This window comes from Paenibacillus sp. Root52 (genome assembly GCF_001426865.1).
Taxonomy (GTDB): Bacteria; Bacillota; Bacilli; order Paenibacillales; family Paenibacillaceae; genus Paenibacillus.
Genome location: NZ_LMFO01000023.1, coordinates 1 through 57,671, shown reverse-complemented (window position 1 = coordinate 57,671; position 57,671 = coordinate 1). Strand labels below are relative to the sequence as shown.

At 45.5% G+C, this 57,671-nt stretch carries 53 protein-coding genes (1 of these 53 running past the window's edge); 36 read left to right on the top strand and 17 right to left on the bottom strand.

Features of this window, described 5'->3' with window-relative positions; genetic code table 11:
• Together ASD24_RS17885 and ASD24_RS17880 are read left to right on the top strand one after the other, a co-directional pair.
• On the top strand, nucleotides 1-261 hold the 3' portion of the coding sequence (locus tag ASD24_RS17885) for a hypothetical protein (protein WP_235540647.1). The gene continues 495 nt to the left of window position 1, outside the view; the window shows 261 of its 756 coding nt (coding positions 496-756); the start codon falls outside the window, past its left edge; it ends in the stop codon at nucleotides 259-261.
• 181 nt (nucleotides 262-442) lie between these two features.
• Nucleotides 443-745: a YunC family protein gene (locus tag ASD24_RS17880; protein WP_056698365.1), complete on the top strand. Its 303-nt coding sequence runs from the start codon at nucleotides 443-445 to the stop codon at nucleotides 743-745.
• 182 nt (nucleotides 746-927) lie between these two features.
• Here the strand turns inward: ASD24_RS17880 and mtnA are convergent, their stop codons facing one another.
• Together mtnA and mtnK are read right to left on the bottom strand one after the other, a co-directional pair.
• Entirely contained in the window at nucleotides 928-2,001 is a 1,074-nt protein-coding gene (gene mtnA / locus ASD24_RS17875; RefSeq protein WP_056698361.1) for an S-methyl-5-thioribose-1-phosphate isomerase, read from the bottom strand.
• A gap of 25 nt (nucleotides 2,002-2,026) precedes the next feature.
• Nucleotides 2,027-3,244: an S-methyl-5-thioribose kinase gene (mtnK, locus tag ASD24_RS17870; protein ID WP_056698359.1), complete on the bottom strand. Its 1,218-nt coding sequence runs from the start codon at nucleotides 3,242-3,244 to the stop codon at nucleotides 2,027-2,029.
• Between the two features lie 296 nt (nucleotides 3,245-3,540).
• Here mtnK and ASD24_RS17865 point away from each other — a divergent pair, with 296 nt between their 5' ends.
• From ASD24_RS17865 to ASD24_RS31060, 9 genes are all read left to right on the top strand, one after another.
• Nucleotides 3,541-4,002, top strand: a complete 462-nt coding sequence (locus ASD24_RS17865) for a Dps family protein (protein ID WP_056698356.1) — start codon at nucleotides 3,541-3,543, stop codon at nucleotides 4,000-4,002.
• A gap of 141 nt (nucleotides 4,003-4,143) precedes the next feature.
• Nucleotides 4,144-4,725, top strand: coding sequence for a DUF1802 family protein (locus tag ASD24_RS17860; RefSeq protein WP_056698353.1), 582 nt, complete (start codon nucleotides 4,144-4,146; stop codon nucleotides 4,723-4,725).
• 364 nt (nucleotides 4,726-5,089) lie between these two features.
• Nucleotides 5,090-5,872: a Fe-S cluster assembly ATPase SufC gene (gene sufC / locus ASD24_RS17855; protein ID WP_056698351.1), complete on the top strand. Its 783-nt coding sequence runs from the start codon at nucleotides 5,090-5,092 to the stop codon at nucleotides 5,870-5,872.
• Nucleotides 5,873-5,897: 25 nt separating this feature from the next.
• Entirely contained in the window at nucleotides 5,898-7,202 is a 1,305-nt protein-coding gene (sufD, locus tag ASD24_RS17850) for a Fe-S cluster assembly protein SufD (protein WP_056698347.1), read from the top strand.
• Nucleotides 7,199-8,419 (top strand): cysteine desulfurase, encoded by a 1,221-nt coding sequence (locus ASD24_RS17845; RefSeq protein ID WP_056698344.1) that lies wholly within the window; start codon nucleotides 7,199-7,201, stop codon nucleotides 8,417-8,419. Before sufD ends, ASD24_RS17845 begins: the two co-directional genes overlap by 4 nt.
• Nucleotides 8,409-8,840 (top strand): Fe-S cluster assembly sulfur transfer protein SufU, encoded by a 432-nt coding sequence (sufU, locus tag ASD24_RS17840; RefSeq protein ID WP_056698341.1) that lies wholly within the window; start codon nucleotides 8,409-8,411, stop codon nucleotides 8,838-8,840. The genes ASD24_RS17845 and sufU overlap by 11 nt, the downstream gene beginning before the upstream one ends.
• Nucleotides 8,841-8,860: 20 nt before the next feature.
• Nucleotides 8,861-10,258 (top strand): Fe-S cluster assembly protein SufB, encoded by a 1,398-nt coding sequence (gene sufB / locus ASD24_RS17835; protein ID WP_056698338.1) that lies wholly within the window; start codon nucleotides 8,861-8,863, stop codon nucleotides 10,256-10,258.
• 251 nt (nucleotides 10,259-10,509) lie between these two features.
• The gene (locus ASD24_RS17830) at nucleotides 10,510-11,232 is read left to right on the top strand and encodes a M23 family metallopeptidase (protein ID WP_082560447.1); all 723 of its coding nucleotides are present in this window, start codon (nucleotides 10,510-10,512) and stop codon (nucleotides 11,230-11,232) included.
• 196 nt (nucleotides 11,233-11,428) lie between these two features.
• Nucleotides 11,429-11,563: a YjcZ family sporulation protein gene (locus tag ASD24_RS31060; protein WP_217363773.1), complete on the top strand. Its 135-nt coding sequence runs from the start codon at nucleotides 11,429-11,431 to the stop codon at nucleotides 11,561-11,563.
• Between the two features lie 145 nt (nucleotides 11,564-11,708).
• Here the strand turns inward: ASD24_RS31060 and ASD24_RS17825 are convergent, their stop codons facing one another.
• Both ASD24_RS17825 and ASD24_RS17820 read right to left on the bottom strand, forming a co-directional pair.
• A complete protein-coding gene (locus tag ASD24_RS17825; protein WP_056698333.1) occupies nucleotides 11,709-12,758 on the bottom strand; it encodes an HD-GYP domain-containing protein in 1,050 nt (349 codons plus the stop codon).
• 120 nt (nucleotides 12,759-12,878) lie between these two features.
• Nucleotides 12,879-13,628 (bottom strand): molybdenum cofactor biosynthesis protein, encoded by a 750-nt coding sequence (locus ASD24_RS17820; protein WP_056698330.1) that lies wholly within the window; start codon nucleotides 13,626-13,628, stop codon nucleotides 12,879-12,881.
• A 123-nt stretch (nucleotides 13,629-13,751) separates the two neighbouring features.
• Here ASD24_RS17820 and ASD24_RS17815 point away from each other — a divergent pair, with 123 nt between their 5' ends.
• The 9 genes from ASD24_RS17815 (at nucleotide 13,752) to ASD24_RS17775 (ending at nucleotide 21,790) form a co-directional block, all read left to right on the top strand.
• Nucleotides 13,752-15,182, top strand: a complete 1,431-nt coding sequence (locus tag ASD24_RS17815; RefSeq protein WP_056698326.1) for a bifunctional metallophosphatase/5'-nucleotidase — start codon at nucleotides 13,752-13,754, stop codon at nucleotides 15,180-15,182.
• 69 nt (nucleotides 15,183-15,251) lie between these two features.
• The gene (locus ASD24_RS17810; protein ID WP_056698323.1) at nucleotides 15,252-16,376 is read left to right on the top strand and encodes an HD-GYP domain-containing protein; all 1,125 of its coding nucleotides are present in this window, start codon (nucleotides 15,252-15,254) and stop codon (nucleotides 16,374-16,376) included.
• A gap of 350 nt (nucleotides 16,377-16,726) precedes the next feature.
• A complete protein-coding gene (yfkAB, locus tag ASD24_RS17805) occupies nucleotides 16,727-17,863 on the top strand; it encodes a radical SAM/CxCxxxxC motif protein YfkAB (RefSeq protein WP_156395487.1) in 1,137 nt (378 codons plus the stop codon).
• Between the two features lie 45 nt (nucleotides 17,864-17,908).
• Nucleotides 17,909-19,261: a hemolysin family protein gene (locus tag ASD24_RS17800; protein ID WP_056698322.1), complete on the top strand. Its 1,353-nt coding sequence runs from the start codon at nucleotides 17,909-17,911 to the stop codon at nucleotides 19,259-19,261.
• Nucleotides 19,262-19,476: 215 nt separating this feature from the next.
• Complete coding sequence (locus tag ASD24_RS17795; protein ID WP_056698319.1) at nucleotides 19,477-19,701, top strand: spore coat associated protein CotJA; 225 nt, start codon at nucleotides 19,477-19,479, stop codon at nucleotides 19,699-19,701.
• 3 nt (nucleotides 19,702-19,704) lie between these two features.
• The gene (locus ASD24_RS17790; RefSeq protein ID WP_056698315.1) at nucleotides 19,705-19,986 is read left to right on the top strand and encodes a spore coat protein CotJB; all 282 of its coding nucleotides are present in this window, start codon (nucleotides 19,705-19,707) and stop codon (nucleotides 19,984-19,986) included.
• Nucleotides 19,987-20,148: 162 nt separating this feature from the next.
• A complete protein-coding gene (locus ASD24_RS17785) occupies nucleotides 20,149-20,718 on the top strand; it encodes a manganese catalase family protein (protein ID WP_056698312.1) in 570 nt (189 codons plus the stop codon).
• Nucleotides 20,719-20,953: 235 nt separating this feature from the next.
• Nucleotides 20,954-21,319 carry a YybH family protein gene (locus ASD24_RS17780; protein WP_056698309.1) on the top strand — a complete coding sequence of 122 codons (366 nt, stop codon included), beginning with the start codon at nucleotides 20,954-20,956 and terminating at the stop codon, nucleotides 21,317-21,319.
• Between the two features lie 231 nt (nucleotides 21,320-21,550).
• Nucleotides 21,551-21,790, top strand: coding sequence for a hypothetical protein (locus ASD24_RS17775; protein WP_056698307.1), 240 nt, complete (start codon nucleotides 21,551-21,553; stop codon nucleotides 21,788-21,790).
• 134 nt (nucleotides 21,791-21,924) lie between these two features.
• Here ASD24_RS17775 and ASD24_RS17770 read toward each other — a convergent pair whose 3' ends face one another.
• The 4 genes from ASD24_RS17770 to ASD24_RS17755 all read right to left on the bottom strand — a co-directional run bounded on the left by ASD24_RS17770 (nucleotide 21,925) and on the right by ASD24_RS17755 (nucleotide 25,654).
• Entirely contained in the window at nucleotides 21,925-22,917 is a 993-nt protein-coding gene (locus tag ASD24_RS17770; RefSeq protein WP_056698304.1) for a 3-oxoacyl-[acyl-carrier-protein] synthase III C-terminal domain-containing protein, read from the bottom strand.
• A gap of 237 nt (nucleotides 22,918-23,154) precedes the next feature.
• Nucleotides 23,155-23,505, bottom strand: a complete 351-nt coding sequence (locus tag ASD24_RS17765) for a hypothetical protein (RefSeq protein ID WP_056698302.1) — start codon at nucleotides 23,503-23,505, stop codon at nucleotides 23,155-23,157.
• A 125-nt stretch (nucleotides 23,506-23,630) separates the two neighbouring features.
• Nucleotides 23,631-23,999, bottom strand: coding sequence for a carboxymuconolactone decarboxylase family protein (locus ASD24_RS17760; RefSeq protein WP_056698299.1), 369 nt, complete (start codon nucleotides 23,997-23,999; stop codon nucleotides 23,631-23,633).
• Between the two features lie 11 nt (nucleotides 24,000-24,010).
• Nucleotides 24,011-25,654, bottom strand: a complete 1,644-nt coding sequence (locus tag ASD24_RS17755; RefSeq protein WP_056699881.1) for a thiamine pyrophosphate-binding protein — start codon at nucleotides 25,652-25,654, stop codon at nucleotides 24,011-24,013.
• A 411-nt stretch (nucleotides 25,655-26,065) separates the two neighbouring features.
• On the opposite strand from ASD24_RS17755, the gene ASD24_RS17750 reads away from it, so the two are divergent.
• Nucleotides 26,066-27,022: a Gfo/Idh/MocA family protein gene (locus tag ASD24_RS17750; protein ID WP_056698296.1), complete on the top strand. Its 957-nt coding sequence runs from the start codon at nucleotides 26,066-26,068 to the stop codon at nucleotides 27,020-27,022.
• A 194-nt stretch (nucleotides 27,023-27,216) separates the two neighbouring features.
• On the opposite strand, the gene ASD24_RS17745 is transcribed toward ASD24_RS17750, so the two are convergent.
• Nucleotides 27,217-28,935, bottom strand: coding sequence for a methyl-accepting chemotaxis protein (locus ASD24_RS17745; RefSeq protein ID WP_056698293.1), 1,719 nt, complete (start codon nucleotides 28,933-28,935; stop codon nucleotides 27,217-27,219).
• 285 nt (nucleotides 28,936-29,220) lie between these two features.
• On the opposite strand from ASD24_RS17745, the gene ASD24_RS17740 reads away from it, so the two are divergent.
• The 8 genes from ASD24_RS17740 to ASD24_RS17705 all read left to right on the top strand — a co-directional run bounded on the left by ASD24_RS17740 (nucleotide 29,221) and on the right by ASD24_RS17705 (nucleotide 39,308).
• Entirely contained in the window at nucleotides 29,221-29,907 is a 687-nt protein-coding gene (locus ASD24_RS17740) for an HAD hydrolase-like protein (protein WP_056698291.1), read from the top strand.
• Between the two features lie 255 nt (nucleotides 29,908-30,162).
• On the top strand, nucleotides 30,163-31,053 hold the full coding sequence (locus tag ASD24_RS17735; RefSeq protein WP_056698288.1) for a carbohydrate ABC transporter permease: 891 nt from the start codon (nucleotides 30,163-30,165) through the stop codon (nucleotides 31,051-31,053).
• A 22-nt stretch (nucleotides 31,054-31,075) separates the two neighbouring features.
• Nucleotides 31,076-31,945: a carbohydrate ABC transporter permease gene (locus ASD24_RS17730; RefSeq protein ID WP_056698285.1), complete on the top strand. Its 870-nt coding sequence runs from the start codon at nucleotides 31,076-31,078 to the stop codon at nucleotides 31,943-31,945.
• A 108-nt stretch (nucleotides 31,946-32,053) separates the two neighbouring features.
• Nucleotides 32,054-33,805, top strand: a complete 1,752-nt coding sequence (locus tag ASD24_RS17725) for a cache domain-containing sensor histidine kinase (RefSeq protein WP_056698283.1) — start codon at nucleotides 32,054-32,056, stop codon at nucleotides 33,803-33,805.
• An 11-nt stretch (nucleotides 33,806-33,816) separates the two neighbouring features.
• A complete protein-coding gene (locus ASD24_RS17720; RefSeq protein WP_056698280.1) occupies nucleotides 33,817-35,421 on the top strand; it encodes a response regulator in 1,605 nt (534 codons plus the stop codon).
• A gap of 132 nt (nucleotides 35,422-35,553) precedes the next feature.
• On the top strand, nucleotides 35,554-36,954 hold the full coding sequence (locus ASD24_RS17715; protein ID WP_056698277.1) for an ABC transporter substrate-binding protein: 1,401 nt from the start codon (nucleotides 35,554-35,556) through the stop codon (nucleotides 36,952-36,954).
• An 81-nt stretch (nucleotides 36,955-37,035) separates the two neighbouring features.
• Entirely contained in the window at nucleotides 37,036-37,371 is a 336-nt protein-coding gene (locus ASD24_RS17710) for a cupin domain-containing protein (RefSeq protein ID WP_056698274.1), read from the top strand.
• Entirely contained in the window at nucleotides 37,368-39,308 is a 1,941-nt protein-coding gene (locus ASD24_RS17705) for an alginate lyase family protein (protein ID WP_056698272.1), read from the top strand. The genes ASD24_RS17710 and ASD24_RS17705 overlap by 4 nt, the downstream gene beginning before the upstream one ends.
• A gap of 82 nt (nucleotides 39,309-39,390) precedes the next feature.
• On the opposite strand, the gene ASD24_RS17700 is transcribed toward ASD24_RS17705, so the two are convergent.
• The 5 genes from ASD24_RS17700 to ASD24_RS17680 all read right to left on the bottom strand — a co-directional run bounded on the left by ASD24_RS17700 (nucleotide 39,391) and on the right by ASD24_RS17680 (nucleotide 45,787).
• Nucleotides 39,391-40,569: a YheC/YheD family endospore coat-associated protein gene (locus ASD24_RS17700; protein WP_235540645.1), complete on the bottom strand. Its 1,179-nt coding sequence runs from the start codon at nucleotides 40,567-40,569 to the stop codon at nucleotides 39,391-39,393.
• 88 nt (nucleotides 40,570-40,657) lie between these two features.
• The gene (locus ASD24_RS17695; protein ID WP_056698270.1) at nucleotides 40,658-41,764 is read right to left on the bottom strand and encodes a YheC/YheD family endospore coat-associated protein; all 1,107 of its coding nucleotides are present in this window, start codon (nucleotides 41,762-41,764) and stop codon (nucleotides 40,658-40,660) included.
• On the bottom strand, nucleotides 41,764-43,137 hold the full coding sequence (locus tag ASD24_RS17690) for a YheC/YheD family endospore coat-associated protein (RefSeq protein ID WP_056698268.1): 1,374 nt from the start codon (nucleotides 43,135-43,137) through the stop codon (nucleotides 41,764-41,766). Before ASD24_RS17690 ends, ASD24_RS17695 begins: the two co-directional genes overlap by 1 nt.
• Before the next feature lie 60 nt (nucleotides 43,138-43,197).
• The gene (locus ASD24_RS17685) at nucleotides 43,198-44,388 is read right to left on the bottom strand and encodes a YheC/YheD family endospore coat-associated protein (RefSeq protein WP_056698265.1); all 1,191 of its coding nucleotides are present in this window, start codon (nucleotides 44,386-44,388) and stop codon (nucleotides 43,198-43,200) included.
• A 31-nt stretch (nucleotides 44,389-44,419) separates the two neighbouring features.
• The gene (locus tag ASD24_RS17680) at nucleotides 44,420-45,787 is read right to left on the bottom strand and encodes a YheC/YheD family endospore coat-associated protein (RefSeq protein ID WP_056698261.1); all 1,368 of its coding nucleotides are present in this window, start codon (nucleotides 45,785-45,787) and stop codon (nucleotides 44,420-44,422) included.
• Between the two features lie 273 nt (nucleotides 45,788-46,060).
• Between ASD24_RS17680 and ASD24_RS17675 the strand changes: the two genes are divergently transcribed.
• The 3 genes from ASD24_RS17675 to ASD24_RS17665 all read left to right on the top strand — a co-directional run bounded on the left by ASD24_RS17675 (nucleotide 46,061) and on the right by ASD24_RS17665 (nucleotide 48,437).
• Nucleotides 46,061-46,408 (top strand): YlbF family regulator, encoded by a 348-nt coding sequence (locus ASD24_RS17675; RefSeq protein WP_056698257.1) that lies wholly within the window; start codon nucleotides 46,061-46,063, stop codon nucleotides 46,406-46,408.
• Between the two features lie 149 nt (nucleotides 46,409-46,557).
• Entirely contained in the window at nucleotides 46,558-46,842 is a 285-nt protein-coding gene (locus ASD24_RS17670; RefSeq protein WP_156395486.1) for a hypothetical protein, read from the top strand.
• A gap of 260 nt (nucleotides 46,843-47,102) precedes the next feature.
• Nucleotides 47,103-48,437: a DRTGG domain-containing protein gene (locus ASD24_RS17665; protein ID WP_056698255.1), complete on the top strand. Its 1,335-nt coding sequence runs from the start codon at nucleotides 47,103-47,105 to the stop codon at nucleotides 48,435-48,437.
• A 159-nt stretch (nucleotides 48,438-48,596) separates the two neighbouring features.
• Here ASD24_RS17665 and ASD24_RS17660 read toward each other — a convergent pair whose 3' ends face one another.
• The 3 genes from ASD24_RS17660 to ASD24_RS17650 all read right to left on the bottom strand — a co-directional run bounded on the left by ASD24_RS17660 (nucleotide 48,597) and on the right by ASD24_RS17650 (nucleotide 49,902).
• Nucleotides 48,597-48,938 carry a YtpI family protein gene (locus ASD24_RS17660; RefSeq protein ID WP_056698253.1) on the bottom strand — a complete coding sequence of 114 codons (342 nt, stop codon included), beginning with the start codon at nucleotides 48,936-48,938 and terminating at the stop codon, nucleotides 48,597-48,599.
• 124 nt (nucleotides 48,939-49,062) lie between these two features.
• Entirely contained in the window at nucleotides 49,063-49,551 is a 489-nt protein-coding gene (locus ASD24_RS17655; RefSeq protein WP_056698250.1) for a hypothetical protein, read from the bottom strand.
• 21 nt (nucleotides 49,552-49,572) lie between these two features.
• Nucleotides 49,573-49,902, bottom strand: a complete 330-nt coding sequence (locus ASD24_RS17650) for a YtrH family sporulation protein (RefSeq protein ID WP_056698247.1) — start codon at nucleotides 49,900-49,902, stop codon at nucleotides 49,573-49,575.
• Nucleotides 49,903-50,070: 168 nt separating this feature from the next.
• Here ASD24_RS17650 and ASD24_RS17645 point away from each other — a divergent pair, with 168 nt between their 5' ends.
• The 4 genes from ASD24_RS17645 (at nucleotide 50,071) to ASD24_RS17630 (ending at nucleotide 57,513) form a co-directional block, all read left to right on the top strand.
• On the top strand, nucleotides 50,071-51,708 hold the full coding sequence (locus ASD24_RS17645) for an ABC transporter substrate-binding protein (RefSeq protein WP_056698244.1): 1,638 nt from the start codon (nucleotides 50,071-50,073) through the stop codon (nucleotides 51,706-51,708).
• 139 nt (nucleotides 51,709-51,847) lie between these two features.
• Complete coding sequence (locus ASD24_RS17640) at nucleotides 51,848-52,765, top strand: ABC transporter substrate-binding protein (RefSeq protein WP_056698242.1); 918 nt, start codon at nucleotides 51,848-51,850, stop codon at nucleotides 52,763-52,765.
• Entirely contained in the window at nucleotides 52,765-53,349 is a 585-nt protein-coding gene (locus ASD24_RS17635) for a nitroreductase family protein (RefSeq protein ID WP_056698240.1), read from the top strand. Before ASD24_RS17640 ends, ASD24_RS17635 begins: the two co-directional genes overlap by 1 nt.
• Nucleotides 53,350-53,508: 159 nt before the next feature.
• Nucleotides 53,509-57,513 (top strand): DNA polymerase III subunit alpha, encoded by a 4,005-nt coding sequence (locus ASD24_RS17630; protein ID WP_056698235.1) that lies wholly within the window; start codon nucleotides 53,509-53,511, stop codon nucleotides 57,511-57,513.
• Nucleotides 57,514-57,671 lie beyond the last annotated feature (158 nt).

The following is a 57,671-nucleotide window of genomic DNA, read 5'->3' as shown; positions in this document are numbered from 1 at the left end:
GGTTTCCCTAAGACGATCTATGCCACGAGAGGGGACATGAACCCTTTTGACATCAGTGAGGGAGCACTTGAAAAGATCATTGAAGAGGTGAAGTTCGCGGAAGCATACCTAGAAGAGTATAGAAATGGAGATTTAACTGAACGGAACTGTATTCGTTGCGGCAATCGTCTATTGATCCATTCACACATCACGGAATATGGTTATCCATGGTACAAAATAAAATGTGAGTCTGAATATTGTTTTAATAAAAATTTTTCATGATTCGGCTGATGAAAGCCGCTATGATGTGTTTGTTCATTTTGAAAATAAGTTAATCTCATTTCGAAAGTGAAAGACGGATTAAGAAGCCATTTTCTCGATACACGGCAGGTGTCCACACGACTCTTCAGGGCAAGGCATACAATTATCTTGACCTGCGGAAGAGGAGGTGGATCGGAAGACTATGGTGACGATGGAGCCGATTGTCGTTGGGGAACACGTGTTGGTGGGAGTAGAGGTTAAGCTGCCCAAAACAACGCTGCTCACAATTAACACATCGAAGGGGTATATCATGTGTGGAGCGCTCGATGTGGGATTACTTAATGAGGTGCTGGGAGATCGCAAAATCATTGCAGCTCGGGCAGTTGGTGTGCGCACACTGGAACAATTGCTGCATGCTCCGATGGAATCGGTGACAACAGAAGCCGAAGCTATGGGAATTACAGTTGGCATGACCGGTGTAGATGCATTATTGAAAATGATCTGAACATCTAAATGGATTATCGCATCCAATCTAATCTAATATTATCCCCATCCCAATTTCAATGTTACTGCAACTCAACGTAAACTTAACTTCAAGGTTAACGCCCAAAAAAGGGCTCCTTTCAGGGAGCCCTCATTTCTTTACATATCATTTATTTCATTAAACTCGATTCATAAATATAGGAACTAAGCTTCTTCCTTAGCAAACAATGCAGCAAGATTCTCTTTGAAAGGCGCACGGACGACACCTTTTTCCGTAATGATGGCAGTGACATATTCGTTCGGAGTAACATCGAAGGCCGGGTTAAATACTTTAACACCTTGCGGTGCGGTACGTTTGCCAAAACCTTCGGTAACTTCCTCTGCTGCACGCTCTTCAATCGGAATAAGATCGCCAGATGGCGTAGACAGATCAATGGTGGACAGTGGGCTAGCTACATAGAACGGAATGTTATGCGCTTTGGCAAGTACTGCAACGCTGTAAGTTCCGATTTTGTTCGCTACATCACCATTTGCAGCCACACGATCTGTGCCGACGATAACGGCTTGAATCCATCCCTTCGACATTACCATTCCGGCCATATTATCGCAGAGCAGTGTAACGTCAATGCCAGCTTGTTGCAATTCGAATGCAGTCAGGCGTGCCCCTTGCAGTACAGGACGAGTCTCGTCCGCAAATACTTTAAGGTTAATACCGCGTTCTTGAGCAAGATACATCGGCGCAGTTGCTGTGCCGTATTTAGCTGTCGCGAGTCCTCCGGCATTACAGTGCGTCAGCACACCCATACCATCCGCGAACAGTGGGAGTGCGTTCTCGCCGATCATACGGCATACTTCTTCGTCTTCTTTTTGAATGAGAAGAGCTTCGGCTTCAAGGGCAGCATTGCCGTCCTCAATCGATGTGCCAGCTTCTGCAAGCTCACTGGCCTTTTGCATCATACGATCCAGCGCCCAGAACAGATTAACTGCTGTTGGACGAGATGTTGCCAAGTGAGCACAGATGGATTTTACATGATCCAGCCACCCTGGTGTACCCATTCCATCATAAGCTTTAGCGCCTAGAACAACGCCGAATGCAGCAGCAATCCCGATCGCAGGAGCTCCACGTACTTTCATGGAATGAATAGCTTCCCATACTTCCTCAGGTGTGTACAGCTTCAGCATCAGAATGGTCTCGGGTAGAAGACGCTGGTCAAGCATTTCAAGCTTGTCCTGTTTCCATATCAGGGAGGACAAAGGCTGGTGTTCAGAAGTTGTCATGGGTGTGCCTCCATTTTTGTTAGATTTATGATTTGAGTGCAGAGACAGCTGTAGACACGTTGTCTAACAGTTCTCCGATTGTGTTCAAGCGACGATTGCTCTTAATAAGAGCTTTACCAATGGCGAGTGCTTTGCGCTGTGCACGTTCACGTTCTGTTGCATCTTCAATGGTATCGATGTCCGCTACATGTGCGAGACCTACTATACGACGTACCATTTTAGCACCAGCGAAGCCAGCAGTATCACGGAAAACTTTTTGTACATAGTGGTCTTGATATCCCGGAGCTTTTGCCATAGGGTCAACCAGATCATTCACCCACAGTGCACGGAAACGGCTCTCAAATTCAGTCCAGACGTCCCGAACCATGTCTAGCAGCATAGCTTCACGCTCTTGAAGTGCCTGGCTATCTTTGATCGATCCTGGGAGGGAAGCATAATTGAGTAGCAGGTTCGCAATCACCGCACCAATATCGAAGCCCATCGGGCCATAATAAGCAAACTCTGGATCAATGACTTTAGTGGATTCTGGTGTTACAAAAATGCTGCCTGTGTGCAGGTCGCCATGAAGCAGTGCTTCACCATGAGTCAGAAATTTCTCGCGTAATAAAGCGACTTCCAAGTGCAGTTCTCCATCCGTACGAAGCGCTTCAGCTTCGTCCTCAATAGAAGCTTCATAATTATTTTTCTCAGCGATCCGGTAGGGCTCATCGAATATCAAATCCTCGGTTATTTTACACTGATCTGGATTGATAAATCGACCTTGTTTTTCTTTCTTCAGTTGCTGGTTCATACCGAGGTCTGAAGTAAAGAAGAGCGTTCTTGCCATAAATTCACCGATATGTTGTGCGAAAAGCGGATAGCTTGTACCCTCTATAAGACCTTTGCGCATAATCACATGATCACTCAGATCTTCCATTACCGTTAATGCAAGATCGTCATCGTAATGATACACCTCAGGCACCATTCCAGGGCAGAGACGATACTCTTCCTGAAGAATTTCACGTTCAATGCGAGCCCGTACAAGAGACAATGGCCATGATTCTCCTACGACTTTCGCATAAGGAAGCGCCTGTTTGATAATGATACTTTTATCGGAGTTCTGATCTGTGATATGGAAAACCAAATTCAGATTGCCGTCGCCGATCTCACGACATTCTAGATTCGAATCTGCCGTAAACGGATCAGGTAATGTTCGTGCCAATTCGATTGCTTCCTGGGGTGTTAAAGGGTGATATTGGGACAAGAATGCCACCTCCATATATATGAAGAAACAGGAAAACCCACTTCTTTGCTTGGTATATGTCAGTATATCGGAATTAGCTCGGCTTTTGTACCCTTTTTTTGATACCGGCAATGTCAATCTTGTTTCACACTTCAGGGACGAGGGTAAAAACAAATAGGCCGGACGGTTGAAGTAAAACGCCCGACAAGGCTTCCCGCAGGCAGCGGTGCCGAATAGCTAAATCTCTGTTATACAGGGGAAGAACGACTCTGCTTTCTCGTATAACGGACTAACTTTAAATAAAGGATGGGATTCAAATGGCTACAACTAACAAAACAAATCAAACAAAAACAGTTGAACAATTACTTAATCGTCAAGTGGCAAACTTGAACGTCCTTTACGTCAAAATTCATAACTATCACTGGTATGTAAAAGGCCCTAATTTCTTCACGTTGCATGTTAAATTTGAAGAGTTCTATAATGAAGTGACTGTACAAATGGACGAAATTGCTGAGCGTATTCTTACACTTAAAGGTAGCCCAGCAGCTACAATGAAAGAATATCTGGAGCTCTCTTCTATTCAAGAAGCTGCAGGTGGAGAAGATGCGAAACAGATGGTGCAGAACCTAATCGAAGATTTCGCAACGCTGTCTAATGAATATCAGGAAGGTATTGAAGCGGCTGACGCTGCCGAAGACCAACCAACATCAGATATGCTGACAGGATTCAAGGCAGATCTGGAGAAACATATGTGGATGCTTCGCTCCTTCTTGGGCTAAGACATCGATTTTCATCCATTACTTTAGTACCTAAGTATGTACTAGTACACGAATCGTCGCCTTTCCTACTTTATGGAGAGTTGTCAGGTAGGCGCTTGAACGTCTATACTGCTGACAAGACCGATTCGGGGAGGGGAGCATATGATAGGTAACAATATACCGGCATTGAAAGAGTGGGCTTCCACGATCAAAGCCTTAGAACAAGGTCGCCAAATTATGGTGATGCGTAAAGGCGGGATCGTGGAGGAAACTCGACATTTTGAGCTTAAAAGTCCAGCGTTTGTTCTGTATCCGACTTATGAACATCAGCGTAAAGAACTGATCAAGTCCTCTGATCATCCCTATGTTGAGGAATCATTGGCCGAATGGGTGCCCGAAGCCTCGACAATCCGCATCACTTCTTATGCCGAAGTGGTGCAAGACGTGGAGATTAGAGATCAGGAGACGCTGGATAAACTTCTAGATTTACATATGTGGACTGCGGATTTTGCCGAAGACCGCCTGAAGTGGAAACGAAAAGATCCGCTCCATGTATTATTGCTGCGCGTGTACCGTTTGAATGAACCGATGGAGATTCCGGTTTTGTCTGAATACAATGGTTGTCGTTCTTGGATTTCCATTCCGAATGGTTCGTTGCCGAGCGAAATGACGCCGGTGATGGACGTTGCGGATTTTGACGAACAGGTACGGAAGGTTAACGAATTGCTCAAAAATGAAGAATAATGACAAGAAGGGCTTGTCCATCATATGGATAAGTCCTTTTTTTTGTAGGAGGACATGCTATGACAAAAGATGTGTTACAGTGATTTTTGTCACTGTTTATATACTGTCAGGATGTATTCTCATTTGATTCAAACCTACTTTTATTATAGAATCAGGTAGAATAATGTTTTCTCCAGAGGACAAGAGTTCTCGGAAATGACTTGATAATCAATGAGAATCAGTTTAGAATTATTCTAAAGTGTTCTTGGCTTTACAGATTACAGCACCATAAGAAATTCAGAGGAAGCTCTGTTCAGATATTAATAGGCGCTTTTTCGTTTTCGACAGCAAACATCAATTTAATCAATGGAGGGAAACAATACACATGGCTACGAATTTCGTCATTGAAGGTCTGAAAGCGACGATCGAAGGTAAGGAAATCCTGAAAGGAATCAATTTGGAAATGAAAGGTGGAGAAATCCACGCAATCATGGGTCCAAACGGAACAGGTAAATCTACACTGGCTTCCGCGTTGATGGGACATCCTAAATATGAGGTAACTGATGGTGTGGTAACACTTGACGGTGAAGACGTACTGGATATGGCTGTAGATGAGCGCGCACGTGCTGGCTTGTTCTTGGCAATGCAATACCCAAGTGAAATTGCTGGTGTTACTAACTCCGACTTCTTGCGTAGTGCAATCAACGCACGTCGTGGCGAAGGAAACGAAATTTCCTTGATTAAGTTCATTCGTCAAATGGAAGGTAAAATGAAAGAGCTCGATATGAATCCTGAGTTCGCTCATCGTTATCTGAATGAAGGTTTCTCCGGTGGTGAGAAAAAACGTAACGAAATTCTGCAAATGATGCTGCTCGATCCAAAAATCGTAGTACTTGATGAAATCGACTCCGGTCTGGACATCGACGCTCTGAAAATTGTTGCAGACGGTGTAAATGCAATGAAGAGCGAAGATCGTGGATTCTTGATCATCACTCACTATCAACGTCTCTTGAACTACATCACACCTGACTACGTTCACGTTATGATGCAAGGTCGCATCGTGAAATCCGGCGGACCTGAGCTGGCTCAACGTCTGGAAGCTGAAGGTTATGATTGGGTAAAAGCAGAACTGGGAATTACAGACGAAACTGTAGGTCAAGAAGCGTAATAGACAAAACGGAGGAGGATAATAGATGACAACACAAACAATTCTTCCGGTTGAGTCTGAAGCGCTTCGTACCTTGTCGGAGAGCAACAATGAACCCGGCTGGTTGACTGAGCAACGGCTTGAGGCTTTGAAGCTTGCAAGTGAGCTTGCGCTTCCTAAACTGGAAAAGCAAAAAATTGAACGCTGGAATATCAGCGAGTACGGAACATATAAAACGAACGGAGCAATTGCTTCTTTGGAAGAAGTACCTGCTTCAATTAAAGAGTTGGTTCAAGACCAAGCTGAAGGTAGTCTGGTTATCCAACGTAACTCTGCTACAATCTACTCCAACCTGTCTGCTGATTTGGCGGCAAAAGGCGTAATTTTCACAGATCTGGCTTCAGCGGTTCGTGAACACGGCGATCTGGTGAAACAATATCTGGGCACAGCAGTAAAAGCGGATGAGCATTCTATTGCGGCATTACATGCAGCTCTTTGGAATGGTGGAGTTTTCCTCTATGTTCCAAAAAATGTTGAAATTGAAATTCCATTGCAAGCGGTCTTGCTTACAGATGATGCATCTGCAACATTTGCACCTCACGTGCTCGTTGTTGCTGAAGCAAACAGCTCTGTAACATACGTAGACAACTATGTATCCGGAGAACTATCCGCACCTGTTTTCCATAATGGGGTCGTGGAAGTGTTCGTTAAATCTGGTGCTAAAGTACGTTTCGCAACAGTACATCAGTTGAATGTGAACGTAACAGACGTTTCCTACCGCCGTGCAGTGGTAGAGAACGACGGATCGATCGAATGGATCGTTGGTGAAATGAACAATGGTGACACAGCAAGCAACACGATGACTGTACTCAAAGGGAATGGATCCAGCTCCGATTCCAAAGTAATTGCTGTCGGTTCCGGTTCACAGAAGATCAACTACACGACAGAAGCTCGCCACTTTGGTAAAAACACGCCAAGCCAAATGATTACACGTGCGGTTATGCGTGAAGAAGCTTCGGCAATTATCAACGGCATTACGAAGATCGAGAAAGGTGCCACAAGAGCGGATGGACAGCAAACAGAGAAAGTATTGATGCTGAGCCCTAAAGCGCGTGGAGATGCCAACCCGATCCTTCTCATTGATGAAGATGATGTAACAGCAGGTCACGCAGCTTCCGTAGGTCAAGTGAATGCGGAGCAGATCCATTACTTGATGTCGCGCGGGATTAACCGTACGGATGCGGAACGCCTGATCATTTATGGCTTCCTCGCACCGGTGGTGGCGGATATTCCTTTGGAAGCACTGCGTACCCAATTGCAGTCCCTGATTGAGAAGAAGCTGGGACAATGAACCCATCCATTCGCGAGCAATTCCCGATCCTCCACCAGGAAATTAACGGACATCCGCTCGTTTATCTAGATAGTGCTGCAACTTCACAAAAGCCTCGTGCTGTGATAGAAACAGTTAAGCATTATTATGAATATGAGAACTCAAATGTGCATCGCGGTGTTCATACCCTTGGTAGCCGTGCCACAGACGCTTATGAAGGCGCGCGTGAGAAGGTTGCTAAGTTTATCAATGCACGTCGCACGCAAGAGATCATATTCACACGCGGGACTACGACAGCCCTGAACCTAGTGGCTTCGTCGTATGCCCGTGCGAATTGCAAAGAAGGCGACGAAATTGTTATTACGCAGATGGAGCACCATAGCAACCTGATTCCTTGGCAGCAAGTGGCTAAGGAGACAGGTGCAACATTGAAATACATCCCACTTCAGCCTGATGGTCATATTGAATTGTCTGATGTGGAGAAGACGATTACGAACAATACCAAAATTGTAGCAATCGCGTATGTATCCAATGTTATGGGTTTAGTCCATCCCGTGAAGCAAATTGCCGAAATTGCACACCGCAATGGTGCGGTCATCGTAGTTGATGGCGCACAGAGCACACCGCACATGAAGGTGGACGTGCAGGATCTAGATTGTGATTTCTATGCGTTATCCGGCCATAAAATGTGCGGTCCAACCGGAATCGGTGCACTTTACGGCAAAAAGGCGCTGCTGGAGTCCATGGAACCGGTTGAGTTCGGCGGTGAAATGATTGATGATGTAGGTTTGTATGAATCAAACTGGAAAGAGCTACCTTGGAAATTCGAAGGTGGAACGCCAATTATCGCTGGTGCGGTAGGCTTGGGCGCTGCTATCGATTTCCTAGAAGAGATTGGCATGGATGAAATTGCGCATCATGAAGGCGTGCTGGCAGCGTATGCTACAGAACGTTTGTCCGAAATTGATGGGCTTACGATCTATGGACCAGCTAAACGGCATGTCGGTGTCGTAACCTTTAACTTGGGAGATGTTCACCCCCATGATGTGGCAACGGTGCTAGATGCGAGTGGCGTAGCTATTCGTGCCGGACACCATTGCTGTCAACCGCTAATGCGCTGGCTTGAAGTGAGCTCAACAGCTCGAGCTAGTTTTTATCTATACAATAACGAACAAGATGTGGATCGGCTTGTCAGCGCCTTAATTCAGACAAAGGAGTATTTTGGCGATGCAACTTGATGATCTGTACCGGCGTGTTATAATGGACCACTACAAAAACCCACGTAACCGCGGAACGTTTGATAATGACGCTGTCACGGTGAATTTGAATAATCCAACGTGTGGCGACCGGATTTCACTGCAACTTATGCTGAAAGACGGAATCGTTCAGGAAGCCAAGTATACGGGCGAAGGCTGTTCCATAAGCATGTCTTCGGCATCTATGATGTCTGAAGCGGTTAAAGGTAAAACAATGGAGCAGGCTCTCGATATGGCTAACCGTTTTTCCTCACTGATGAAAGGGGAAGAAGTCGATTTCGACGATTATGAAGATCTCGAAGCCCTATCCGGTGTGAACAAGTTCCCTGCACGCATCAAATGTGCCACCCTGGCCTGGAATGCATTACGCAAAGGAATTGACGAAGAGGACAATGTACAATAACGATAGGGAGGTAGAGTAAGATGGCTAAAAAAGCACCAGAAATGGAAGAGTATAAATATGGTTTTCGCGATGAGCACAAATCCATCTTTCAAACCGGTAAAGGTCTGACTGCAGAAGTCGTGACTGAAATTTCCCGGATTAAGAACGAACCTGAGTGGATGTTGGAATTCCGTTTGAAATCCTTGAAACAGTTCGAAAAAATGGCTATGCCTAAATGGGGTGGAGACCTCGACGGATTGGACTTCAACGAGATTCAATACTATGTTCGTCCTTCTGATAAGCAAGGGAAAACATGGGAAGAGGTTCCTTCTGAGATCAAAGAAACCTTTGATAAATTGGGAATTCCCGAAGCAGAGCAAAAATTCCTTGCAGGTGTATCAGCTCAATATGAGTCTGAGGTTGTATATCACAACATGCAAAAGGAATTGGAAGATCAAGGTGTTATCTTCATGGATACCGATACAGCTCTGAGAGAGCACCCGGAAATCTTGCGCGAATATTTCGCTACCGTTATTCCACCAGCAGACAATAAGTTTGCTGCGTTGAACAGTGCCGTATGGTCCGGAGGAAGCTTCATCTACGTACCAAAAGGCGTGAAATGTGAAGTGCCTCTGCAAGCATATTTCCGGATTAACTCCGAAAATATGGGACAATTCGAGCGTACACTGATCATTGCTGACGAAGACAGCTTCGTTCACTATGTTGAAGGCTGTACAGCTCCGATCTACAGCACGAACTCACTTCATAGTGCTGTTGTTGAGATCATCTGTAAGAAAAATGCCCGTGTTCGTTACACAACGATTCAAAACTGGGCACCAAACATCTACAACCTCGTTACTAAACGTGCGGTTGCAGAAGAGAATGCAACGATGGAATGGGTCGATGGTAACATCGGTTCCAAACTGACGATGAAATATCCTGCTGTTGTTCTGAAAGGCCGTGGAGCGAAAGGGTCCGTTCTGTCCATCGCTGTAGCTGGTAAAAATCAGCATCAGGATGCAGGTGCGAAAATGATCCACTTGGCTCCAGATACAACATCAACGATCGTTTCCAAGTCCATCAGTAAACATGGTGGTAAAGTAACGTATCGTGGTCTGGCTTCCTTTGGTCGCCAAGCTGAAGGCGCGAAATCCAATATCAAGTGTGATACGCTCATTCTCGATAATGAGTCCACATCCGATACAATTCCTTACAATGAAATCATGAATGACAACATCATGCTGGAGCATGAAGCGACGGTATCCAAAGTATCTGAGGATCAACTCTTCTATCTGATGAGTCGTGGTCTGACCGAAGCAGAAGCAACACAGATGATCATCATGGGCTTCATCGAGCCGTTCACGAAGGAATTGCCAATGGAATACGCGGTAGAAATGAACAGATTGATCAAGTTCGAGATGGAAGGTTCTATCGGTTAACCTTTGTCTGACAATGGTTAGCGGATAAGCTGGACGCTTGCGTCCTAATTCCTGCCTGAATAAAATTCATGTAATACAGATTAAGATCGAGGATTCTCCTCGGTCTTTTTTTGTTGTCTAAAAGTAAGTTTTATTTTGTGTGAAACGCACCTTAGAGTGCATGCTAAATATTGTTTTTCTGGTATAAAATAGGATCATTCGCACAAGCCATCTCATAGATTCAAGCATCTATTGATAGAAAAGGATGTGACATGATGAGCTTAAATCCGTTTGAGGGATATCGTATTACCAGCTCATTTGGTTATCGTATTCATCCCATCCATGGCGGGCAGACATTTCATCGGGGTATTGATCTAGTCACAGAGCCATGGAATGGCCCTGTCTATGCTTTTTTGGAGGGAGTCGTACGATTTGCTGGTGAAGGGGTTACAGGCTCAGGATTCGGAGGTTACGGGCTTACAGTAGCGGTAGAAGATCATCGAGGTTACTTACATTGTTACGCTCATCTGTCCCGAATTGCGGTGAAGGTTGGACAACATGTTCAGCAAAAGCAACTCATTGGCAATCAGGGCAGTACTGGCCAGAGCACAGGGCCGCATGTGCATTATGAAATACGTAAAGCAAGCAGACCCTCTTATGGCTTCACAGCAAGCGAGAATGGCGTTGTCGAGCCGGAAACATATCTTAAGTCCGAATATCGCTCTATGGTGGAGGAAGAGGAGGCACAGCCCATGACAAGTGAGGAGAAGCAGAGGTTCGAGACCATGCAGAGAACATTGGAAGCCCAAGCGTCCTGGATCAAGCAGCAGCAAAATCGTGCCAATATGCCTTGTCCCCCCTGGGCACAAGATGCATTCAATTATTACCGTTCATTCATCATGACGGATACAGGGAGCTATGATTTTTGGAGGCTGCTTGTCATTATGTATCGCAAGGAGAAGAATATTAACGTAAACCCCGATGCGACAAATTAACAACTAGGTATTGACCATGCTAATGATTATTCCAACCTACGATAAGCTTCAACAAAGTCCTAATGCTCTTCATCAGGTAGCTGAACTTAGGTGGATATAGGCGGATAACCATTTATGGAATATTGCCAATTCGCCCGGTTCAAAAAAATGCTGTTGTCATATGTTAGGGTATACCTGATGAAGAGGAGGCAATCACATGAGCGAAGTAGGATATGGCTGTGGTGGTAACAACGTAGGTGGCGTGGGTGGTTACAACCCATTCACATCGACAGGTGCAATCTTGGTATTGTTCATTCTGTTGGTTATCATCACCAAAGCGTTCTGTGTATAATTCGTAAACAATCCTCTAAATAGAAAAGGGAAGCCGTTCACGCGGCTTCCCTTTCAAACGTTATAATGGCGAATGTTGAGTGACAATTATAGCTTGATATGTCTTTATCCAATCTCAATATGTCTGTTTTGATCCCTAATCAATACTACTGGACATAAATCTCAACAATCGCAACATCTCTTTCCTTCGCTAAATCGATAAAGGCAGAGGATGTCTGTACGAGTGGACGGAAGTAATCCGCAGGATTATTCATGACGATGAGGCCGGTCTGCCCTGTGGTGAGAAGAACTCGTTTACCAATAAAATTAGGAAGCATATGTTTAATAAGTTCCTGAGTGACTTCTCCATTTAATTGACCAAAGCTAAGGCTGTACAGCTCGCATAAGACAGAGATTAGCTCTTGTTTGGTCTGATATACCCGATTGGTTGTCATGGCGCTGTACACGTCCGCTACAGCCGTAATACGGGAGTATGGATGAATCTCATCTCTTTTTAGTCCGTAAGGATAACCACTACCATCCTCACGCTCATGGTGCTGTAATGCTACGGTTGCAAGAAGTTCATCTTGAGTCGATTCCATAATAATCTCATACCCATATAGGGTGTGCTTTTTCATTTCTTCGAATTCTTCCGGAGTTAATTTACCCGGCTTATGTAACATTTCAGGTGGAATCTTCGATTTGCCAATGTCGTGCAAATAACCAGCTTTGGCCACGGTCAAACACTCTTCTGGATTATACCCCATCCACCCTGCGATATAGAAGGCAAGCATGCCAACTTGTAACGAATGAGTGTACGTGTATTCGTTATCTCCGTCCATCATGAGTAGAAGGGAAACGACATCTTTTTGTTTTTCAAGCTGAGATGTTAAGTTAATTAAGATATGATCGACCTGAGACTCATCAATAAATCCCTTTTCCATGGCTTGCTCGAACAACGTTTCAGTACCTTTTATCGTATCTTCAAACAAATTAGTTAAAAGACGGGTTTGTTCGGAACGTAAGGTTTGTTCATCAGAGTGTAAATCGGATGGTGTATGCTCTACATCTGCGTAATCGATTCCGTGTTGCAGCAATTTGGCAATATCATCTTCGCTAAGCGTGGAACCTTTCACCAGCATGTGGAGACCTGCATTGTTATATACGTCATTTATTAACAGGTCGCCAGGTTTAAGATCAGTAACATGCACTCTCACGTATAAACCACCTTTTCCTCGACTAATATCGACACATATCATTATAATAACAAGAAAAAAATGGGTTGACAACGACTTATTTACTAATTTAATTAGTAATTCAAGAGTTAGAATAACTAATTATTGTTGCTGCATAGGGTTCCAAGGACCCAATTGATGACCCTTCCACTCGGAACCATCTTCCCATATTTCTTTTTTCCAGATCGGCACAGTTTGCTTCAATCTCTCGATGGCATAACGACTTGCATCGTAACAATCACTGCGATGAGGAGAAGAGACGGCAATGACCACACTAATCTCAGCAACGTCCACTTGTCCAATTCGATGGCTTATTGCGCATAACACGCCAGGCCAGCGCTCAGAAATTTCATCGCCGATGGCTGCCATCTGTGCTAGAGCCATGGGAACATAAGCTTCATATTCCAAGTGCACTGTTCGTTGTTCACCCGTCATCTCGCGCGTAGTTCCGACAAACGTAAGAGCAGCACCGTGGTTAGCGGTGATGACAAGATTAGTCGTTGCTTCCACAGACAAGGGGGATGTAGTGATCTGATATCGCCCATCTGGAGTAGATTGTTTGGTAGAGGAAGCCCCTTGCTCGGACTTCCGATCCTCAGTACCATCGCCTCCGGATACAGGAGGTATCAAAGCAATCTCATCTTGAGCCGATATTATAGTATCGGCAGGAGCGTACTGTTGGTTTACAGCAAGAAAGGACGTGCGGATCTGAGAGGCTAATTCAGGGTATGATTCGGCTAACTTTTCTTTTAAAAGAGCAGCTGTTGGCTCAGCAACGTCGTATTCATATTCAATCAGAGAAGTGCCGAGACGTTCAGCAATACCTGCAAATAGTTGAATGTTCAATTTCATGAGAATTTTCCACCTTTTTTTCAAAATCTAAACCCTTTCAATATATCATAACGAGACGGAAAATGTTATGCTTATCTATTAGAGGAATGAACGTTTTAAACGGAATCAGAAGGAGGCGGTGTGATGAGCACCACGAATACACAAGTGTTAACAATACTGCATACGAATGACATTCACAGTCATTTTGGTGCCATGAGTTCGATCGCCGCCATGATTGAAAAAGAAAGAGAACAAGCTGAGAATGTATTGGTTCTTGATATAGGAGATCATATGGATCGTAAGGCTGTGGAAACGGAAGGCACACTTGGAGCAGCCAACGTCGATGTGATCAATCTTACTGGGTATGATGCCATTACGATCGGGAATAACGAAGGACTTACGATAACACCTGAACAGCTGGCAAGAACGTATTCCGGGCTTCAATGTCCTGTTGTTTGCGGGAATGTTGTTGAATATGAGACTGGCCTTGTCCCATCCTGGATGCACACGTCGCTCGTCGTGACCAAGGGTGAATTTCGCATTGGTTTGTTAGGGGCAACAGCACCATTCACTACGTTTTATGATTTGTTAGGATGGCGTCTTCTTGATCCTATCGAGATGCTGAGTAAGCAAGTTGCTGAATTGTCTCCTAAGGTGGATGTCATCATTGTTTTATCGCATTTGGGACTTTCCACTGATCGCAGATTGGCAGAGCAGGTTGAAGGCATTGACGTGATTTTGGGCGGACATACACATCATGTGCTTGAGGAGCCTCTGATAATTGGCAATACCACCATTGCAGCAAGCGGTAAGTTCGGAGAATGGCTCGGTAAAGTGGTCTTAGAGCGCCAGAACTCTGCGAGCAAGCCTGTCCTTGTAAGCAGTGGATGTGTTCCGGTGACAACCACTCTTCTGGAAGAGCAGGTTACTCTCGCAATCGCTACGAATCGTGCGGAAGCAGAGAAATCACTAGAGCAGACAGCCGTAATGGTGGACAAGCCACTTTCCGTTCATTATGAGCGTGAATCACCTTTTGCCACCTTGCTTGCACAAGCGGTTAGACAGGCTACAGGTACCCAAGTGTCTCTGGTGAATGCAGGGCAGTTACTTGGAGATCTTCCACAGGGAGTCATTACCAAAGGAATGTTACATTCCCTATGTCCTTCTCCGATCAATGCTTGTACAATATGCTTAAAAGGCAGCCACATCCGTGAAGCACTTGAGCAATCATTGCTGCCAGAGTTTACGGATAAGCCAATCATTGGATTTGGGTTTCGCGGGAAGGTTCTAGGAACGTTATGCGTGGATGGGATGGACATTGAATATGATCCTGAGCGACCAGCATATGAGAAAATTCGTTCTATACGTATTGCGGGCACTCCTATTCAGGAGGAACAACAATATGTGGTCGGTACACTCGGAATGTTTACGTTTAATGTGGGATATCCTCCACTCGCCCAGGGTACAGAGACGAATTATTATCTTCCAGAATTCTTACGGGATCTAGTGGAAATAGAATTAAAACGACCAGGAGCGCTGGACGATTGCCTGCGACCTCGCTGGCGAGAAATATAACAAGTACTTGCCTTCTGCTGAAGCGGCGGCTAGTTGCAATTACATCTACGGAGCGGGAGAGGATAGGCTGTGCGTTTAGTACATATAAACTTATTGCAGCCTGGCATGAAGCTGGGGAAACGGATATATAGCGAAGAGGGTTTGGTACTGCTCAGTGAGGATGTGGAATTAACTCAGCGATTAATTTCTCGAATGAAAGATCTCGGGATCGGATATGTCTATATAAAAGATGCGGCAACAGAGGATATTATTGTACCAGAAATGTTACAGGAGGAGACCAAGCGTAGAGCATTGGTTGAGATAAAACAGCAGTTCCAGAACATGTCTGGCTTTCGAACGAAGAGCCGGATCTCGCACTTCGGCAAAACACTGACCGGATTAATGAATACGATTTTAGAAGACATCGGTAGCCAGAAGGAAGCCATGATTATGCTCATGGACATGAGCTCTACTGATTTTGACCTATATAATCATTCATTGAATGTTTGTGTGTATACATTGGTTCTCGGGGTAGCATCGGGCTACAATAGACAACAGCTAATGGAAATTGGCCTTGGTGCCTTATTGCATGATATCGGAAAAACACAGATAGCTTCAGAAGTACTGTATAAGCCTTCTAGATTAACTGACGAGGAATTCAAACTCATTCAGCAGCATACTACATATGGACATCGGATCCTCAAAGACGAGCCGGGTATACCGCTTCTGGCTGCACATTGCGCCCTCCAGCATCATGAACGAATTGACGGTAGCGGTTATCCATTCGGCCTAAAAGGTAATGAAATTCATGATTATGCCAAATGGATCGCACTCGCGGATTCATATGATGCGATGACAACCAATCGAGTGTATCAGCAAGCCTTATTACCACATCAAGCTGTGGAAGTACTCTATACTGGTTCTTGTACGCTTTATGAACAACGGATGCTTGAGAAATTTCGAGATTGTGTTGCGATCTATCCTATCGGCATGTCGGTCAAACTAAGTACAGGTGAGGTTGGTGTCGTGGCCTCGATCCATCCACGTATCCCGCAACGCCCAATCATTCGAGTGCTAAAGGATGCAGAGGGTCAGGATTTGCATGCACCCTATGAAATTGATCTATCGACTGCATTGTCAGTCATGATTACAGGTGTGGAGGGCGCGGAAGAAGTGCCTTCGATGCCAGTTAGTGGACAGTATTTGGAAAGCTGATATCCAATTTAATCAGTACTAGACGCTTCTATCGTGATATTTGGGTTGAATAGACTCAATATACAGGAGCGTTTTTTTGCCTTGTAATTGTACCCATTAGTTATAAGGTGGTTCAAAGTTACGCTTTATGATGATGAAACAAATCTGGTCTGATTATCTACAATTTAAGTAGGATTTATAGATACAAATGTAAGCCTACGTAGGGCAGTTTTCCTACACGAAATAGACAGACCCTTTCCTCCGGGGTATTCAAAATTGTGCTATGATAAAAGATAGCTCCAAAAAGATTGCGTCGGAGTATGATGTAAATAAAAATTTTTAGGTTAATAAAAGGAATAAGGTGAAAAACAATGACCATGCTAAATTCAGGATCGGTTCAACCGATGCCTTTATCGCCGACAAACGATCCATGGGATCCAATCGGTTCTTTGCGTACATATGGACGCCATGTACTGACCAGTGTAGAAATGACCGTGACTCACTTGTGCAATATGCGCTGCGAGCATTGTGCGGTGGGTGATATGCTTACGATGCGTGAGGCTCCAGCTCTGCCGTTGCCTTTGATGTTGAAACGGTTAGATGAGGTAGAACATCTGCAAACGATTAGTTTGACAGGTGGGGAACCAAGCTTTAGTCAGAAAACGGTGGATGAGATGATTATTCCGCTGCTCAAATATGCGAAGGAGCGTGGCATAAGATCCCAGATCAATTCCAATCTTACGCTAGATCTGAATCGATATGAGAAGTTGCTTCCTTATTTGGATGTCATGCATATCTCCTTTAATTATTTGAATGCGGATGATTTCCATCAAGTTGGGTTTGCAAACAGTGGCAGACCGGTTAAACGTGAAGTTGCGGTGAAGATGTACGAGAAAATGATCGAAAACTCACGTAAGTTAAGTGAAGCTGGCATGTTTATCTCTGCCGAGTCCATGATTAATTACCGTACTCATGACAAACTCGAGGGTATCCACCAGTTAATTCGTGAGATGGGCTGTGTACGTCATGAAGTGCATCCGATGTATAATTCGAACTTTGCATCCAACCTGCCTGTTCTGTCGCTGGATCATATGCGTTCGGCCATTCATCGATTGCTTGACGTGCGTGATAAGGAGATGTGGATGTTGTTCGGTACACTTCCATTCTTCGCATGTAGCGCTGCAGAACAGGATCGTGAGCTAATTAATCGTCTGCACAGTGAACCTAACGTAACAGTTCGCAACGATCCAGATGGGCGTAACCGAGTTAACGTAAATATGTTTACAGGTAATGTGTATGTGACTGACTTTGCAGACATCCCAGCCTTTGGCAACATTCGAGATCGTAAGCTGGATGATGTCTTCCATGAGTGGTCAGCAGAGCATCCGCTGAACCAGACAGTGAATTGTCACTGTGATATCGCATCCTGCTGCGGCCCTAATCTGTTGGTGGCAGATATGTATTATAAGGGTGTTGATTTCAAATCAAGAAAGGCAATTACACGCTGACCTTCCAGGTGCATTCCTGAATAGATAGAAAAGGGGAGTTTCGACTTGGATATTCATACCGAATTTCATCTTGGGCAATTACTGTTTAATCTGGTGTGTGTGTTTCTGCTCGTCTTCTTGAATGGTGTATTTGTTGCAGCGGAATTTTCCCTCGTGAAAGTGAGGCAGACTCGTCTGACGCAATTACAGAGTGAGGGCAATCGTCTGGCTGGCTATGCGCTAAAAGTGAACGGAAAACTGGATGCGTATCTATCTGCAACCCAGTTTGGAATCACGTTGACTTCCCTTGGACTTGGATGGCTCGGTGAACCAGCGATATCAGAATTACTGGTTCAACCCCTCATGACCAAGCTTGGTGTGGTGGATACAGCGCTTATATCGACAGTTTCCGTTATCGTAGGTTTCAGTATTATTACGTTCCTACATATCGTACTTGGTGAGCTTGCTCCCAAATCACTGGCGATTCAAAAGACAGACGGAGTTGCGCTTTTCTTGTCTGCACCGCTGCTGCTTTTCTATAAAATCTTCTTCCCATTCATCTGGGTGTTGAATGCGTCGGCGAATGCGTTACTCCGTCTTGCTGGAATTGAACCTGCAAGTGAAGGAGAAGCACATTCAGAGGATGAGCTGCGCATTCTCATGAAACAAAGTGCCAAGAGTGGAGTTATTGATAAGGATGAGATCAAATTGATGGATAACATCTTTGATTTCTCTGATATGCTCGCTCGTGAGGTCATGTTGCCACGTACAGATATGGATTGTCTTTACACCAATCTGTCTTTGGAGGAGAATCTGAAGATCATCAATGCCACTAAGCACTCTCGATATCCGGTAGCGGTGGAGGATAAGGATGAGATTATTGGATTTATCCATATTACGGACTTACTGCTAGCTGAACCAGAACAACAGCATGACCTGGCTTCTCTCGTTCGTCCAATTCTTAACGTTCCGGAATCCATGGAAATTAGTCATGTGTTACGTCTGATGCAGAAGAAACATTCTCAGATGACGTTGGTGGTTGATGAATATGGCGGTACAGCCGGTTTGTTAACAGCTGAAGAGATTCTGGAAGAGATTGTCGGAGATCTGTACGATGAGTTTGAGGACGAACGTCCACATATGGAGCGCAATGGGGATTCTTTCTCAATCGACGGTCGCTCTCTTATTGAAGAGGTGCATGAATGGACTGGAGCCGTTATTGAGGATGATGAAGTCGATACCATCGGTGGCTGGCTATTCAAGGAGCTTGAAGGTAGCCCTGCCAAAGGCAAAACACGCGAACGGAACGGATACGTATTTGAGGTGGAGGAATCCAGTCGATTGCGAATTACGCGGGTGAAGGTGTACAAGCGTACAATAACGCAGGACAATGATAAACCAGACGAACAAGATGAATAATTAAAGTGAACACGTATGATGAAGACTCGTGAGTCATGTTGACCTTTGTGAAGCTTCCCTGTGGGGGAGTGGAGCGGAGGTCTTTTTTTAGCTTTTACTGAAAAATACGGATTAACCCATACGGTTGAGACATATGGTTATAGAGACGGGAAGCGTAGGGTGATTACGAAACGTAGGAAGGTTGATTCAAAAAAACTAGAAAGGAGGTTGATGGTATGAAGGATCCGCAGATTCGCGCATACAGGCCATTTATTGGACCATTTGATCCGTGTGAACCTAAAGAGATTCGAACGTATCTGGTTCCTCCACAGCTGTTTATTCCATTTCAGCCTATGGGATGGCCACAGTATAGTCCCGCAGAAGCGCTTAGATTAGGAACGTTGTGGCCCGCCTTGTACAGCCCATACACATCGGCAAAAGCGAAGGAAAAGGGGGTGTAATTGATGGAATCTGAAGAGGTAGCTAATAAAGCTTGTGATGCTAGATATTATGAGTTGCTGGAGGAATTACAGGCCTTAGATTTTGTGTTAGTGGAGCTTAACCTGTATTTGGATACACATCCTGGAGATTATCAGAGTATTGAGCAGTACAATAAGTTCGCTCAAGAACGCATGCGAGTAGCACAGGAATTTCAGCAATTGTACGGTCCGTTAACGAACTTTGGTCATGCCTTTTCCAAATATCCATGGGAATGGTCACAGACGCCTTGGCCTTGGCAAGTATAGAAGTAGTGAGCAAAAATTAGACCATATGCATAAAGAGCAATTGAAATTTTTATTTTAATTGATTTTGGGATACGAAGATCGAGGCATTTTGGGAGCCTATGAGCTGGAGCGAGCGTTAGATTTGAAGCTGAACCAAATGGATGAATAAAGGGGGAGCCCTGTGTGTGGGTGTATGAGAAAAAATTGCAGTATCCCGTTCGGGTAAGTAAATGTGACCCTCATATGGCTAAACTACTTATGGAGCAGTACGGCGGCGCAGATGGAGAATTGGCGGCTGCTCTGCGATATCTAAACCAACGTTATACGATTCCTGATAAGATCATTGGGCTGCTGAATGACATCGCTACGGAAGAATTTGCTCATCTCGAAATGATTGCTACCATGATCTACAAGCTAACCAAAGATGTTACGGTAGAACAGTTGGAGCAGGCAGGCTTAGATGCACATTACGTCAATCATGATCGAGCGTTGTTCTATAATAATGCTGCAGGCGTGCCTTTTACGGCTACGTACATCCAAGCTAAAGGAGATCCGATCGCAGACCTGTACGAGGATATTGCAGCCGAGGAGAAGGCACGGGCTACTTATCAATGGTTAATTGATATGACCGATGATGTTGATCTACAAGATAGTCTGAAGTTTCTGCGTGAACGGGAGATTGTGCATTCTCTGCGATTCCGCGAAGCTGTGGAAATCCTGAAGGACGATCGGGATACGAAGAAGATATTTTAGGCGTTAGGTACTGGTTATAATAAGATTTGAATAAAGAGCCACTTCTTTTATAGAGGAGTGGCTTTGACATTAACGCGGGACACATACATATATAGAACTTACGACTAATAAACATCTATACATCACATCGTTTGATTTAACCAAGCAGGATCTCTTTATAGAATCTTGACATTAAATTCATATAATGATAGTTAAATAGAAATACTAACAAATGAGCAGAGGAGAGAGCTAATCAATGAGCTATGAAAATGCACTGCAACGTTATATCCATGCAACAAACACACATCAGTTCGAGAATGTTAAACAGTTACTACACCCTAATGCGGTTTACTGGTTTTCAGATCGAACGTGCAAGACGACTTATGAAATTCAAAGTTATTTTGAGAACTCTTGGGTTACGATTAAGGATGAAGTCTACTCCATTTCAGATGTACAATGGCTAGTGACTGAAGAGAATACGGCAACATGTATCTATACATATCATTATGAGGGAGTGCTTAACGGAAAGTTTGTATCTGGCAGTGGTAGGGCAACGAATGTTTTTGTCAAAGTAAACGAAGAAGAGTGGAAAATCATTCACGAACACCTCAGCAGCCTTTAGCATTTATCCGTGAAAAACAGGAAGGACGCTATTTACGAGAACGTGATCAAATAGGAAACGAAATGGCTACCTTTAAAAAGCATGGAAATCATCTGACTCTGTCTTACATTTTATATGTAGAATTGCTATAATAATACTTATTAAGTTAAATAAAGAATCACTCTCAATCACTCAAAGGATCCCTGTACCACTGTAGCGTGAGACATCATACATACTTTAGGAGTTGATCGGATGACAAGAAGTGTATTTAGGAACATGCCGATGTGGTTTATACTCGTAGCAATTGCAGTGTTTGTTCTCCTTACAGTCAATTTCTTTTACTTGAATACTGCGGTTAATATGATTGCATTAACAATCTTGAATGTTGCCAACGCCATTCGATTGTGGAAGGCTGAACGGAGCGTGGCCATCGTGCTATTAATAGTAGGTGTTGCTTGTGGGCTGTATCTCATGAAGTACTTATTGAATTGAAATCTCTCAATGATCACTACAAATCAAATTTGGTCGTCCACTTTGGACGATCTTTTTTTACGCATAATAAAAAAACAACCGCCATTGTAGTTCACCAATGAACGGTTGCCTTCATTTATTTAATAGTCAACTAATTAATATTCAACGATCATGGCAACATTTTGCCACCCAGCACCGACAGTCCAGAACAGCACTTTGTCACCACGTTCAATCTGTCCGGAGGCAATGGCTTGATGTAATGCAATGAATGGACTGCTCGTGGATGTATACCCGAACTCATCTCCGATGTACACTGCAATTTCATCTGCAATCCCAATGTTCGCCGATACCGCGCGGATATTGGCGATAGACAGTTGAGAGAAGCAAGCGGCTTTGATCTCACTCGGTGCTATTTCATTACGCGCGAGCAACGTCCGAATAGACTCAGAAGCGGCATCTACACAGATGGAATCATCGAAGGGTGTGAATTTCACGTGAAAAGCACCTGCATCTACTCCGGTTTTACCCAGCTTCGCTAATCCTTCAGCAGGAAAGAGAGAGTTACCATACACACACGTATCTGTCTGATAGATGGAGTCAATGAAACCGACACTCTGCTCTTCGCGCTCCACGATTACGGCTGCTGCAGCATCTCCGAAGTTAGCAAAGTATACCGGATCATCAGGGTTCGCATGAGGAGCAACATAATCCGAACCGATAATTAGAGCGCGGCGGATTCTCGGATTGCCTAACATCTGGCGGCTAACCTGTTCGAAGGCTGCGGTCATTCCAGCACAGTTGGCATTGCTATCGATACAGATGGTATGAGAAGCTCCGTTAATCAGGCGATGAATCATTAAGGAATTCGTAGGGAAGATGTACTCTGGTGTTTGGCTTGCATAAGCAATGAGGTCAATGTCTGCACCCGTCAGTCCAGCTTTCTCAAGAACATTGCTGGCCGCTTCGAACGCCATACTAAGTGAGTTTTCATCCTCATTGTCAATCTTATAACGCTGATCGCGTCCAAGTGCTTTTAACAAACCGCGAATATCTACACCTCTCGCATCAAAATGTTCAATATAAACGTCATTGCCCACCTTGTTTGACGGATGATAGATATCGATGTCTACAATACGAATTCCGGCCATCTTCGTTCTCCTCCTGTGCGGGACGGTTTATCCAGAGCTTGTCCGCCTGGTATTTTAAGTAGTTGTTCAAAAAGTCCGCTTTTGATTACGAAGGATGCCTGACTGCATCTCAGCGTCGAATATGGGATTCAGCCGAAATGTCCGTTGCTCACGTAGTTTTGCCTACGCTCCGCTACTCCATTTCTATCTTCACCCCATCTTCTCGGTACTGAAAACCGTCCTTTTTGAACTTGCATTTTAAGTTGTCACAGTAGATATGATTTCGAGGTTGTCCAGACCAACCGCACGGCCGAGTCGGGATAACTGCATTTTAAGAATAGAATTATTCTCAAGGGTCAGAACAATTTTTTTGTACCCGTCTTTTTTGAACAGCGCCAGGCAGCCTTCAAGCAATGGCACAATCTCTGGAGCAGTGACGTTCAGTTTTTTGCAATCAATATTCAAGTTATACTCTTGGGTGTTAATCGGAGCAATGGTATCTTGATACGCAGAGATCGAACGCAATCCGTCTTCCTGTGAAAATGAACCTTCTAGCTCGATGTTTAATACCTTGTTTGCTGCATCCGTTTTAAGAATAAAACTTCCCATGATTGTTCTCTCCCTTTAAATGAGTTAAGGCTATCCCGAAGGATAATTTAACCATATTATAAAGGGGTTGATGTAAGAAGATCAATAAAAAAGTCGAATCATGTATAAAAATGTAGAAAAGTGAATTATTGGATTTCTTCAATTGTCTCGAGCAAGATATTAAACGCGCTAATGATGCGTGGTGCGCCAACACATGGAGCCAAATGTAGCAGAATTCCTTTGAGTTGCTCAACGGTTATTCCAACACTTAGAGCCATTGTATAATGCACACCCAACTGCTCGTACTGTCCTTGTGTAATTAATGAAGAGATGATCGCGACTTCTTTCCACTGATCTGTTATCGTGGTACGTTGAAAAATATCCCCGTAGGCTGTCCCCATAATGAATTCAGCCAATTCAGGAAACTGTTCCTTGATCGGATTAAGCGCACGTGCACCATATTCTCCAGATAACTTAGCAAAACGTTCTAATCCCTGATTTACTTGTTCACTCATCGCTGTTCCTCCTAGTTCAAATTAAGTGTACGATGGGCTGTTGGTGGAATCTCATCACGATCTGTAAGCAGTTCAATGACCGTAACTTGATTTAATTGTTGGGCTTCCTTGAGAGCAATGGTGAATTCGGCGTGCGTCTCTGCTCGGAAGGCCACTGCGCCTAGAGACTCTGCAAACTTCGCTGCATCCATTGGAACCTCGAATAATGTGCCATCGATCCGGCCTGTTGTTTTTTGCATACCTTTGAGTGCCATGTCCAATTGTTTGTTGTTCACCACGATGAAAATCACGGGGAGCTGGTTGCAGACAGCAGTGTTAATCTCAGTTCCTAACATCATGAAGCAGCCATCCCCTGTAATACATACGATTGTTTCTTCAGGTGCAGCGGCTTTGGCTCCAATCGCCATACCGATGGCATTACCCATGCAAGCGAAGTAGGCATCGAATACGAAACTTCCTGGTTTCTTAACTTTGTATCGCTGAACCGCATGGAATCCGTGGCTACCATCATCCACGAACAAGGTGTGGTCATAAGGAAGGATATCGCTCATGTTCTCGAGGACAGATGCCAACGATAACTGAGATAATTCTGGAAGCGGAAGGAAGTAATCCGCAGGTGGTAACGCTCTGTTCATTGCTTGAAGTTGTATTGCATGTTCTGTGAGGTTCCCAAGAAGATGGTTCATATTATCTTTAAGATCGCCGGAGATATGTAAGGTTTGTGAGTTTAGAATTTTACCAACGAAGGTAGGGTCGCTATCAAACTGGATTAGGTGTGCCGGATGATTCTCCGGCTTAAGGTTACAAATCGTCATATCACTCAAACGAGAACCTAGCACAATATATAGATCACTCTGATTCATCAGATCATCCGCATGCGGGAAACCTCCGACTCCACAAGGGCCATGATATAACGGATGATTCCAGGCGATGGCACCTTTTCCACCAGGTGAAGTGATGACGGGAATATGAAGGAGTTCGGCAAGCTGTAACAGTTCATCATGAGCATGTGCACGGCCAACGCCCTTGCCAGCGATAATTAATGGATGTTTGGATTGTTGAATTAAGGGGAGAACTCGGTTTAGATTAGTAACACTGATCATAGGCTCAGGTTCGGGAAGGATGATTCGGCATTGTTCCACAAGTTCGGTCTGTACATCAAACGGAAGGCAAAGATGAACAGGGCCTTTGTTTGGACCTAGTGCGATGGAGATCGCATGATTGAAAAGGGTAGCGAAGTGGTCTCCACGCTCGACAAGCTTACTGAATAATGTGGCGGGTCTGAACATCTCAGCTAGATCGGCCAAATAAGACGAGGAATCCTGGCACTGAGGAAGTCCCAATTCTTGAATGGACTGATGTCCGGTAATGAATAGTACAGGCAAATTGTTCGCCTTCGCGTGGGCAGCAGCGGTTAATAGATTGGTTCCGCCTGGACCTGAGGTTGCAAATGCTACACCCAATCTCCCAGTCTGAAGTGCATAACCCGATGCGGCGAATCCTGAACTAGATTCATGGCGTCCAGGGATGAATTCCAGCCCATAATCGACCATCTTCAACGCAGCAGGGCAAATGGATTTTCCGATAATTCCAAAGACATGGGTGACGCCTAGATTACGCAGAGCTTCCGCTAAATAATCTGCAACGGTTCTCATTTGGGCACCTCGCTTCATGAAATAGGTTTTTAGACCCAAAGGTCTGATTCCTTTTTTTGAGAGTAAATTACGGTATTAGGTTGTAATAGGAAATAAATGCTTGATACTAGGAAGAGTATCTTTTTTTGTGGTTTTTTGTCAATAGATTTTTAAGATTATTAATTTTTGATTCTTAGGGTGGTAGCGCTTAAAGTCTTACTGCAACGCATAAAAAAATCTAGTAAAATATAACTGGCACAAAATGCCTATTATTTTATAATTACATTTAATGTAAAATAATGACTTAAAATGATGGTTTTCAACTGAATTAAACATAAAAACAAGAGCGAGGGTTCACTTTTCGTATCTATGCAAAAAGGAGTAGCGCTGTATCACTTTCTGGTATACTAGAATTCGATTGGAGTGAACTCAATGAAAAAGATTAAAATGGCTGTCATTGGATTAGGTAAAATGGGCTTACATATGATTCATCAAGCCAAGAGTGATCAGCACGTAGACGTAGTGGCAGTATGTGATAGCAATGAGCAGTCTCTTGCGAATTATGCGGCATTGAACCCTGAGACAAGTACATATACGGATTATCGCCGTTTGTTAGATGAACATGAGATTGATCTGGTATACGTTGCGGTGCCACCCAAGTATCATTATGGAGTAGTGATGGAGGTGCTTCAGCGTAGAATCCATATCTTCTGTGAGAAGCCTCTAGCTAACAGTGTGGAGGAAGCCGAAGCTATGCTAGCTGCAGCTGAGCAGTCAGGTGTGGTCCATGCGATCCATTTCTCAATGCCTCATGAACCAGCGGTGCTTCAATTGCAAAAGTTAGTTCAGGAAGGAAGTACGCTTGGAACTATTCGTAAAATTGAACTGATTCTCCGGTTCCCGCAATGGCCGCGAGCTTGGCAACAAAATCCATGGATTACGACCCGGGATCAGGGTGGATTTATTTTAGAAGTGGGTATTCACTGGATTCATGTGATCCAGACGGTGTTCGGTGGACTGAATGTCATAAACAGTCAGGTACAATATCCCGATCATTCGAATGGTTGCGAGACGGAAATTCATGCAGAAATGCAGCTTCAAGATGGCACTCGGGTAGAGATCAACGGGATCTCACACTTTGCGGGTGAAGAACGTGTATCTATGGTGGTGTATGGGACGGAAGGAACAATCGCACTGGAGAACTGGGATCAACTGATGAGTGGACGGATTGGAGAGTCACTAACACCTGTAACCGTTGATGAATCGTTTAGTGAATTACCTGTACTGCAACATGTAATTGCACGTATTCAAGACAAGCCGGGCAGAATATATGATTTCAGAGCTGGGCTTGAAGCACAACGGATCCTGGAGGCACTTCGAAGTCAGTAACCTAAGCGATAAGAATAAATAACCGACGGGATACCTTCTGGATCTACTTGATCAAAAATTGAACGTCACAGAAGGCATCTCTTCCCTACACAGTGTCAATGTAATCCAAAATTACAAACAAAGAAGCAGTTTCCTAACTCAGGCAACTGCTTCTTTGTATTTAGTTTCATTAAACGATGTTCCTGATTTCCTCATTATGCAAGTTTGAATCGGTTCACGAGCTGATCCAGTGCATCGGACATTTGGTTCAACTGTTTGGATGTGTCAGTCATTTCTTGCAAGGAGGCTAATTGCTCCTCGGTCATAGCAGATACTTCTTCGGTTGCTGATGCAGTGTCTTCCACAACCGCGGATACAGCATGAATAGAAGACATAACAGCTTGGCTGCCTGCCGTGAGCTCTTCCACCACCGCGGATATATCCACCATTTCTCCGCTTAGATCATGAATGTGTTCTGTAATATTAGCAAAGGCTTGCCCAGCATCCTCTATCGTTTGTAACCCTTCTGTGACATGAACAGTATTGGAGTCTACGATCTGAACGGTGTTATGCACACCTGCAAGTACAGTTTCAAGAATGCTTGTAATATGTTTGGCTGAGGTAGCGCTCTGATCTGCCAGGTTGCGAATTTCGGTGGCGACAACAGCGAATCCTTTGCCATGTTCTCCGGCGCGTGCAGCTTCAATTCCAGCGTTAAGAGCCAGGAGATTGGTCTGTCTAGCCGTTCCCGAGATAGATTCTGCAATAGAGATGACCTGATCGGACATTTTAGAGATATCCGTAATGGACTCTTGAACCGCGCGGAATGATTGTTCAATGGTTCCCATTTTACCCACAGCATTATTAATGCGTCCTTGTCCATCCAGTGCGATTGATTCGGTTCTTACAGCACGTTCAGCAACATCAGCTGTAGAAGCGGATACTCGGTTAAGTCCAGTCAGCGATTGCCCCATGGCAGCGACCATCGTTTGCGTCAGAACGACTTGTTCATCTGCGCCTTCAGCGACTCGTTCCATGGCGGTGGCAACTTCCTTACCAGCGGACAGGTTGTCCGACACACCTTTATCCAATCGATCTGAAGCCGTGCTCAGGATGCTAGCATTGTTCTGAATCTCAAGCATCATTTGTTGCAATCCGAGCAGCATTGCATTAGCCGCCTCTGCCAATTCGCGTGTCTCATCCTTCATATGGGTCGCAATGCGGAGGGTTAGATCTCCGTTAGATGAGCCAATGTCGTTCAGTGCGCTGGTGACGCTACGAATGTTTTTGACAATAGAGCGGGACAGTGTCAGAGCGGCAATTATCGAAATCAAGGCAACAAGGATGAGCGCACCGTAAAGTTCGATGTTGAGTAGCTCGTTTTTTTGTTTGAGTGCTTCGGTGCGCTGTTCGGTTAGCGCTAGTTCATTGGTGCGGAAAGTCGTTAGTGAATCACGAATTTGATCCATATCCTGCTTACCAGGATCATTCACGAAGAACGCTTGCACGGTGGACGTGTCGTTAGCTCGTCGTGATTCAATAACTGGTTCACCCGCAACCTGTACCCAATTGTTTATTACATTATGTATGTTCTCAAGTAGGGCGAGCTGTGCTGGATTATCAGCAATGAGTGATGCGAGCTGTGAGATGATTGTTTCCTTCTGTTCTAAACCTTCGGTGTAAGGGGCAAGATAACTGTCTTGTCCTGTAATGACATATCCTCGTTGACCTGTCTCCATGTCCACCATAGTTCTTTCCAACTCATAAGTTAAATCATGTACTTTCATATCGTGATCGACCAAGAAATCCAGCTCGCGTTGGAGTTGGCTAATACTATTTTGGATCAATACAATAGAACCGGCTAGAACAGCCAGCACGAGCAAATAGCCCAAACCAATCTTGTAGAAAATTTTAAAGATTCTGCGCTTTACCATGTTTGTTATTCCTCTCTGTCGGGTATATATATTTGTCGAAAAAACAGGAAAAACACTAAATTAGGACTTTAGATGTAGGGTCTGAATGACTATTTTCAGTATTATACTTAAACTAAATCGTTTTGTATATAGTTTGTTTACTTTATGTATAATGTTATCCGCTGAGTTGTATAACGTTCGCGGAGTGTGTTTTACAATGTTCGGTTTACACCTGCAAACGTTTATGTTTATCATGGGGAGGGAACGATTCCGAATACATATCCCAATCCGAAAGGACGCTTTGATATGACAAAAGAAAAGGTATTGCTTAAACCGGAAGCAATGATATTTGATATGGATGGCACACTATTTCAGACAGAGACGCTGTTGTTGCCTGCTTACCACCAGTTGTTTGATACGCTGAGAGCAGAAGGACACTTTGAAGGTGAGACCCCTCCAGAGGAACGGATGATTGGAAGTCTTGGTATGTTACTTGAAGATATATGGAAAGTAGTTATGCCTGAAGCATCGGAGGCAGCACATCGCCGCGCGGACGAATTGTTGCTTCAATTGGAGATTGAAGGTCTGGATCAAGGGGGTTCTACACTCTATCCTCACGTGAAGGAGACTTTAACAGCGCTCAAAGAGCAGGGGGTGCGGTTATTTGTTGCGAGTAATGGACTTGAGGATTACGTCAAAGGTGTAGCGTTTGCCCACGAGATCATGCCTTTGTTTGAAGGAGTGTACAGCGCTGGTCAATACAAAACTCCTTCCAAAATTAATCTCGTTCAGATCCTGCTTGAGAAACATCGGATTCAAGATGCGTGGATGGTGGGTGACCGTTCATCGGATGTAGAGGCAGGGAAAATGAATGGACAGACCGTTATTGGCTGCGCTTATGCTGGTTTTGGTAGGGATGAAGAACTGGCGGGATCGGATGTATTGATCTCTGATTTCACAGAACTACTTCGTCTGTATAAGGAAGCAGAATAACCATATTAAACATTTCACATATTTATTCTTGTTAACAAGGTATAGCCTGTATTTCCAGTGGAGTTTCATTGGAAATGCAGGCTATTTTGTTTGTCACTCATTCGCAATTACTCATTCATACGCTTCACATTTACCTTTCACCCATCCACATTCACTCAGTTACATTCTCCCCTGTAAAAAGTGGATTTCCCCATCCCGCTTCACACGGTGATCGCTCTATACTTCTTGCAAAAGCAAGTAAGGGGGTCAATGTTGATGAAGCCAAAAAAAGTGCATGCGTACCTGTTCATCTTTCCCAGTTTATTTCTAACTCTCGTGTTTGGGGTGTATCCCCTCATATGGGCTCTACGTTATATGTTCTACGATTATCAAGGCATTGGAACGCCCGTATTTATTGGACTTGGCAACTTTGCCCGCATTATGCGGGATACACAGTTCTGGTCAGCAGTTGGCAATACAGGAGTCTATGCATTAGGTAAACTTGTGGTCACGATTCCGCTAGCTCTGACACTCGCAATCATTTTGAATCGCAAATGGAGAGGGCGTTCACTGCTAAGAGCTGTGTACTATCTTCCAACCATTTTCAGTGCTTCAGTTATGGCGATTGTATTCTTTATTATTTTTAATTCGTACAACGGAATATTGAATCAACTACTGGTGAAGTATCATGTGATCTCTGCCCCGATTGGCTGGTTGGATGCTGATCATGCCATGATGACGACCATAATTATTGCGATCTGGGGAGCTGTGGGGAACTATATGCTGCTGTTTATTGCCGGTCTGCAGAGTATTCCTGAAGAACTGTACGAGGCGGCATCGCTGGACGGAGCGAATGAGTTCCAGAAGCTTAGAAATGTGACGATTCCACTACTCGGTCCTGTGCTGCAGATGATTATTATGCTGGCGATTACAACCGCACTCAAAGGATACGAGAGCATTATGGTATTAACCGAAGGAGGACCGTATGGCAAAACGGAAGTGATGTACTTGTATCTGTTTAAGTTGTTATTTCCGATATCCGCTGATACACAATCGCTCCAGCAACTGGGTTACGGCAGTGCAGTAGGCTTCACTACAGCCATCATTGTAGGTGCCGTCACACTCATTTATTTCTGGATATCCAAGAAGCTTAATGATGTTTATTAACAGCAGACAGGAGGAACCGAACATGTCACAGACGGTCATAAATCCGAGTATTTCACCCAAGTGGGTTCAAGGAATAAAGCGAACACTACTCACTATTTTTCTGCTTATCATCGCTGTCCTGTCGTTGTTTCCGATTCTATTAGTACTGCTAGGCTCGTTCAAAACAAATCAGGAATTAACGGGTGGTGCAACGATATTACCTAAGGTTTGGCAGTTCTCTAACTATGCTCAGGCATGGCAGACAGCCAATTTCTCAGGATTTACGCTCAATAGTGTCTTTGTTAGTGTCACTGCAACAACAGGAATGCTGTTAGTTTCATCCATGTCTGCCTATGCCGTGGATCGTGTGAACTTTAGAGGGAAGAAGGCATACTCCATTTTGATGGCATCTACCTTGTTTATCTCCATTGGAGCCGTGGTTCTGCGTCCGCAATTTGATCTGATGGTCAAATTAGGCCTGAATCATACCTTATGGGGTGTCATCATTATTTTAATTAGTGCTCATGCCGCTACGTACTTCATTTTAGTGGGCTTCTTCAAAAGCATCCCGCGTGATCTAGATGAGGCAGCTATGATTGATGGCTGTAACTTCTACACCGTGTATTGGCGTATCATTCTTCCATTGCTTCGCCCCGGTTTGGCGGTTGCAGGACTCGGAGCATTTCAGAGCTCGTGGAATGAGTATATCTTGCCTTTTGTGTTCACGATGAACAATCCCAATTTGCAGACCTTGCCTGTGGGCTTGGCTAATCTGCGTTATGGCATCGGGGCTGCTGCTGAGGTTCAACTCATGATGGCCGGGGCGTGTCTATCCATATTGCCACTGCTCGTTGTGTATATTTTTGCGAACAAATCCTTTATGCAGGTGACATTAGGTGCGGTCAAAGGCTAGGCGTAATCTCCTTAAAATGGGAACGGTATTATGGGATATTCTGCTGTGCTATACTCTTGTTAAAATCTCCAGTGGCAGAGCTAATCCGTATCCGAGGAGTGAACGCCGATGAACATGAACTTCTATAAGATGACTCTGAAAAAAAGGATACAACTGTTGTACATTTTCCTTGTTGTATTATGCATCAGTGTAACAGGAATTAGCTCGTATCTCTTCGCTGCACGAAGCATTGAACGAAACGCGCTTGAGTTGAAGCAGGGCATCCTGAATAAGTCAGTCCAGGTAATGGATGAACACTTAAGGCACATCGTGGTATCTTCATATTCGTTTATGCTGAATGACACCTTTACTCAGGTGATGCGAGATGTTCGCAACAATAATGCCTCTCACTATTATCAGAATCTTTCACTACTTCAAACGTCATTTACGCAATTGAAGCTTGTAGAGCCCTTAATTGATACGACCTTTTTAACAACACCAATTGGTGATTTTTACTCAACCAAAGATGTACCGAACCGGGATGATGGATTTGCTAAGGAATACGGGCAGCTTGTGAAGCAGCAGGGCTGGAATACAATGTGGTTTGGTTCGCATCAAAGTCAGTTATTCCAGGCGAAGGATCATGTGTTGTCACTGTTACTCAAACCAATTGTGGTCGATAATCACTCCTTGTCTAACGTGTATATGGTGGTCAATATGAAGGAAGAAGCGATGAGGGATATTCTGGTTCAGGACTTGATGAATAATTCAATTGAATTGTTTTTGCTGAACAAAAATGGGTCACAGGTTATCCGGTCAACCTCCCAGGATGTGAGTTACCTAACCGACCCTGAATTCAGCCGCGAGATCAGTCGTGGTACAGGCGGGGATTTTAGATATACGAGTAGTCAAGGAGAGGACATGCTCATCAACTATTCTGCATTATCAATGAATGAGGACTGGGTGATGGTCAGTGTGCAGTCCAAATCAGATTTATTGTCTCCACTGCGGAAGATTCGTTGGTTAGTTATTGGGATTATGGGTTTCTGCATCGTGCTCGCCCTAGGGCTGTCGAACTTGCTGGCTTCTGCTCTACTCAAGCCGCTGAATAAGCTGCGTCGTTTAATGGTTGAAGTACAATCGAACGATCTGGATGTGCGCTTCCGCAGCAAGTACGATGATGAGGTCAGTGCGGTGGGGTATCGTTTTAATCGAATGCTGGATCAGATCCAGGTTTTGTTTGAGGAGGTACGGGTAACCGAGCGGGATAAACGACGTTTCGAAGTGAAAGCGCTTCAAGCGCAGGTTGATCCTCACTTTCTCTACAATACATTAAATACAATGTTCTGGAAAAGTGAGAGCGGTGAGAAAAAAGACGTTAGTGAAATGATCGTATCATTGTCACTGTTGTTCCGACTTGGATTGAATGATGGGAAGGACATGACCAATGTAGAACAAGAGATTAAACATGTAGAGCAGTACCTGCAACTTCAACAACAATGTTATGAGGATCTTTTCATTTACCGCATTGAGGTGGGTGATCCATCCTGTTATTCCGTAGAAATATTGAAAATATTACTGCAGCCTTTAGTCGAAAACTCCATACTGCACGGATTCCGTGATAAGGATGAGCTCGGCGTCATTGTAATCAGAATTAATCAAGATGAAGATATGCTGACACTAGAGGTCACTGATAACGGTTGTGGTATGGATATGGCTGAGGGGCAGATCAGAGAAGGATTCGAAGGCAGACGTCAGGGATACGCACTCGGGAATCTCCATGACAGATTAAGCCTATATTACGGAGATGCCGCTTCAGTTGCATTTGAGAGCAACATAGACGTCGGAACGACGGTTACCATCACGATTCCAATCATCTGAGGAGGGGTAGTATGGATCATTTGACGGTATGTGTCATGGATGATATTCAGGCGGTTGTAAAAGGCATATCTTCGACCATTGCTTGGGAAGAGCATCAGGTGAAAATTGTAGGTACAGCCAACAATGGCGAACAAGGGTGGTCCCTACTCAATGAACAAGAGCCGGATCTTGTCATTACCGATATCAAAATGCCCCGCCTCAGCGGTCTTGAATTGATGAAACGGGCATCCGATGCAGGACTGCGCACCAAGTTTATATTCATTAGTGGGTATTCTGATTTCCGTTATGCCCAAGAGGCGATTAAACTTGGTGCTTCCGATTATTTGCTCAAACCGTTTACCCCTGATGAAATATTAGGCGCAGTGCTCAAGGTAAGAGAAGTGATTGAAGGTGAGCAGGCACAGTCGAGGCAGCTTGAACAATTGGAACAAAAGGTGGAGAGCAGCAGCGTGCATATTCGTCATAGCTACCTTCTGGGACTGCTTCGTCAAGAGGTTGGTGGTTTTATGAATGAGAATCGTTGGGATGAACTACAGATCGATCTCGATTCTTCGAATCTTCAGCTTATGGTGATTGAAGTGGACGGGTATACTCGGTGTGAAAATACAATACATCTGGATGCCGAGATTGTGCCTTTTGCGGTTCAAAATATTGTGGAAGAGACGCTGAATCGCCACACCAGAGGGGTTGTATTACGCGAGAGCAGATACCGGCTTGTGGCGATGTTTAATACACCAGCATCAATGACAGTTCCAGAGCTGCTGGAGGAATGTCGGCTTAATGTGGAACAATTCAGTAAAAAGACGATCTCGATCGGTTTGGGCACGATTGCCCGAAGACCTCAGGAGGTGTGGAGTGCGTATGCACACGCCGATAAAGCCATTGCCTACCGCTTTTATAGTGAGGGTAACTGCATCTTCCAATATGCAATCGTCGAACGTCAGGAGTGGATAGCACCTGCTTACCCTTTGGAGAAGGAGAAGGAACTCTTTTATGCGCTCAAGTGTGGCAATGAAAGCACCTGTCACCGGATCATTGATGATATTTTGGAGGAATGGCAGTTTTCGGAGGGATATCCTGAGCCACTTACTATGATCCGTTTGTTGTCCGGACTCGCGTTCGCCATCTATCGTGCCTTTTGCGATGAAATTACGGAGGAAGAACGTATGCGTTTAGAAGCTGACCTGATGGTGCTGGAGGAGATGCGCTCTTTGACATTTGACGGTTGGAAAGGGTACATCAAGCACTTTAGCAGCATGGGCTGCGACATTATGGATAAGAAGCGGCTTACGGATGTGAAGCAGGCTATTCATAAAGCTCAGGAATTTATAAGTATGAACCTGGAAGAGAACCTGACGTTGAACCTTTGCGCTCAGTCGGTTCACTTAAGTCCTAGTTATTTTGCCAATGCATTCAAGAAAGAGACCGGCATGACCTTGATTCAATACATCACAAAAATGAGGATGGAGAAGGCCAAGGAACTGTTGGTCGCAGGCATACAAGTACAGGAGATCTGTCAGATGCTGGGTTACGAGGATCGCCCGTATTTCAGCGGTTTGTTCAAAAAGTACTGTGGTATGACACCTACGCATTTCCGTCAAATGTATCTGAATTAATGAATGCACGGAACATCATTTGTCCCCCCATTCATAGTTATAATGTCCCTCACTTCATCAACGGTAGAGCGATTATCATTACGTTATCGGGTAACCTGAGAGGTTGTCCAGACAAGCATAGGGGGCTTTTCAATGGCTAAAAAATGGATGATGACTACACTGAGTGCATTGCTCGCATTGAGTTTGGCTGGTTGTTCTACCAACAATGGAACGACAGCAAGCACCGGAACGGGTGGTAGTGATGGCAAAAGTACAGAAGGGAAAACCAAGGTCACCTACTGGACGCCCGATCGCCATGATGCTGATTTTATGAAAACAAAAATTGATGAGTTTAATAAAACTAATAAGGATAATATTGAAGTGGAAATGACCGTGATGGGTGACAATTACCCTCAGGCGGTAGATATTGCTTTTGCAAGTAAACAAGCACCAGATGTGCTACAAGTCAATGATTTTCAGACCTATTATCAAAAGGGGTATCTAGCTCCAATTGACGGCTATATGAGCGAGGACATGAAGACTACGTTCAAAGACAGCCTAATCGACAACAAAAATACAATAGATGGAAAAATATATACGCTTCCGAATACCGGACAAGTGTGGAGACTCGTGTATAACAAAGATATTTTTCAAAAAGCCGGAATCACCAATCCGCCTAAAACGTTAACCGAAATGGTGGAGGATGCGAAGAAAATTACGGACGCTGGGAAAAGTGAAGGAATCTATGGCTTTGCTAGTCCGTTCAAAAGTGGAAGCGGTTTCTGGAGGGCGGCGAACACGATCGCAGGAGCCAGTAACAACTACGGCATCGATGGCTATAACTACCGAACAGGTCAATTCGATTTTGGCATGTACAAGGATGTTGCACTTGCGCTTCGCCAAATGAGTGAGGATGGAAGTATGCTGCCAGGGGTTGAAAGTCTGGATATTGATCCGCTGAGAGCGCAGTTTGCACAAGGCAAAATTGGTATGTACATCAACCATTCCGGCGAACCAGGGGTCTACAAAGATCAATTTCCTACCGAAGAGAACTGGGCTGCTGCTCCTGTGCCTACCAGTGATGGAACGATCAAGGGTGCTTCGCAAGTTATAGGTGGTTCATATATTGGGATCAGTGCAGATTCAACGCAAAAAGAAGCAGCATGGAAGTTTATGGAGTATGTATACAGCAAAGGCCTTCAGAGTGAGTATTACGAAAAAGGCTATGGTATCTCCCTTATTCCAGCGGTATTAAGCTCAGGTAAGAAACCAAACATTCCTGGCATTGAAGGCTTCTTGCCGAAGCGCTATGATGCGATTTTCCCCGCGAATCCAGGGGTAGTAACAGAGAGCTCGCTGGAAGGAACTAAATGGACAGATGCATTTTCCATCTTTGTCTTTACCGGCGGCGATATCGATAATGTGATCAAAGATCTGGATAGCAGATATAATGCTGCACTGGAGAAGACCAAAGCGGCAGGCTTGACCAATATAAGCGCTGATCCTTCTTTCGATTCCTCCAAGCTTCAAGGCAAATTATCAACAGAAGAATAGCAGTAGTGATGCTTTAAATTAATTAGGCGGCTGGGGTTCCAAGACTCTGGTCGCTAATTCCAAAGGAGAGGGGTAAGAACAATGATATTGGAAAATGCAGCGATACCTGCACAAGTCATTAACGCAACGAGCTCTCGTAAAATTTTGGGTATGGGTGGAACATTGATGATGGTCGAGGTGAGCTTTGCGAAAGGCGGAATCGGTGAAGTTCACTCTCACGATCAGCATGAGCAGGTAAGCTATATCGTTAAGGGCAGTTTTGAGGTTCAAGTTGGTGAGGAGACACGCATCCTGAGGGCAGGGGATAGTTTCTATGCTGGCTATAACGTTCTGCATGGGGTTAAAGCACTGGAAGATTCCATCATTCTAGATGTGTTTACCCCTTTTCGTGAGGATTTCATTGAGGAGCCCCAATGAGTGATTTCTTTCTTTCGACTGTTGAACTGCATCAGGCGGCGGACTATTATGAGCAACATTTTCCAGAGGAAGCACGCAATTCGGTGACGATTGCTAATCGTGCAATCATCAATGAATTTATTGTTCCTTATACGAATGATCTCAGTCGATGGATTCCGATGGGAACCCCTGTAGATTGGCTTCATAATCCAACAAATGATCTGGAATTCACCTGGGGCATGAACCGGCATTGGCATATGATTGATCTGGGCAAAGCGTATTTGATGAAAGGCAACCCCCTATATGTGTCCACCTTTATGGCTCACTTTCGAAGCTGGAGAGAGCAGAACCCAGTACCTAACCAATCGCCGTATGAAGAGGCCGTCTTTTTCCAAAAGCCAGGCCCTTGGCGTCTGCTGGAGACTGGACTGCGGGTACAGTCGTGGATATCTGCCTACAAATACATGGAGGATAGTCCACTGCTGGACGCCGACTTTCTGGCAGAATTCAGGCAAGGTTTAGAGGATCACGCCGAATATTTGACCCGTTACCTAGGAAGCACAGAGATTAATCATGCCATCATGCACATGCAGGGATTATTCATGATCGCGATCTTTCATCACACCCACCCAAGAGCTGCATATTGGCGGCAGGTAGCGATGGAACGACTGGAGCTGTGTCTGCTTCACCAGATCAACTCAGAAGGAATACAAATTGAACTGACGACTCACTACCATAATGCGAGTATTGAAATGTTTGGAACACCGTATTTACTAGGGAAAATAGCGGGTCATCCTTTCTCGGCATGGTATGGTGAAAGTCTACGCAAAATGGGTGCGTTTACCGAAGCATTAATTCGGCCAGACCATCAATCAACCGGGATCGGTGACTCCGACTGGATCAGTGATGGAAGGCAGCGCTTAACCCTGCTTGGTGCCATTCTGGAGGACGATCATTGGATCGGTCGAGGGGCAGAAAGCTCCGAATGTCTATGGCTTCTCGGTGCAGATCAGTATGAACGTTGCACTCAACTTCAGGTAGCTAGTACGCCTTCGTTGTCGAGCTGTGCGTTCCCACAGACAGGGTACTATGTGATGAGAGACCATCATCAATATTTCTTCTTGGATGCTGCTTCAATGGGCGGAGCACACGGGCATGCAGATGCGCTGAACATGGAGTGGATGTGGGGCAAGCAGCTAATGTTCACAGACACTGGACGTTATACGTACGAAGAAGGGGAATGGCGACACTATTTCAAAAGCACACGAGCCCATAATACGATTACAGTGGATGGGCTAGATCAGACTCCTTACGTATCCACACAGCAATGGGGAGAGCCTGAAGCGGTAGCTACAACATTCCGTTGGGAAAGCAATGACTGCTATCATTTTGTGGATGCGTCGCATGACGGGTATACCCGCCTAGCTGATCCGGTTACACATCGCCGCTGGATTATGTCAGGCGTAGACGTTCCTCTGCTCTTCATCGTGGATTGGCTGGATGCGGCAGAAGAGCATGTGCTAGAGCAACATTTTCACTTGCATCCCGATGCTCGTCTCACATGGCAAGGGGAAGCAGCTGACGAGCGAGTAGCTCAAATGACGTATTCAGAAACGAATACCACGCTCTCTATGCAGTGGATCACAGCAGGTATAGCAGAACATGCATTACAGCTGACTGAGGACACAGGCTGGGTATCCGAAATATACGGCTCTAAAATTGAAACTACCGTCATTCAAGGCAAAGCTGCCTTTACAGGTTCAATCGGCATTCTTACGGTATGTTTGCCAGCAGATCAGAAGACCGATCAGGTAACACAGGTAACCGCGTGTAAACTTGAACCTGAGCGGATGCGAATGGAAGTAGCATACAGGCATGGTGACGAAGGTGGGGTTATCGTTATCGATAACGACACTGTGCAATGGACGGCTGAAGAGGATTCCATTCCATCCCCATGATTGAAACGAGTGGAGTTAGAACGGTGAGAAGGAGTGGATGTTCACGTAAGTGACATTCACTCCTTCTGCTGCGAACTAACATTTATCTGGTTTTCCGGATTTTTCTCATCCGTGTACTTTTCTTCACCGTTGTTATGATGCTGCGTTCTTTTCGAGGGATGCCTGGTTTCTTATTGCGATACACCCACAATGCGTAAGCCAGAGGTTGAGTGATGGCTTTTAGATAGATTTCACGTTCACCAATACGAGCAAACACCTCACGTGCTGGCTTGGGATTCACCTCAAGCAGATAGATCCGACCACTCTTATCAATTGCTAAGTCTAATGCAAGCTCGCACAGATCCCCATACGTATCTTCTAGAAAGGAAGCTACCTCAATGCCGAATTTCTCGGCAGTTGTATGGATCTCAATTCGCTGATCTTCATCCGATATCCATTGCTTCATCAAGCGGTTCATCGCAACCGCCTGCCCCCCGCCATGCAGATTGGACGTTACACTTTTCTCGGCTCCCATTCGTCCAGCACAACCAGTCAGTTCCCACTGCCCCTCGCCGTTCTTCTGAACAAGCATGCGGTAATCATGTACACGCCCGTTGGGAAGCTGAAGCTGGATGCCTTCCTGAACCAGATATTTATCTTTCATATTCCAGTGTTGGAGCAAGGAGCCCAGCCGAGACAAGTGCACTTTACGCGGTGTAATAATTCGCCTCTTCTGATCTCGTCCCTGTACCAAGACCATATTGGATTCACTTTTGATTCGTTCAATACGCAGAATGCCACGTCCACCGGTGCCATTAATCGGTTTGAGATAGATGAGAGCAGTACTTTTCAACATGCGATTCACGTCCGACATATCCTGGAACAAGATCGTTTCTGGCAGATGTTCGCGAAAGGCGGGTTTCCCAGACAGTGTCTGATGAATCGTCCACTTGTTGCGTAGTGGACGATTCAGAAAGAGGAGATGCCCGTATTTTTCACGAAAAGCAAGGAGCTGCTGAAATCTACGATTACGTTGTATCCGACAACGATCGAAGATCATATCGGGGAAAGGACGCCACTCTCTGGACCAACCCTTCTCCGAATGAAAGACCATCGCTTCAATCTGCTTACCTCCCGGATGTACATCCGCAGGTGTGAACACATATATGTCGAGTCCCCGCTTGCGTCCTTCGAGGATCATCCTGCGATATATGCTCCGTTCTTCTAAGGCTCGGTGTTCGTTTAGGTACAACGTCATGATGCCTAGAACAGGTGAGGACACAAACAATCACCTTCTTTAGCTTTTATTCCTTTCCAGTATGTCTTTCGAATAGATGTTCAAAAGTGAACTTTTTGAACAACCTCTTCCATTAACGTTTGGACTGACGGGCAAGGTAAGCACTGTAGTGGAAAATGCGTTCCAGCGACCTGCGTCTGATCTGTGGTTCATCGAATTTCATAGGCTTTGCATTGGCTTCAAAAAACCAGATCTCGCCGAGATCATCCACCCCAAGATCCATGGACATCTCGCCAAGGGTGTGCCCCGATCCACGTTCGACTTGCCTAGCAATCATCAATGAGGTTGATTTCACCCTCTTCATTAGCGTGTTGCTTAATTCCTCACCGAAGAGCTCAGTCAGCAGTTTTTCGGGATCCTCCACACTGCCTCCGCGAGGGACATGTGTCGTGATGCTGCGGGAACCGGCCAACCTTGCACCGACGCCCGTAACACTCCATTGACCTTTACTATTCTTCTGCACAAGCACTCGTAGGTCGAAAGGGCGTTTGCGCGAAGAAGCGAGTTCAATGCCTTGCTGCATAATGTACGGGGTATGACCCGTCTCTCTACGGATGCGAGCCCACAACTTGGCGAGTGTAGCTGTTTTGTATGTGGTGCTTTTTCTAGAACTTTGGACTTTGAGCCGATAAGGGAGCCGATCCTTCTCTTGAAACTTGAGCATCATGATGCCTTTTCCCGCTTTGCCGCTCTCGGGTTTCAAGTATAGATAAGGATAGGATTTGAGCACTGTAGCGAGTGCGGATGCACTGCGCATACGGCGAGTATAAGGTATTAGGTTTTGAGTCGATTTCGACTTCTTGAGCCATTCAAATAGATTCCACTTGTTGAAGAAAAAAGGATTATATAACTCGATCCCGGATTCCATACATTCAGCGATTTTACGTTGAACTGACGGTTTGCGCTCATCTTCCCGGTTCGGTATACGATTATACAGGACATGGGGAAGTGGGAAGGACTGAGAAGTCCATTTTCCACTTCCTTTGTTGTAGATGTAGCCCTTGACGGTGGAGCCAGCCACATTTAGATCGCGGACAGTCACGATGTAGACTACATACCCCATACTTTCTCCGGTTTGAATAATGTCTTGAAAATTTTGATGATTTCCCCTGAACATCCGTTGATCATCATGCATCGTCAACACGGCAATGACAGGTTTAAAATCATCGTGAAGGCTCATCAAATGTCGTCCTTCTTCCGGAATTTGCTCAAGTATAGGCAATGTTCCAAGATGTGCTCCACTGATGATTTTCCCTCCACTCGGAGTGAAGGGTGACGGAAAATGGAGCGTCCGGGTTTGGCGTTCGCTTCGAACATCCATACATGTTCCTCCTGATCAATGCCCAGATCAAAGCCAATCTCACCAATCAAATGCTGGTGCTGGGTTTCAATCGCCTGGGCCAGTGTAATAGCGACGGATTTGGCCTGCCCTAGAACTTCTCCCGCGCGGTCACCGAAGTTACGGCTGAGCGCCTGCTCAGGGGTCATTAGAGAGCCGCCGTTTTTGATATGTGTTGTTACGCTACCCCGACCTGCCTTCTTGGCGCCGATCCCGACGACGACCCACTGATTGCTGCCGTTTTTGTGCATGTGAAAACGAAAATCAATCGGGCATTCATCGATTTCAATAAGACGGATTCCCTGCTGAACGACGTAACCGCGGAGCTGCTTGCCATGTCTGCCTTGCAACATCCGCATCAAGCTGTTGAACGAGCCAAAACGCAATAGTGCATTGCCGCTTTTTTTGCGATAACGTGCGAAATATCCCCGTTTGGGCGAGTAGGTCAAACGATAAATCCCATTGCCGAGACTTCCAGCTGTTGGCTTATAGTAGACAAATTGATGGCGTTCGAGCATTTCTTTCATTTGCTCCACTGACGGATTCGTAATGGATTCAGGAATATAACGCCCTGCGGACGGATCATTCTCCAGCAATTTATAGATATCCGATTTGTTGAAAAAGCTCCAGTTGAAGAAAGGGATTTTCCGGCGGATGAACCGTTCGCGCAACTGGTTAATCGCAGGCGAAAAGTCGGAACGTCGGCTCGGTAATCGATTATATACAACATCCGGCAAGGGTACAGTTTTGCGTACAAAGCTACCATTTTCATTCAGAAAGTACCCGGATACCGTCTCATTTGTCCAATTGATATCTCGTGGTGTAAAAGCAAAAATATAAGATTTACGACTTCCTTCACGAAGCAATTGCTTGATAAAGCCGGTACGAGAACCGAACGGATTCGTACTGGTCGCTGGGCCGTCAGACAATACACCGATCAGTGGTCCGAGCTGAACCTCATCGTTCTGCAGGTTGCGCAAGTAGATGCTCCCACGTTTGGGGACATTCATCAGATTGCGGATGCCTGAGGCGAGATAGAGGTGTTTACCCGCTTTCTTAATAGGTTTGATCGTAGCAGGTACGCGGTCTCGACCGAATCGCAGATGTATCGTTTTTTTACCAGACAGATTGAGGCTCTTCATTAATGCGTTGGACACATATACCACCTTATCCGGCTGTTGAGTGAAATGCAGATTGCAAAAGGTCAAACTCATGATTTATCCTCCTATCCTGAAAAGATCCTTCGGCTCCATGGCAAGCGGGCGCTGCAGGCCTTAGCCGCCGTGAATCGGGATGGGTTTCAGGCCAGCTTTGCTGGATGTATTCGGCATTTTCATTGTTGGACGGTAGACGTCCGTGAGAACATGTTGTTGCAGCAAATAACGAGCATAGGCAAGTGGTTCGGTATACGTCAGTGTATGCATCTGCGGATTATCCGCCATTGCGAATGCGGATCGACCTGGTTTGGAATTCACTTCGAGCAGCCAGAGACGGCCGTCAGTGTCTGCTCCGAAATCAATGCCAAGTTCAGCCAGCCGACCAAATCGGCTCTCCAGCAGGGGAGGAATTAGAGTAGCCGCCTGCTTGATCCTCTCCAGCAAAATAGCGGTATGAGATGAACCATATCGATCCATCAGATAAGAATGCACAGGATGTGCTGTACCTCCACCATGTAAATTAGAAGTGAGTGATCCTTCGATACCTTCTCGCACCATACATCCGGTCAGGGACCATTGCCCGTGACTATTTTTTTGTACTAGGGCTCGAATATCGAATGGATGCCCGTGATGGCTTAGATTAAGGTAAGGCTGCATAATCATGCTGTGTCGGGTCATAGATGATTCGACCCAGTCATGTACCGATTGATACGTATACAGTGAATAGCTAAACCTCTCATTGTGGGAGTCTCGACCATCTACGATCCAAGAACGGCCTGCTACTGAAACGAGTCGGAAGGTATCCCGTCCGTGAGTTCCAGCCACCGGCTTAAAGAACAGTCCTGATGGCCAGCGCTCTAACCAAGGCTCCCACTTCACACCGGGTTGCAGGAGGAGCGTGGGCGTGAGTAAGGAACGCAGCGCCGGTTCGTGGGATAACGCCCGATGCACCTTCCATTTGCCAGGTAGCGAAGTTGACCAGTAACGCGGGCGCTGTCCACTAGTTGACCACACAAGATGGTGAAGCTGTTGTCGTATTTGTTTGGGGATAGGTCGCAAGCAGCGATCCATCAGCAGATGGACCTCGGGAATAGGAGCTTTCTTCCATACTCCGTGCCGGTACACATATCCATGTTTAGGCAGTGTGCGTGTCACCTCGCTCGATATGACGAGAACGAATATATTGAGATTAAACTTCGGGCTTTCCAAACTAAGACGCCGACAGAAGAGTTCATCTGCGAAGGGAGAGGTTGCTTCCTCGCCACGAACCAGTATCGCCATGGTTTTGGGCGGATGCCATGGGAACATTGCTCTACACCTCCTGTTCTAGATGACTCCTTCAGAATCCAGCGAGATAGCTTGAATATTCCAACATCGCTTTGACCGAAGGTCGGATTTTGCTCTCGCTTAGCGGTGTATTATCATTTTTGGATGGCTTTGAATTGACTTCCAGCAGCCACACACGTCCTGTGGTATCGAGGGCTAGGTCAATCCCGAGTTCACCAAAATGAGCGGGAATTGCTTGCTCAATGCCTTTCGCAATATCAAGTGCAGCCGTATGCAGCCCAGCGTAAGCTGAAGCTTTAGCTGCATTGGACAATGCCGTTTTGGCGACAGCTTCCTTGACGGTGCTTAGACTTCCGCCTCTTGCGAGATTGGAGACATAGTGACTTCCACCAGCAATGCGGGCAACAATGGAAGTGACACTCCATTTGCCAACTTTGTTTTTCTGCACCAGCGCACGGAAGTCTACAGGTCTGCCGCTATTATCGATCAAGGTCAGCCCCTGCTGAATCTGGTAACGAGTTGTTTTCATTTTTCCAGACAGACTGGCATACAGTTTATCCAATGAGGTATAGGTCTGCTTACGAGTGCCTCCAACGCTTGTAGCTAGAGTGAGGAAGCTTCCATCGTTCTGGCGGGATACTCGAATGATCCCTTTGCCCAGAGAGCCGCGAACAGGCTTAAGGAAAACGACGGGATATCGGTTGCACATCGCTTTAAGCATGGAAGAAGTTTTGAGCAGATGAGATTCCGGCATCACTTTTTTGAGCGTTGTGATGGACTTCAAAGCATCGAACACTTCATTTTTGTCCAGAAATTTTTCATTAAAGGTTTGTGTACCGTAGAGCGATTTTACTTCTTTCATGAAATGCTGTACGCTAGGTTTGTTCTCAAGCTTACGGGACGTCAGCCGGTTATTGACGACATCTGCTACAGGCAGAACGGTCTTTTTCCAGCCGTCATCGTACACCCAGCCTCGCATTTGACCCTTGATCGTTCCAATATCCTCTGGCGTAAAGAAGGATACATAGGCGCCTTGCTTCCGGCAGGCGTTCACCAGTTCATGACAGAACATCGTGATGGAGCCGAAGGGTCGATCAGGCTGATCGGGGTAATCCTGGCTAACCAACACACTGATGAAGGGACCAAGGCGCAGCGTGCGACTGGCGGAACGATAAGATACGCTAAGCACAGAGCGGGGTACAAGGCCAGTTTGGCTGGCTACCGTCTGATTGATGCGTAGACCGTCATAGCGAGGAACCGGGATGACGGTAACTTCACGGTGGAAAGAGCCAAATTGTAACTGAAGCGGCCTTCCCGAAGGGATCTTTAATGCTTTGAGTACCCCTTCGCCCAGCATGATGACGTCGTCCTGCAGGATGCCCGAGCCGGTAACCTGAATCGTTACTTTTTTTTTGGACATCACGGATCTCCTTCCGGGCGGCAACTTGATGTCTGATCTCGAAATTAAAGCGGCATCTGAAAACATGGCATGTGCTTCATCATATGAGGACATATATCCCTTGGTGATTGACCCATTTGGATTAAATACATTTCCTTCGGGCCAGGTGATGGAGGGCTTGTTTTGACTTGCCTTGTTTGACAGTAGTTATTTACGTGTATTAACACGGATGAACGTTGCGATGAGAATGTGATGAACAAATGAACAACAACTCATATCCGAGGAGGAATTATAGTGAACATTTATGACAAAGCCAATGATTTGGCGAAAGCCCTGAGAGAAAGTAACGAGGTAGAGGAAATTACCTCTGCAATGAAGTTGATTGAAACTGACCCAGAAGCAAAACGTATGTTAGATGGCTTCCGTGACCAACAAATGGAGCTGCAACAACGTATGATGAGCGGGGATATGCCTGCCCCAGAAGAAATGGAGAAAATGGAAAAGCTGTTTGAGGTGCTGAGCCTTAACCTGAACATCCGTCGTCTATTTGATGCTGAGCGTCGTCTGAGTGTCATCATTGAAGATGTGAACAAAATTATCGCTGATAGTCTTGGTCACTTGTATGGTGGCTCAGAAGCATAAGTGATCTAGCCGCTCCACACGCGCGTATACACATCAAGTTATGACTATACGAATGTATCCTAACGATCTGTCCAAACCTTTCATATTACAGCAACCTGGTTCATAGACTAGACATATAGAGTCGATCAAGAACGAAGGAGCTGTGAATAGTGAAAAGGTTGAAAAAAGCAAAACATGTGATCTATCTCTTAGTTGCCTTGTCTATGCTGATTATTGCATTACCGCGAATTTCCTTCGCAGGTGGAATGGACTGGGTGAACATTTTTGGTATCGTGTGGGTGCTATTCTCCATGTTAATCATCGGTGCTCACTTACATTTCATTCTCGGTGTAGATGAAGAGAAGAAGCGTGCTCTTGAAGCGGTTAGACGTGCCAAGTTGCGGCAATGGGAAATGAAGCTGTTGGACAAGCAGGAACAGAGTAAATCGGTGTAGAGATTGTTCAAAAAGTCCGTAATGGATCAAGCATGGTTAGGTGCGTAGTGGACGAGTTGGAGCTATTGTAGAAAGACCGTATTCTCTTCTAACGTGAGGAGATGCGGTCTTTTTTGGCGATCTTTTTTTGAGATAAATGAAGGTGTTCATGATCTATTAAAGAGGTTGGTTACATACGGAGACACGATGGGGTTATTTTCCTTTGCTCGTGTTATAATAGATACAGAATAGTACAGATGCATCTTCGGGGGTGGTACAGTTTGGACGGACAAGAAGAGAATGTAACGAAGCATGAACAACTACTACAGCATATCGAACAATTGAAGGTTGGCAGTAAAATATCCGTTCGTGGATTAGCACGAGAACTTGGGGTAAGTGAAGGTACAGCATACCGTGCGGTTAAAGAGGCAGAGAACTTTGGGATGGTCGTGACCAAGGAAAGAATCGGAACGGTTCGAATTGAGAAGAGACCTCGGGGCATGACAGAGCAGCTTACTTTTGCCGATGTGGTAACGATTGTAGAAGGTCATGTGCTCGGCGGCAGTGACGGACTTGCCAAACCGCTTCATAAATACGTGATCGGTGCGATGAAAGAGCAAGCGATGGCTCGTTATATTGATGCAGGAAGTTTGTTGATTGTTGGTAACCGTGATAATGCACACTCGCTTGCCCTGGAGCAGGGAGCTGGTGTATTGATTACTGGGGGCTTTGGAACAAGTCGAGAGGTGCGTTTGCTGGCTGATGAACTTGGGCTACCCATTATCTCTTCCAGACATGATACATTCACTGTGGCCTCTATGATCAACCGAGCGATCTTTGACCGACTGATTAAGAAAAAAATCATGCTGGTTGAGGATATCATCGGTCAGAAACCACGACTTCAGGTGCTTAAGGTGACCAGTTTTGCGTCTGATTTCCACAAGCTGGTCGCAGAGACAGGAGAACATCGCTTTCCTGTGGTGGATGAATGGAACCGTGTTATTGGGATTGTGAGTCTCAAAGATGTGAGTGAATTGAAAGAAGATCAGAGCATAGAGAAATGTGTAGTTCGCCGGCCAGTTACAGCCTCACTGCAGACCTCTCTCGCTTCGGCTGCTCAGATTATGACCTGGGAGGGAATTGATTTCCTGCCCATCGTGGATCGGAACCGTAAATTAATTGCTTCCGTGACACGCAAAGAAGTCCTTCAGGCGATGCGGGATGCTCAGAAGCAACCCCAGCTCGGGGAGACCTTTGATCATCTGATCTGGAACGGATTCGCCGAAGAACGTGGAGAGCAGAATGAACTGATGTTTCATGGATTTATTATTCCGCAGATGGCGACGGATCTTGGAACGATCTCAGAAGGGGTTCTCCTTAACATAATGACACAAGCCGGACGCCGTGCTGCATGGGACGTGACGGGTAATGACCATGTTGTGGATAATGTGACTACCTATTTCGTCAGACCCGTGCAGATCGAAGATCAGATTCTGGTTCGTCCGATTATTTTGGAGACAAGCCGCCGTACCTGCAAAATGGACATTGTGATTACACGTGATGGAAGTGTAGTATGCAAAGCGGTCATGACCTTACAATCCATTGATCATGCGTAGTAGCGTCGTGGTCACTATTATTGGGTGTAATTCCAAAAGAGGATATCTCCTCATCGTTTACGTCAACCGTTATGGAGTACGCGGGCAGACATGTATTCGATGTAGGCAGAGATCCTCTTTTTGTTAACCTAACGCATGGAAAGACAGGGTGAGTTACAATTAAACGGATGGGCTGGATGGATGAGGTGATCTGCCTTCTGCCTGTTGCTGCAGTCGAGCATGATGACTACGGTTACGTAAACCAGCAAACAGATTGTATGCACCCACTAGCAAAAAAAACGCTTCCACAACGATGGATAATGTTGAGCCGCTAAAGACAAACATGAGGATTAGAGCCAGTACAATGAGCATTGCACCCATCCAGATGTTTGTCCAGGAACGATACACACCTGTGGTAGCAGGATGTGTACTTCGATGGGAACGAATACTATTTACGGCGGCACAGACCAGGGTCAATGTGAAGATGGCGATAAGGCTGTACTTGAGTACTTCAATAAACACGAATACCAGGCTCCTTTTCTGGAAAGCATTTACTGCCCTTATTGTATCATGCCATTTGCAGACAAGGGCAGTTTTTTTGCTGTGGTATTCTTGAAACTACATTCGTGAAACTACAATGTGTGGGTTACGTTGGGACATGTTGACGAATCTGCACCCAGACTTGTAGCACACCTTCCATTACTAGCATCGTTTTTACTTGAACGGTATAATCCTTCTCTCGAACCGTATAAACCTTTTGATTTAACATAATCCGGGTCATTTTACTATATTCGTCGATGTTGAACACATCTCGTCCGCGAAGCGCCTCCAGTTCATCGCCGAGCTTTTGCAGTAATACTTTTAATGAAGCCTCGTCTGGCCCCTTGTCAGAATCCTCTGCTCGGACTTTAATTTCTTTGATGACCGTTTGGCGTTTACTATATTTCTTCAGCGTTTTGATATCTTTCTCATTCTGATGAAGTTGTAGCTGTAATTCCTGATTGTTCAGCCACAAGGTGTTGTAACTGAGGTGGAATATGCCATTGTAAACAATGGCTCCCGCAATCATACCCAGGACAAAAACAGCGGTCATGCGCATTAATGGACGGTAGTTGGAGAACGGCGGAATTCTCATGAACCTTGCCTCGTGACCATATCAGCCACGTCCGCCGCCGCAGACCCATTTCACAAGTTCGGTTCCCATATGAGCGCCCATGAAGGCTGAGATGAGATACAAGATTTGTTTGACTGCTGGTGATAGATTACCGTCAAAGAAATTACTTTCGATGACACGCATGGGATCAATCGTACCTCCAACTGCCGCTGCAAGCGCCCATATTTTTATTTTGCCTGAAATATCTAGCATCGTCTGCGTAGGCGGCTGAAGAGAAATGACAGCTCCAATCCCTCCAATCATGGCACCGCCAAGTACGATCCCAAATGCGATAAAAAAATCAAGAATAGCTTTGGACAAAAATGTGCTCATCTAGCAACACTCCTTCTCAGACCCAGTACACGTCCCCAAATCCGAGTTCGAATAGGAGGGCGGCTTGTACTTCTATTGTATGGGCGTGCCCCCAGACGTTATGATAAAATGTCGATAAAAATGTATCTTGCGAGTGCAGTTACTTACAGTAGGCAAGGGAGATTAATTATGAATTTGGAATTGAACTATGGGGTGTTATTCAGAGATTGGACAATGGTATTGAAGGATGCTGTACAGATTAAGCTGCTGACAGGTGAGACCCATTGCTCAGATGAAGAAATAGCGGGGAAGCCTGGTACTAACTCTGGGGTTCAGTTTATCCTTGGCGTTAGCGGCGAGGGAGAGATTAGTCTTGGACAGGATACCCGGTCGTTTCGTCCTCATGATCTTTTTTTAGTCGAGGAAGGACAAGCAGTAGCTGTGATCAACCGGGAACTATCTCCTCTCGTCTGTTATATCATTCATTGTCAGAGGGTCAGTTTATTACAGGGGTTGGCGCCGGAGAAAGAACAATTGGACAACCAGAATAAAACGGGTGTGCTTGAACTGTGTAACTCTGTTAACCTTCAACATATGGCCATCGATGATGTGAAGCAGATCGTGGAGAGTTTTCAACGTGAGGATCTGCATGATCCGTTGTGGTGTCATCTTCTTTTTCATAAATGGATGTGTGCTATCGTCGAACAATTGCGAAGGAAAGCTGAACTGCAGCAGCCCAATCTGGCTATACAAAGAACAATTGACTATCTAGATGAACACTACGATGATCCAATTACAGTCCAGCAACTGGCGAAGATGGCTAATGTCAGCCGGAAATGGTACACCATGAGGTTTAGGGAAATAACGAACCAAAATCCCAGAGACTATATTACTGAATTACGAATAAAACGAGCCAAAGAGCTATTGAATCTTACTGGAGACAGCCTCTATGAGATTGCCCGTAAGGTCGGATATGAGGATGAACATTATTTTAGTCGGAGATTCAAACAAATGGTAGGCCATTCACCGCGTCTTTATCTACATCATCGTCGATATTTGGGAACAACGATGACTTCGCCTGAACTACTATATACTCTTGGGATGACGCCAATTGTGGCCAAAGCTCCGTCTTCCGAATTTCCTCATTACTTGAAAGAGTCGTTTAAACAAGTACGGAAATGGGAGTCAGGATACTCACTCGACATGGATGAGATTCGGGGTTTGAAGCCAGATCTTATTATTGCATCCGCTTGGCAGGACGATCAACATTATGAGCAGCTTAACCGGATCGCAACGACAGTACTCTTACCTGAACGTAACAATTGGAGAGAGGAACTGAAGGATCTAGGAGAAGTATTAGGCAGAAACAAGCAGGTACAACAAGTGATTAGTAAGTACAACGAGAGGTTAAACCAGGCAAGAGAGCAGTTACACAGGCTTATTTCGAATGAGACAATAATATATATTCGCTTGACTAGTGAAGGTATCAATTTATATGGGGAGAAGTCTTCAAGAGGAAATACGCTGTACCGGGAGCTTGATCTGAAAATGCCGAATGCTTCTTTTTTATATGGAGAGGGGATGCTCATTACGGTTGAGATTCTTGCTCAAATTCAGCCCAATCATATTTTGCTGCAAATGGAGGATAGCATGATTGCCCAGCGTGCTCTTTACGATCATCCGATGTGGAATCAGCTTCTCGCTGTTCAGAATAACCAAGTGCATGTTCTAAGTAACCGAGAGTGGTATAATTTCTTGTTCTCTCCGCTTGCAACTCAGTATGCGATTCAGGAATTGTTAGACCTTCTGACACAAAAGCGGTCATAATAAGATGGCTAAATTATAGAACACATTAACTTCGCAAAAATCCAAATGAGAACGGTCAAATCTCCATTCATTTATGTTTGGACATGTATATAATGAGAATGAGAATCGTTATTATTTATATATTGAAGGGGATAGACTGATGAAACATGCAAAAAAATGGCTGGGATTAGGAATGATTCTAACCTTGCTACTAACTACAGCTTGCGCTGGGACAAGTGCAGAGAAGTTGGAACCTAGTGCGGAAGCCGAACCTCAAGCACAAGAACAGCGCGTGGTCGCCACTTCGGTTACATATCCTGATTTCTTGTATGTGCTTGGTGTGACACCAGTTGCAGCAGAGAACTATCATTCGGATTACCCGGATTATTTGGAAGGCAAATTCGACAACGTCCCGAAGCTGGGGAATGGTTCTAACTTGGAGGGTACTCTTGCAGCCGAGCCGGATATCATCATTGCTCCTAAATGGCGAGATGAGAAAATATATGACCAGTACGCCAAAATAGCTAAAACCGTGCTTCTACCCGACCGGGACAATTGGCGTGATGAATTGAAGGACATGGGTGAGGCCTTGGGCAAACAGAAGGAAGCTGAGCAGGCTATCCAGGATTATGATCAGAACATTGCTGATGCTCGCGAGGAGCTAAAAGGTCTAGTTGGAGATGAGACGTTTATTTACTTGAGAGTTATGCCTAAAGAAAGCTATGTAATGGGTGAGCTTTCGAGCAGAGGTATGGTAATTCATAAAGAGTTAGGGCTTAAAACTGTAGCAGCTTACCCAGCAAGTGAAGGGAGTGTTCCTGTCTCGCTTGAGCTGTTAACCGAGTATCAGCCTGATCACATTATTCTCCAAATTGACGGTGGTGATGATAACACCAATGCTCAGAAACTATACGAAGAAATGAAAGAAAGCAATATCTGGAAGGGCATGAAGGCAGTTAAAGAAGATCATGTGTATTTGGTAGGTGACAAGGAGTGGATGAATTTTGGATTCTCATCAGTCGCGACATTGAATGCAGTGGAAGATATCGTATCTGTAATCCGTGAGAGAAATCGCTGATGGGTAATCTTCAATTGAGCCTAGTGGAGCAGGTAATTCGTGAGCGAAGGATAGTTAGATCTTTTAGCAAAAGGCCTATTTCTCAAGATAAGTTGCTTGGACTGCTTGAAGCAGCAGTGTGGGCTCCGTATCATTCCAAACAAGAACCATGGCGGTTTATTATTTTTATGGACGAGGGTCGCAAGGTGTTCTGTGATGCTGTGCTCTCGACCTATACTTCGGAAGAGTTAAAACAATATGGCCAAGGTACAACGCGGGATTACTGTGAGGACACTCCGGTGCATGTGTGCGTTGCTGTTCGGCAGGGTAAGGATCCTTGGAGAAATGAAGAGGCAATACTTGCTGCAGCAGCACTGATTCAAAATTTGCAGCTGCTCGCCTGGGAAGAACGCATTGGACTAGTGTGGAAAACTAACGAATACAACAGGGAGCGGGCGTTTGCCACGCAAATAGGTCTAAATTCGGACGAACGGTTGGTGGGGACACTTCATCTTGGATATCTGCCGGACGATGCGGTTTCTCGACCAGTGACCAGAAAACCAGCAGATCAACTTATTACCTGGATTCGTCATGAACAGGAATAGAAGTTTCACGTACTTGTAAAAAGAGAGGTACAGATATTATGATATATCTGTTACCATCTCTTTTTTTGTTTCTAGTCATACGCTTTGGATATGTAGTGCGAACCTTTTATTTATAGAGTTTGAATGGAATGTTTTGAGTGGGGAAAGGAAGAAAAAAACATGAGTTCTTTTGTGCATTTGCATGTTCACAGTGAGTATAGTTTGCTGGACGGCGCTGCGCGTATTTCGGATCTCGTGGACAAAGCTGCAGATCTCGGAATGACATCACTTGCGCTAACCGATCACGGCGTGATGTATGGCGCTATTCCTTTTTATAAAGCGTGCGTAGCACGGGGTATTAAGCCGATTATCGGATGTGAAGCGTATATGACTGCGGGCTCTCGCAAAGAGCGGGGAAGTCGTAAGGATCAGCCGATTCATCATTTGATTTTGCTGGCGAAGAATATGACTGGTTACCGTAATCTGATGAAGCTATGTTCGATCGGTCATTTGGAAGGTTTCCATTATAAGCCACGTATTGATATGGAGAGCCTGCAGGAACACCACGAGGGCATCATCTGTTTAAGTGCGTGTCTGGGTGGAGAGGTTCCACAGCATTTGCTGCACGGACGAGAAGAGGAAGCACGGCGCGCGGCGCTACGTTACAAGAACATTTTCGGAGAAGACTTCTATCTTGAACTTCAGGATCATGGCCTCTCAGAGCAAAAACGTGTCAATCCACAGCTGATGAAATTAGCTGCTGAGCTGGAGATTCCGCTCGTAGTGACGAATGATGCTCACTATCTGTTAGAAGAGGATGCGGAGCTTCAGGATGTGCTAATCTGCATCGGGACAGGTAAAACTGTTGATGATGAAACTCGGCTGCGGATTGGAACGAACCAGTTGTACCTGAAAAGTGGGGAAGACATGGCGCGTTTGTTCCCTCATGTGCCTGAAGCTATAGCCAATACCGTTCGCATTGCGGATTCTTGTGAATTGGAGCTGGAGTTTGGCAAATCTATTTTGCCTGAATATAGACCTCTCCCAGAAGGACAGAGCCCATCTACGTATCTGCGTCAATTGTGCGAGGTAGGTATGGAAGAACGGTATAGCAACACCGTGCGGTGGACGGACAAGGAGCAGCGTTCAGAGCTGGAGCAGCGATTGGAGTATGAGCTTCGGGTTATTGATAGCATGGGATTCTCTGATTATTTCCTTATCGTATGGGACTTTATCGCTTATGCTCACAGTCAGAACATCGTGACCGGGCCCGGTCGGGGTTCGTCCGCAGGCAGTATCGTGGCCTACACGCTGAAAATTACGGATGTTGATCCTATGAAGTACAACCTGCTCTTCGAGCGGTTTCTGAATCCTGAACGGATCTCCATGCCCGATATCGATATTGACTTCAGTGATGAACGTCGGGATGAAGTCATTGATTATGTTGCGGAAAAGTACGGAAAAGCGCATGTAGCACAGATTATTACCTTTGGTACAATGGCTGCTCGTGCAGCAGTACGTGATGTTGGACGTGCACTCAACGTGCCATATGGCGAAGTAGATAAAGCCGCGAAGCTGATTCCGGCTCAGCTAGGCATCAACATTCAGCGGGCGATGGAAACGACGCCTGAATTGATGACCTTGTATGAGACTAAATCGAAAACACGTGAGCTGTTGGATATGGCGATGAAGGTAGAAGGTATGCCTCGTCATGCCTCCACACATGCAGCCGGAGTGGTCATCTCTCGGGATCCGTTGACAGACGCTGTTCCGCTGCAAGAAGGCAGTGAGGGCACTGCTCTGACGCAATATTCTATGGAGAATTTAGAGGCCATCGGATTGCTCAAAATGGACTTTCTCGGATTACGTACCCTTTCTATTATTGAGCGTTGTCTTCGTTGGATTGGGGAGCATGGAGAGGTGCCAGATTTCCGCCATATCCCAGACGATGATGCACAGACATATGAGATGCTGGGGCGCGGCGATACGATGGGCATATTCCAATTAGAGTCTGCGGGAATTCGGCGTGTCATGAAAGACATGAAACCAAGCGTATTCGAGGATATCATCTCCGTGCTGGCTCTGTATCGTCCAGGCCCAATGGAGTTTATATCCAAATATATTCAAGGTAAGCACGGTCAAATTGAGGTGGATTATCCGCATACCGACCTAGAGCCAATCCTGAAAGATACCTACGGTATTATCGTCTATCAGGAGCAAATCATGCAGATTGCTTCGCGGATGGCAGGTTTCTCACTGGGTGAAGCCGACTTGCTGCGCAGAGCTGTTTCGAAGAAAAAACGGGAAGTGCTGGATCTGGAGCGTGGACACTTTGTTCAGGGTAGCCTGAAACAGGGATATAGTGAAGCAGAGGCAGATTTGGTCTACGATATGATCGTCAAATTTGCAAACTACGGTTTCCCGCGTGCCCATGCCGCCGCTTATGGTGTACTGGCTTTCCAAACGGCGTATCTCAAAGCCCATTATCCCGTTCACTTTATGGCATCCATGCTGACGGCTATAATGGGTAGCCACCGGAAAGTTGCAGAGTATGTCGTGGAGTGTCGCCGGATGGAGATTGAGGTATTACCGCCGGATGTGAACGAGAGTGGTATTTTGTTTACACCGGTCTTTATCTCTTCTAATCAGCAGAAAAGTCATGCTACAACTCAAACCGATGAGGACACGGCAGAGGAAGGTACAAATGGTCATGATGATGGCTATGACCATGCACACTACGGTGATGCGCCTCTGCCAGATGATCCTGGGCCTGAGCCCGGAGAAGAGGGCGCTGGTTATGAGTGGCAGACATCCACTGCCATAACCGAACCTTCTGCGAAGACCGAAGGGACGGGCATTGTCACAGCTGCTACAGCAGGGTATTCGAGCGATGAAGAGAACTCAGCTTCACAACCAGCAGCTTCCTTCACAGCCGCAGGAACAGCAGCGGAACTGGACGAGGAAGCACAGACGCCTACAACGTCAGGTGCCATTCGCTTTGGTCTTGCTGCAGTCAAAAACGTAGGTACCCAAGCGATGGAAAGCATCATGATTGTGCGTAAGGAACGTCCTTTTGACAGCTTGCTCGACTTTTGTCGACGTGTTGATTTGCGGGTGTGTAATAAACGGGTAATTGAATCGCTGATTCAAGCGGGGGCTTTTGATTCGTTGCCTGGTCATCGAGCACAGTTACTTGCAATGCTGGATGAAACGGTGGAGGCGGCGCTGAAATGGCGTAAGGAACGTGAGGACTTACAGATTCAATTGTTTGATTTTGTGGAGACACCGAATTGGGAGATTGAATATCCGGAAATTCCACCGTTTTCTGCAAGTCAGCAGTTGGAGCTAGAGCGCGAATTGCTTGGTCTGTATCTCTCTGGACATCCGCTGGATGATTTTGAGAAAATACTTGAATCCAGCGGTGCAGATCGGATTATGGAATTGACCGAGGCAGCCGATGATACGATGGCGGTTGCGGCGGGCATGGTTGTCTCTGTGAAGTCGATTACGACGAAACAGGGGAAAGCGATGGCGTTCATGGAGCTCGAAGACCAGATTGAACGCTGTGAAGTGGTTCTCTTTCCCGAAGTATGGCGGCGAAGCCAGCAGATGATCGGGAAAGGTGAACTGCTCGTCGTGCGCGCCAAGGTGCAACAGCAGGACGAAGGGTTTAAGCTGCTGGCTGAGGAGGTGGCGTCGCTCACACCGACGGCACTGGAACAGCAGCTACGCAGTCGCGAACGGCGCGCGAAGCCCGGCAGCGCTTCACGCCCAGCGGCTGCGCCGAAGCAGCCGGCTGGTGCGGGTGTTGGAGCCGGAGCGCAGCCTAGCGGCGCAGGCTCTGCAGCAGTGCGCGGCAGCGATGCTGCAAGGGCTGACACAGCCGGGGCGAGAAGCGCTCCGATTGAACGCCCCGGTGCAGGCAGTGCGGAGCCGACTCGTCGGCCTCAGGCGATGGAGCAGCGAGTATTTGTGAAGATTAGCCCTCAGGCGGAGACGCCCGAGTTGCTTGCACGGTTGAAGCAGCTTTTAGAGCAGCATCCGGGGCCTGTAGCCACTGTGCTTTTCTATGAGCAGCAGCAGAAGCTGCTTGCACTGAGTGACGGCTATCGGATCAAGCCTTCTCCAACCCTCTTTGCCGAAATGGAGAATATGCTTGGTGAAGGAACCGTCAAAATTAAATAGGTTCATCAGACAACTTGTCTGTCTTCATAAAGATAAGAAGGACCTGTTCGGTGACTGGAGTGCACCCCTTAGAATAGACATTGGAAAAACCCCTGGGTTTAGCCGATGAAATTCTAGGGGGTGCATTTTTTATGGCGATTAAAGGACAAAAGTATAAA

Excerpts from the sequence above, each read along its gene's own strand:
- ASD24_RS17880 (WP_056698365.1), top strand. The coding sequence starts at position 443 with ATGGTGACGATGGAGCCGATTGTCGTTGGGGAACACGTGTTGGTGGGA.
- mtnA (WP_056698361.1), bottom strand. The coding sequence starts at position 2,001 with ATGACAACTTCTGAACACCAGCCTTTGTCCTCCCTGATATGGAAACAG.
- ASD24_RS17865 (WP_056698356.1), top strand. The coding sequence starts at position 3,541 with ATGGCTACAACTAACAAAACAAATCAAACAAAAACAGTTGAACAATTA.
- ASD24_RS17860 (WP_056698353.1), top strand. The coding sequence starts at position 4,144 with ATGATAGGTAACAATATACCGGCATTGAAAGAGTGGGCTTCCACGATC.
- sufC (WP_056698351.1), top strand. The coding sequence starts at position 5,090 with ATGGCTACGAATTTCGTCATTGAAGGTCTGAAAGCGACGATCGAAGGT.
- sufD (WP_056698347.1), top strand. The coding sequence starts at position 5,898 with ATGACAACACAAACAATTCTTCCGGTTGAGTCTGAAGCGCTTCGTACC.
- ASD24_RS17845 (WP_056698344.1), top strand. The coding sequence starts at position 7,199 with ATGAACCCATCCATTCGCGAGCAATTCCCGATCCTCCACCAGGAAATT.
- sufU (WP_056698341.1), top strand. The coding sequence starts at position 8,409 with ATGCAACTTGATGATCTGTACCGGCGTGTTATAATGGACCACTACAAA.
- sufB (WP_056698338.1), top strand. The coding sequence starts at position 8,861 with ATGGCTAAAAAAGCACCAGAAATGGAAGAGTATAAATATGGTTTTCGC.
- ASD24_RS17830 (WP_082560447.1), top strand. The coding sequence starts at position 10,510 with ATGATGAGCTTAAATCCGTTTGAGGGATATCGTATTACCAGCTCATTT.
- ASD24_RS31060 (WP_217363773.1), top strand. The coding sequence starts at position 11,429 with ATGAGCGAAGTAGGATATGGCTGTGGTGGTAACAACGTAGGTGGCGTG.
- ASD24_RS17820 (WP_056698330.1), bottom strand. The coding sequence starts at position 13,628 with ATGAAATTGAACATTCAACTATTTGCAGGTATTGCTGAACGTCTCGGC.
- ASD24_RS17815 (WP_056698326.1), top strand. The coding sequence starts at position 13,752 with ATGAGCACCACGAATACACAAGTGTTAACAATACTGCATACGAATGAC.
- yfkAB (WP_156395487.1), top strand. The coding sequence starts at position 16,727 with ATGACCATGCTAAATTCAGGATCGGTTCAACCGATGCCTTTATCGCCG.
- ASD24_RS17795 (WP_056698319.1), top strand. The coding sequence starts at position 19,477 with ATGAAGGATCCGCAGATTCGCGCATACAGGCCATTTATTGGACCATTT.
- ASD24_RS17790 (WP_056698315.1), top strand. The coding sequence starts at position 19,705 with ATGGAATCTGAAGAGGTAGCTAATAAAGCTTGTGATGCTAGATATTAT.
- ASD24_RS17780 (WP_056698309.1), top strand. The coding sequence starts at position 20,954 with ATGAGCTATGAAAATGCACTGCAACGTTATATCCATGCAACAAACACA.
- ASD24_RS17775 (WP_056698307.1), top strand. The coding sequence starts at position 21,551 with ATGACAAGAAGTGTATTTAGGAACATGCCGATGTGGTTTATACTCGTA.
- ASD24_RS17770 (WP_056698304.1), bottom strand. The coding sequence starts at position 22,917 with ATGGCCGGAATTCGTATTGTAGACATCGATATCTATCATCCGTCAAAC.
- ASD24_RS17765 (WP_056698302.1), bottom strand. The coding sequence starts at position 23,505 with ATGGGAAGTTTTATTCTTAAAACGGATGCAGCAAACAAGGTATTAAAC.
- ASD24_RS17760 (WP_056698299.1), bottom strand. The coding sequence starts at position 23,999 with ATGAGTGAACAAGTAAATCAGGGATTAGAACGTTTTGCTAAGTTATCT.
- ASD24_RS17755 (WP_056699881.1), bottom strand. The coding sequence starts at position 25,654 with ATGAGAACCGTTGCAGATTATTTAGCGGAAGCTCTGCGTAATCTAGGC.
- ASD24_RS17750 (WP_056698296.1), top strand. The coding sequence starts at position 26,066 with ATGAAAAAGATTAAAATGGCTGTCATTGGATTAGGTAAAATGGGCTTA.
- ASD24_RS17745 (WP_056698293.1), bottom strand. The coding sequence starts at position 28,935 with ATGGTAAAGCGCAGAATCTTTAAAATTTTCTACAAGATTGGTTTGGGC.
- ASD24_RS17740 (WP_056698291.1), top strand. The coding sequence starts at position 29,221 with ATGACAAAAGAAAAGGTATTGCTTAAACCGGAAGCAATGATATTTGAT.
- ASD24_RS17735 (WP_056698288.1), top strand. The coding sequence starts at position 30,163 with ATGAAGCCAAAAAAAGTGCATGCGTACCTGTTCATCTTTCCCAGTTTA.
- ASD24_RS17730 (WP_056698285.1), top strand. The coding sequence starts at position 31,076 with ATGTCACAGACGGTCATAAATCCGAGTATTTCACCCAAGTGGGTTCAA.
- ASD24_RS17725 (WP_056698283.1), top strand. The coding sequence starts at position 32,054 with ATGAACATGAACTTCTATAAGATGACTCTGAAAAAAAGGATACAACTG.
- ASD24_RS17720 (WP_056698280.1), top strand. The coding sequence starts at position 33,817 with ATGGATCATTTGACGGTATGTGTCATGGATGATATTCAGGCGGTTGTA.
- ASD24_RS17715 (WP_056698277.1), top strand. The coding sequence starts at position 35,554 with ATGGCTAAAAAATGGATGATGACTACACTGAGTGCATTGCTCGCATTG.
- ASD24_RS17710 (WP_056698274.1), top strand. The coding sequence starts at position 37,036 with ATGATATTGGAAAATGCAGCGATACCTGCACAAGTCATTAACGCAACG.
- ASD24_RS17705 (WP_056698272.1), top strand. The coding sequence starts at position 37,368 with ATGAGTGATTTCTTTCTTTCGACTGTTGAACTGCATCAGGCGGCGGAC.
- ASD24_RS17695 (WP_056698270.1), bottom strand. The coding sequence starts at position 41,764 with ATGAGCCTTCACGATGATTTTAAACCTGTCATTGCCGTGTTGACGATG.
- ASD24_RS17690 (WP_056698268.1), bottom strand. The coding sequence starts at position 43,137 with ATGAGTTTGACCTTTTGCAATCTGCATTTCACTCAACAGCCGGATAAG.
- ASD24_RS17685 (WP_056698265.1), bottom strand. The coding sequence starts at position 44,388 with ATGTTCCCATGGCATCCGCCCAAAACCATGGCGATACTGGTTCGTGGC.
- ASD24_RS17680 (WP_056698261.1), bottom strand. The coding sequence starts at position 45,787 with ATGTCCAAAAAAAAAGTAACGATTCAGGTTACCGGCTCGGGCATCCTG.
- ASD24_RS17655 (WP_056698250.1), bottom strand. The coding sequence starts at position 49,551 with ATGAGAATTCCGCCGTTCTCCAACTACCGTCCATTAATGCGCATGACC.
- ASD24_RS17650 (WP_056698247.1), bottom strand. The coding sequence starts at position 49,902 with ATGAGCACATTTTTGTCCAAAGCTATTCTTGATTTTTTTATCGCATTT.
- ASD24_RS17645 (WP_056698244.1), top strand. The coding sequence starts at position 50,071 with ATGAATTTGGAATTGAACTATGGGGTGTTATTCAGAGATTGGACAATG.
- ASD24_RS17640 (WP_056698242.1), top strand. The coding sequence starts at position 51,848 with ATGAAACATGCAAAAAAATGGCTGGGATTAGGAATGATTCTAACCTTG.
- ASD24_RS17635 (WP_056698240.1), top strand. The coding sequence starts at position 52,765 with ATGGGTAATCTTCAATTGAGCCTAGTGGAGCAGGTAATTCGTGAGCGA.
- ASD24_RS17630 (WP_056698235.1), top strand. The coding sequence starts at position 53,509 with ATGAGTTCTTTTGTGCATTTGCATGTTCACAGTGAGTATAGTTTGCTG.